This is a genomic window from Streptomyces sp. NPDC017940 (genome assembly GCF_044328435.1).
Taxonomy (GTDB): Bacteria; Actinomycetota; Actinomycetes; order Streptomycetales; family Streptomycetaceae; genus Streptomyces.
Genome location: NZ_JBIRHJ010000006.1, coordinates 113151 through 169835 on the forward strand (window position 1 = coordinate 113151; position 56685 = coordinate 169835).

At 72.7% G+C, this 56685-nt stretch carries 47 protein-coding genes, 3 pseudogenes and 1 riboswitch (2 of these 51 running past the window's edge); of the genes and pseudogenes, 28 read left to right on the top strand and 22 right to left on the bottom strand.

All coding sequences use genetic code 11. From position 1 onward, the window contains the following. A protein-coding gene (locus ACH4DX_RS21600; protein WP_398156296.1) for a M1 family metallopeptidase crosses the window boundary here: on the top strand, positions 1-1283 show its 3' portion. It extends 199 nt beyond the left edge of the window; only the last 1283 of its 1482 coding nucleotides appear in the window; its start codon lies beyond the left edge, outside the window; the stop codon is at positions 1281-1283. Positions 1284-1549: 266 nt separating this feature from the next. On the opposite strand, the gene ACH4DX_RS21605 is transcribed toward ACH4DX_RS21600, so the two are convergent. Further along, positions 1550-2095: a GNAT family N-acetyltransferase gene (locus tag ACH4DX_RS21605; protein WP_398156297.1), complete on the bottom strand. Its 546-nt coding sequence runs from the start codon at positions 2093-2095 to the stop codon at positions 1550-1552. A 468-nt stretch (positions 2096-2563) separates the two neighbouring features. After that, a complete protein-coding gene (locus tag ACH4DX_RS21610) occupies positions 2564-3139 on the bottom strand; it encodes a TerD family protein (RefSeq protein ID WP_398121030.1) in 576 nt (191 codons plus the stop codon). A 216-nt stretch (positions 3140-3355) separates the two neighbouring features. On the opposite strand from ACH4DX_RS21610, the gene arfB reads away from it, so the two are divergent. Beyond that, on the top strand, positions 3356-3799 hold the full coding sequence (arfB, locus tag ACH4DX_RS21615; protein ID WP_398121032.1) for an alternative ribosome rescue aminoacyl-tRNA hydrolase ArfB: 444 nt from the start codon (positions 3356-3358) through the stop codon (positions 3797-3799). Positions 3800-3835: 36 nt separating this feature from the next. Here arfB and ACH4DX_RS21620 read toward each other — a convergent pair whose 3' ends face one another. Beyond that, positions 3836-4393: a flavin reductase family protein gene (locus ACH4DX_RS21620; RefSeq protein ID WP_398156583.1), complete on the bottom strand. Its 558-nt coding sequence runs from the start codon at positions 4391-4393 to the stop codon at positions 3836-3838. An 816-nt stretch (positions 4394-5209) separates the two neighbouring features. On the opposite strand from ACH4DX_RS21620, the gene cdgB reads away from it, so the two are divergent. Beyond that, positions 5210-6880, top strand: a complete 1671-nt coding sequence (gene cdgB / locus ACH4DX_RS21625; RefSeq protein ID WP_398121034.1) for a diguanylate cyclase CdgB — start codon at positions 5210-5212, stop codon at positions 6878-6880. 242 nt (positions 6881-7122) lie between these two features. Next, positions 7123-8187, top strand: a complete 1065-nt coding sequence (locus ACH4DX_RS21630; protein ID WP_398156298.1) for a carbohydrate-binding protein — start codon at positions 7123-7125, stop codon at positions 8185-8187. A 16-nt stretch (positions 8188-8203) separates the two neighbouring features. Here the strand turns inward: ACH4DX_RS21630 and ACH4DX_RS21635 are convergent, their stop codons facing one another. From ACH4DX_RS21635 to ACH4DX_RS21655, 5 genes and pseudogenes are all read right to left on the bottom strand, one after another. Next, positions 8204-9049, bottom strand: a complete 846-nt coding sequence (locus tag ACH4DX_RS21635; protein ID WP_398156299.1) for a class II fructose-bisphosphate aldolase — start codon at positions 9047-9049, stop codon at positions 8204-8206. A 67-nt stretch (positions 9050-9116) separates the two neighbouring features. After that, positions 9117-10055, bottom strand: coding sequence for a 1-phosphofructokinase family hexose kinase (locus ACH4DX_RS21640; protein ID WP_398156300.1), 939 nt, complete (start codon positions 10053-10055; stop codon positions 9117-9119). Positions 10056-10211: 156 nt separating this feature from the next. Continuing rightward, complete coding sequence (nagA, locus tag ACH4DX_RS21645) at positions 10212-11360, bottom strand: N-acetylglucosamine-6-phosphate deacetylase (RefSeq protein WP_398121042.1); 1149 nt, start codon at positions 11358-11360, stop codon at positions 10212-10214. A gap of 215 nt (positions 11361-11575) precedes the next feature. Beyond that, a pseudogene (locus tag ACH4DX_RS21650) lies at positions 11576-12493 on the bottom strand (ROK family protein); the annotation flags it as partial. Positions 12494-12682: 189 nt separating this feature from the next. Then, positions 12683-13231, bottom strand: a pseudogene (locus ACH4DX_RS21655) (SIS domain-containing protein). A gap of 200 nt (positions 13232-13431) precedes the next feature. On the opposite strand from ACH4DX_RS21655, the gene ACH4DX_RS21660 reads away from it, so the two are divergent. The 3 genes and pseudogenes from ACH4DX_RS21660 to otsB all read left to right on the top strand — a co-directional run bounded on the left by ACH4DX_RS21660 (position 13432) and on the right by otsB (position 16030). After that, on the top strand, positions 13432-14703 hold the full coding sequence (locus tag ACH4DX_RS21660) for an ABC transporter substrate-binding protein (RefSeq protein ID WP_398121046.1): 1272 nt from the start codon (positions 13432-13434) through the stop codon (positions 14701-14703). A gap of 243 nt (positions 14704-14946) precedes the next feature. Further along, positions 14947-15165 (top strand): annotated as a pseudogene (locus ACH4DX_RS21665) (DUF3263 domain-containing protein); the annotation flags it as partial. A gap of 16 nt (positions 15166-15181) precedes the next feature. After that, complete coding sequence (gene otsB, locus ACH4DX_RS21670) at positions 15182-16030, top strand: trehalose-phosphatase (protein WP_398156301.1); 849 nt, start codon at positions 15182-15184, stop codon at positions 16028-16030. 144 nt (positions 16031-16174) lie between these two features. Here the strand turns inward: otsB and ACH4DX_RS21675 are convergent, their stop codons facing one another. Next, positions 16175-17584: a trehalose-6-phosphate synthase gene (locus ACH4DX_RS21675; RefSeq protein ID WP_398156302.1), complete on the bottom strand. Its 1410-nt coding sequence runs from the start codon at positions 17582-17584 to the stop codon at positions 16175-16177. A gap of 101 nt (positions 17585-17685) precedes the next feature. After that, positions 17686-18630 carry a glucosyl-3-phosphoglycerate synthase gene (locus tag ACH4DX_RS21680; RefSeq protein ID WP_398156303.1) on the bottom strand — a complete coding sequence of 315 codons (945 nt, stop codon included), beginning with the start codon at positions 18628-18630 and terminating at the stop codon, positions 17686-17688. A 155-nt stretch (positions 18631-18785) separates the two neighbouring features. After that, positions 18786-18944, top strand: a riboswitch (SAM riboswitch). A gap of 17 nt (positions 18945-18961) precedes the next feature. Here ACH4DX_RS21680 and thrC point away from each other — a divergent pair. The 8 genes from thrC to ACH4DX_RS21720 all read left to right on the top strand — a co-directional run bounded on the left by thrC (position 18962) and on the right by ACH4DX_RS21720 (position 27221). Next, on the top strand, positions 18962-20290 hold the full coding sequence (gene thrC, locus ACH4DX_RS21685; RefSeq protein ID WP_398121056.1) for a threonine synthase: 1329 nt from the start codon (positions 18962-18964) through the stop codon (positions 20288-20290). Between the two features lie 103 nt (positions 20291-20393). Beyond that, a complete protein-coding gene (locus ACH4DX_RS21690; protein ID WP_398121058.1) occupies positions 20394-20672 on the top strand; it encodes a ubiquitin-like small modifier protein 1 in 279 nt (92 codons plus the stop codon). Positions 20673-21093: 421 nt separating this feature from the next. Continuing rightward, on the top strand, positions 21094-21297 hold the full coding sequence (locus ACH4DX_RS21695; RefSeq protein WP_005315736.1) for a cold-shock protein: 204 nt from the start codon (positions 21094-21096) through the stop codon (positions 21295-21297). 317 nt (positions 21298-21614) lie between these two features. Beyond that, positions 21615-23240 carry a chaperonin GroEL gene (groL, locus tag ACH4DX_RS21700; RefSeq protein ID WP_398121061.1) on the top strand — a complete coding sequence of 542 codons (1626 nt, stop codon included), beginning with the start codon at positions 21615-21617 and terminating at the stop codon, positions 23238-23240. 194 nt (positions 23241-23434) lie between these two features. Further along, positions 23435-24592, top strand: coding sequence for an NADH:flavin oxidoreductase (locus ACH4DX_RS21705; RefSeq protein ID WP_398156304.1), 1158 nt, complete (start codon positions 23435-23437; stop codon positions 24590-24592). A 184-nt stretch (positions 24593-24776) separates the two neighbouring features. Then, the gene (locus ACH4DX_RS21710; RefSeq protein WP_398121065.1) at positions 24777-25274 is read left to right on the top strand and encodes a SigE family RNA polymerase sigma factor; all 498 of its coding nucleotides are present in this window, start codon (positions 24777-24779) and stop codon (positions 25272-25274) included. Then, positions 25267-25827 (top strand): hypothetical protein, encoded by a 561-nt coding sequence (locus ACH4DX_RS21715; protein WP_398156305.1) that lies wholly within the window; start codon positions 25267-25269, stop codon positions 25825-25827. Before ACH4DX_RS21710 ends, ACH4DX_RS21715 begins: the two co-directional genes overlap by 8 nt. 185 nt (positions 25828-26012) lie before the next feature. Then, positions 26013-27221, top strand: coding sequence for a mannosyltransferase family protein (locus ACH4DX_RS21720; RefSeq protein WP_398156306.1), 1209 nt, complete (start codon positions 26013-26015; stop codon positions 27219-27221). A gap of 18 nt (positions 27222-27239) precedes the next feature. Here ACH4DX_RS21720 and murQ read toward each other — a convergent pair whose 3' ends face one another. Further along, complete coding sequence (gene murQ, locus ACH4DX_RS21725; RefSeq protein ID WP_398156307.1) at positions 27240-28181, bottom strand: N-acetylmuramic acid 6-phosphate etherase; 942 nt, start codon at positions 28179-28181, stop codon at positions 27240-27242. A gap of 157 nt (positions 28182-28338) precedes the next feature. Next, the gene (locus ACH4DX_RS21730; protein WP_398121072.1) at positions 28339-29271 is read right to left on the bottom strand and encodes a MurR/RpiR family transcriptional regulator; all 933 of its coding nucleotides are present in this window, start codon (positions 29269-29271) and stop codon (positions 28339-28341) included. A gap of 119 nt (positions 29272-29390) precedes the next feature. On the opposite strand from ACH4DX_RS21730, the gene ACH4DX_RS21735 reads away from it, so the two are divergent. Both ACH4DX_RS21735 and ACH4DX_RS21740 read left to right on the top strand, forming a co-directional pair. Beyond that, complete coding sequence (locus ACH4DX_RS21735) at positions 29391-29777, top strand: hypothetical protein (protein WP_398121074.1); 387 nt, start codon at positions 29391-29393, stop codon at positions 29775-29777. Beyond that, on the top strand, positions 29774-30040 hold the full coding sequence (locus ACH4DX_RS21740; protein WP_398121075.1) for a DUF4031 domain-containing protein: 267 nt from the start codon (positions 29774-29776) through the stop codon (positions 30038-30040). The genes ACH4DX_RS21735 and ACH4DX_RS21740 overlap by 4 nt, the downstream gene beginning before the upstream one ends. Positions 30041-30111: 71 nt before the next feature. On the opposite strand, the gene ACH4DX_RS21745 is transcribed toward ACH4DX_RS21740, so the two are convergent. Further along, positions 30112-31230: a GNAT family N-acetyltransferase gene (locus tag ACH4DX_RS21745; protein ID WP_398156308.1), complete on the bottom strand. Its 1119-nt coding sequence runs from the start codon at positions 31228-31230 to the stop codon at positions 30112-30114. A 9-nt stretch (positions 31231-31239) separates the two neighbouring features. After that, positions 31240-31923 (bottom strand): hypothetical protein, encoded by a 684-nt coding sequence (locus tag ACH4DX_RS21750; RefSeq protein ID WP_398156309.1) that lies wholly within the window; start codon positions 31921-31923, stop codon positions 31240-31242. 281 nt (positions 31924-32204) lie between these two features. On the opposite strand from ACH4DX_RS21750, the gene ACH4DX_RS21755 reads away from it, so the two are divergent. Then, positions 32205-32882, top strand: coding sequence for a maleylpyruvate isomerase family mycothiol-dependent enzyme (locus tag ACH4DX_RS21755; protein ID WP_398121081.1), 678 nt, complete (start codon positions 32205-32207; stop codon positions 32880-32882). Between the two features lie 13 nt (positions 32883-32895). Here ACH4DX_RS21755 and ACH4DX_RS21760 read toward each other — a convergent pair whose 3' ends face one another. Next, on the bottom strand, positions 32896-33819 hold the full coding sequence (locus ACH4DX_RS21760; protein ID WP_398156310.1) for a hypothetical protein: 924 nt from the start codon (positions 33817-33819) through the stop codon (positions 32896-32898). Positions 33820-33953: 134 nt separating this feature from the next. Between ACH4DX_RS21760 and ACH4DX_RS21765 the strand changes: the two genes are divergently transcribed. Beyond that, a complete protein-coding gene (locus tag ACH4DX_RS21765; RefSeq protein WP_398156311.1) occupies positions 33954-36254 on the top strand; it encodes a heavy metal translocating P-type ATPase in 2301 nt (766 codons plus the stop codon). 232 nt (positions 36255-36486) lie between these two features. Beyond that, on the top strand, positions 36487-37179 hold the full coding sequence (locus ACH4DX_RS21770) for a copper homeostasis protein CutC (protein ID WP_398156312.1): 693 nt from the start codon (positions 36487-36489) through the stop codon (positions 37177-37179). Between the two features lie 899 nt (positions 37180-38078). On the opposite strand, the gene ACH4DX_RS21775 is transcribed toward ACH4DX_RS21770, so the two are convergent. Further along, positions 38079-40157 (bottom strand): HelD family protein, encoded by a 2079-nt coding sequence (locus tag ACH4DX_RS21775; RefSeq protein WP_398121089.1) that lies wholly within the window; start codon positions 40155-40157, stop codon positions 38079-38081. A 546-nt stretch (positions 40158-40703) separates the two neighbouring features. Between ACH4DX_RS21775 and ACH4DX_RS21780 the strand changes: the two genes are divergently transcribed. From ACH4DX_RS21780 to ACH4DX_RS21795, 4 genes are all read left to right on the top strand, one after another. Beyond that, positions 40704-40910 (top strand): hypothetical protein, encoded by a 207-nt coding sequence (locus ACH4DX_RS21780; RefSeq protein WP_398156313.1) that lies wholly within the window; start codon positions 40704-40706, stop codon positions 40908-40910. 149 nt (positions 40911-41059) lie between these two features. Continuing rightward, positions 41060-42355 carry a glycosyltransferase 87 family protein gene (locus ACH4DX_RS21785; RefSeq protein WP_398156584.1) on the top strand — a complete coding sequence of 432 codons (1296 nt, stop codon included), beginning with the start codon at positions 41060-41062 and terminating at the stop codon, positions 42353-42355. Positions 42356-42388: 33 nt separating this feature from the next. Continuing rightward, positions 42389-43624: a helix-turn-helix domain-containing protein gene (locus tag ACH4DX_RS21790; protein ID WP_398156314.1), complete on the top strand. Its 1236-nt coding sequence runs from the start codon at positions 42389-42391 to the stop codon at positions 43622-43624. Positions 43625-43830: 206 nt separating this feature from the next. Further along, positions 43831-44958, top strand: coding sequence for a methyltransferase domain-containing protein (locus ACH4DX_RS21795; protein ID WP_398156315.1), 1128 nt, complete (start codon positions 43831-43833; stop codon positions 44956-44958). A gap of 66 nt (positions 44959-45024) precedes the next feature. Here the strand turns inward: ACH4DX_RS21795 and ACH4DX_RS21800 are convergent, their stop codons facing one another. Next, positions 45025-46671: a DNA repair helicase XPB gene (locus ACH4DX_RS21800; RefSeq protein ID WP_398121095.1), complete on the bottom strand. Its 1647-nt coding sequence runs from the start codon at positions 46669-46671 to the stop codon at positions 45025-45027. A gap of 103 nt (positions 46672-46774) precedes the next feature. Next, positions 46775-48841, bottom strand: coding sequence for a protein kinase (locus tag ACH4DX_RS21805; RefSeq protein WP_398156316.1), 2067 nt, complete (start codon positions 48839-48841; stop codon positions 46775-46777). Between the two features lie 236 nt (positions 48842-49077). On the opposite strand from ACH4DX_RS21805, the gene ACH4DX_RS21810 reads away from it, so the two are divergent. Next, positions 49078-49938: a VanZ family protein gene (locus tag ACH4DX_RS21810; protein ID WP_398156317.1), complete on the top strand. Its 861-nt coding sequence runs from the start codon at positions 49078-49080 to the stop codon at positions 49936-49938. Here ACH4DX_RS21810 and ACH4DX_RS21815 read toward each other — a convergent pair. The 3 genes from ACH4DX_RS21815 to ACH4DX_RS21825 are packed head-to-tail and all read right to left on the bottom strand — an operon-like array spanning position 49901 to position 53754. Further along, positions 49901-52600, bottom strand: a complete 2700-nt coding sequence (locus tag ACH4DX_RS21815; protein ID WP_398156318.1) for a helicase-associated domain-containing protein — start codon at positions 52598-52600, stop codon at positions 49901-49903. The two genes, ACH4DX_RS21810 and ACH4DX_RS21815, sit on opposite strands and share 38 nt — an antisense overlap. A 48-nt stretch (positions 52601-52648) precedes the next feature. After that, complete coding sequence (locus ACH4DX_RS21820) at positions 52649-52930, bottom strand: DUF397 domain-containing protein (RefSeq protein ID WP_398121102.1); 282 nt, start codon at positions 52928-52930, stop codon at positions 52649-52651. Continuing rightward, entirely contained in the window at positions 52912-53754 is an 843-nt protein-coding gene (locus ACH4DX_RS21825) for a helix-turn-helix domain-containing protein (protein WP_398121461.1), read from the bottom strand. The genes ACH4DX_RS21820 and ACH4DX_RS21825 overlap by 19 nt, the downstream gene beginning before the upstream one ends. 184 nt (positions 53755-53938) lie before the next feature. Here ACH4DX_RS21825 and ACH4DX_RS21830 point away from each other — a divergent pair, with 184 nt between their 5' ends. Together ACH4DX_RS21830 and ACH4DX_RS21835 are read left to right on the top strand one after the other, a co-directional pair. After that, a complete protein-coding gene (locus ACH4DX_RS21830) occupies positions 53939-54166 on the top strand; it encodes a hypothetical protein (protein ID WP_398121104.1) in 228 nt (75 codons plus the stop codon). Then, positions 54163-54420 (top strand): hypothetical protein, encoded by a 258-nt coding sequence (locus ACH4DX_RS21835; RefSeq protein ID WP_398121106.1) that lies wholly within the window; start codon positions 54163-54165, stop codon positions 54418-54420. Before ACH4DX_RS21830 ends, ACH4DX_RS21835 begins: the two co-directional genes overlap by 4 nt. A gap of 101 nt (positions 54421-54521) precedes the next feature. Here the strand turns inward: ACH4DX_RS21835 and ACH4DX_RS21840 are convergent, their stop codons facing one another. After that, positions 54522-55451, bottom strand: coding sequence for a trypsin-like serine peptidase (locus ACH4DX_RS21840; RefSeq protein ID WP_398156319.1), 930 nt, complete (start codon positions 55449-55451; stop codon positions 54522-54524). A gap of 262 nt (positions 55452-55713) precedes the next feature. On the opposite strand from ACH4DX_RS21840, the gene ACH4DX_RS21845 reads away from it, so the two are divergent. Continuing rightward, positions 55714-56685 carry the 5' portion of a hypothetical protein gene (locus tag ACH4DX_RS21845; protein WP_398156320.1) on the top strand. 411 nt of this gene lie beyond the right edge of the window, so 972 of the gene's 1383 nt are visible here — the first part of the coding sequence; its start codon is at positions 55714-55716; the stop codon falls past the right edge of the window.

Consider the following 56685-nt stretch of genomic DNA (forward strand, 5'->3'; position numbering starts at 1 on the left):
GCCTGACCGTCGGCTATGACCCCGAGTCCCGACACCTCACCGGCACGGCGGAGATCACGGCTCGGGCCGGCGAGAACCTCAGCGCCTTCAACCTCGACCTCAAGGGCCTGGAGGTCAAGGACGTCAACGTCGAGGGCAAGAAGGCCCGCTTCAACCGCTCCGGTGACGAGCTGACCGTTCGACCTCGCGACGTCCTCGATCGAGGTGAGACATTCCGCGCGACCGTCCGGTACTCCGGTACACCGCAGACGGTCACTGATGCGGACGGTTCGAAGGAAGGCTGGCTGGAGGGAAACGGGAGCTCCCTCGCGGTCGGCGAACCGGCGGGTTCCATGGCGTGGTTCCCCAGCAACAACCACCCGAGCGACAAGGCCGCCTACGACATAAAGATCACTGTGCCCAAGGGTCTGCAAGCCATCTCCAACGGAGAACTGGCGCAAGAGACGACCATAAACGGCCGCACTACGTTCGCCTGGCACAACGCCGAGCCCATGGCCAGCTATCTGGCGACCGTGGCGATCGGTGAGTACGACACAAGGAAGTCGATGACGTCGAAGACGACCTCCGGTGTCCCAGTGTTCACGGCAATCGACCCGACGCTTCCGAAGGGTGAGTATGAGAAGACCGAGAAGGTTCTAGCAAAGATCCCCGAGATCATGGACTGGGCGGAGCTCAACTTCGGCGAGTATCCGTTCTCCTCGACCGGCGCGATCGTCGACGACCGGGTGGACCTGGGGTACGCACTGGAAACACAGACCAAGCCCGTGTTTCCCGTCGACGCTGCCGACACCTCCACCCTTGTCCACGAACTGGCCCACCAGTGGTTCGGCAACTCGGTCACGCCGAAGTCGTGGCAGGACATGTGGCTCAACGAGGGTTTCGCGACCTACGCAGAGTGGTTGTGGGAGGAGGACAACGGCGGCGACAGCGCACAGGACACCTTCGACGCACTGTACGAAGGGGAGTACTACGAGTCGAAGGCGGACAACGAAGCGATCTGGGAATTCCCGCCGGCCAAACAGCCGGACGCAGCCAGCATCTCGAATGCTCCCGTGTACGACCGGGGCGGGATGGTGATCCACAAGATTCGCGAAACCGTCGGTGACGAGACCTTCTACGACATCATCCAGGGCTGGGTGAAGACCTATCGCCACAGCAATGCGAACACCAAGGACTTCACGGCATATGTGGAGAAACACGCGGGGGACGACGAGTCGCGCGAGGAACTGAAGCAGGTGTGGGCGGACTGGCTCTATGGAGAGGGAAAGCCGGACAGCCCGTAGCCGGACAACCCGCAGCTGGACTGGACAACCACGATTGTCTGCTTCGCCTGCTCCTGCCGCGACCCTTGGGGGGTGACGTCTACGAGACCGCTGGACCCGCCTGGCGCAGCGCCCCTGCGCCCGCCGCTACAACCCCTGGGCGGTTCGGGATTCAGATCGAGCAGCCGACATCGGGGAGCCGGTGTGAGGCACCGTTCCTTGACAATTGCATCGTGTAGTAGTTGAGGGTCCGCGCGCGCTGACGGTCAGTACGGGGCGACGAGGGCTCAGAGCGGTTTGCGCAGTACCGCGCAGGGGCGGCCGAGTTGAGTGTCCTCGCGATGGTCGACCAGTTCGTAGCCGAGGGCGGTCCAGAAGGCCAGGCCCTTCGGGTTGTTGTCGCGGACGGCGAGGCGGACGCCGGCGTGGCCCGCCGCGCGGAAGCGCTGTTCGATGGCGGCGGCCAGTTCCTTGCCCAATCCGGGGCGGTGTACCTGAGCGTCCACCAGGAGGAGACCGATCCAGGGGTCGGGATCGGCCAGGTCGGGCTCGGCAGGGTCGGGATGACGGGCGAGGGTGACGACGACACCGACGAGTCGGCCCTCGGAACGCCCCAGAAGCACTTCGGCGCCCGGCTGAGCGAGTTCGTCGGCGAGGGCAGTGGCGACCTGCTCGGCCCTGATGTCGTGGGCGTCGGGAAAGTCACCGCTGAGGGTGAAGAACTCGTGGTGGGAAGCGTAGAGGGCTGTGAGCTCGGTGAGCAGAGGGCCGGGCAGATCGCCGGGGGTGGGGGCGGTGCCGTTGGTGGCGGCCGGGAGAGGTTCGAGGATCATGCGGCGCAGGCTAATCGTACGGTCGGCCGCATACGGGTTGATTGTCTGGATTTGCCGCCATGAGATGACTGCCGGGCCAGGGGTGGAACTGCGCCCGCGCCCTGCGCCCGTGACCCCGCACCCTCCTCTCGTGCAGGAGTGACACCGGGCCGGGACGGTGCGAGCTGGCGCACCGATGGCCCTGTCAGGCGGAGGAGGACGGTGAGCCGGGGGACGGTGACGCCGTGGGGGCAGACGACTCGGAGACGGCAGCACTGGGGTGCCCAGGGTGCAGGACCACGGGCCGCAGAGGAGCCGGGGAGGCGGGGGCCGGGGGGCGGCGGTGGGGAGACATGGGGAAGGGGACGGGACAGGGGCGGGGGCGGGGAAGGGGGCAGGGACGGGGAAGGGCCCCGACCAGGTGACCGGTCGGGGCCCTCAGTGCCCGGCGTTGGGATGTGCCGGGGCTTACAGCTACTCGGTGGAGCCTCAGACGTTGACGCCGAAGTCCTGCGCGATGCCGACGAGGCCGGACGCGTAGCCCTGGCCGACGGCGCGGAACTTCCACTCGGCGCCGTTGCGGTACAGCTCGCCGAAGACCATGGCGGTCTCGGTGGCGGCGTCCTCGGACAGGTCGTAGCGGGCGATCTCGGTGCCGCCGGCCTGGTTCACGATGCGGATGAACGCGTTGCGGACCTGGCCGAAGTTCTGCGAGCGGTTCTCGGCGTCGTAGATGGAGACCGGGAAGACGATCTTCTCTACGTCGGCGGGGAGGCCCGCGAGGTTGACGTTGATCTGCTCGTCGTCGCCCTCGCCCTGGCCGGTGACGTTGTCGCCGGTGTGGACGATGGTCTGGTCCGGCGTCTCCTTGTTGTTGAAGAAGACGAAGTGGGCGTCCGAGTAGACCTTGCCCTGGGGGTTCACCGCGATGGCGGAGGCGTCCAGGTCGAAGTCGGTGCCCGTGGTGGTGCGGACGTCCCAGCCGAGGCCGACCGTGACGGCGGTCAGACCCGGTGCCTCCTTGGTGAGCGAGACGTTGCCGCCCTTGGACAGGCTTACAGCCATTGTTGGGAGTCCCTTCCTAGCGTGAGTACAACCGAGTGCTACATGTGTACTTGCGGGCTTCGTGCTGGGACGAAGCTACCGACACCCCTATGAACGCCGAGGGGGGTATAGAAGGTTCCATATGCCGGAGACCGTCTTTACTTTCTTTACTCGAGGGCCCGTATGGAATGCGTCACTGTTGTAAAGCAGGTGACGGAGGTGTGCACACGCGGGACCATGGTGCACATGTCAGGTCACCGCCCCTACGTCATCCGTGGCTCCGTCTCGCTGCCCGAGGCCGAGCTGATGTGGCGTTTCTCGCGCTCCTCTGGGCCTGGCGGCCAGCACGTCAACACCACTGATTCGCAGGTCGAGCTGCGTTTCGATCTCGCGGGTACGGAGGCGTTGCCCGAGGTGTGGAAGGAGCGGGCGCTGGAGCGGCTGGCGTCCCGGCTCGTGGACGGTGTCGTCAGCGTACGGGCGAGCGAGCACCGCTCGCAGTGGCGGAACAGGGAGATGGCCGCCACCCGCCTCGCCTCCCTGCTGGCGGAGGCCACCGCGCCGCCGCCCAAGCCGCGCAGGGCCACCCGCATCCCGCGCGGGATCAATGAGCGGCGGCTGCGGGAGAAGAAGCGGCGCGGGGAGACCAAGCAGGGGCGGTCGGGGAAGGGCTGGGGTTGACGGCGGAGTCCCCGCGAAGAGGTGCCGCTCGGGTGGTCAGCCCAGTTGGCGGTAGCGGCCCTTGAAGTACAGCAGTGGCCCGCCGTCGGCGCCCGGGAGATGTGCCGTCAGTACGCGGCCGATGACCAGGGTGTGATCGCCTGCGGGCACCGTCTGCTCCGTGCGGCATTCGAGGGTGGCGAGTGCGCCGCCCACCAGAGGGGCACCGGCGGTCTCGCCGCGTACGTAGGGGATGTCTTCGAAGAGGAGACGGTCACTGATGCGGCCCTTCATCGCGAAGCGGCCCGCGATGTGGCGCTGGCTCTCGGACAGGACCGACACGGCCCACAGAGGTTGCTCCGCCAGCAGGTCGTCCATGCGGGAGCCCTCGCGCAGGCTGACCATGACCAGGGGTGGGTCGAGGGAGACGGACAGGAAGGCGGTCGCCGTCATGCCGACGTCCTCGCCGCCGGGGGCCGTGGGGTCGTCCGGGTCCAGCGGGGGCTCATGGGCCGTCACCAGGACCACGCCCGCCGCCAGGCGGGACATGGCGGCGCGGAACTCGTCGTTGCTCACCCCCACAGGATGAGGGGTGGGGAGGGTCTGGCTCTTCATGGTCAGGTCGGCAGCCACGCCTTCGACGCTAACTGCGGAGGCAGACGTTCCGCATCGGCCTCCAGGCCGAGGACGGACCTAGGACCGAGGTCGCGCCCTACGACGGGTCCGAGGTTCACGGGGGACCCGAGGGGGTCGCACCCCGCACCCCGCACCCCGCAGCCCGTAAGATCCTGCCGGGAGCCGGGAGCCGGGAGCCGGGAGCCGGGAGCCGGGAGCCGGGAGCCGGGAGCCGGGAGCCGGGAGCCGGGAGCCGGGAGCCGGGAGCCGGGAGCTGCCTGGCGGGGCAACGGCTTGGCAAAAGGCGGCAATCTGTCCCCGCCATAGCTCAAATTGGGCTCAACTCAGGGGCTCAAATCGCATCTCCCACCTGTGACTTGAGTCACAGGGCCCATATTTTGTTGACCCTGTGTACCGAGTGGGCAGCTCGCTGTGATTCAGTGACCGTGGCAATCGGACAGGCGTAGAGACGGCGCGGGCGCTGGGGTGCGACGGCACGACGGGGTGCGGGAGAAGCACGCAGCGGCGGCGGGATGTATCGACCGGCACCACTGCGGTGCGAGCACAGGACCTGACCAGCACGGGCAGCGGTATCCAGGAGCACGGCGGCAGTATCGAGCGGTACGGGTGGTGGTACCTGCCCGTACGGGAAGCAGTAGGTACCAGTTCGGGCAGTACGGGCAAGCGCGGAGACACAGGGGCTCAGAAGAAGCACGATCAGTCGGAAGAGTCGGAAGAGTCAGAGATACGGACACTGAGGACACTGAGGACGCTGCGGATCCTGGAGTTGCTGTCGAGGTCTCGGGGAGAGCGAGCATGGAGACCGAGTCGGAGCCGTACGTCCGTCTTGCGACCCTGCGGCAGCTGCATCAGGTGGTTGCGGACCTCAACACGGCCCGCAGCCTCGCGGACACGCTGCAGACCGTCGCCGACGGCGTGGTGAACGGGCTTGGCTATGAGCTGGCGTGCGTGAACCTCGTGCGCCCGGACGGCGATCTCGTCGTCGCCGCCTTCGCGGGCAATCCGGCCGCCGAGGCCCTCATCACCGGCCGTGTGGGCTCGCGCGAGTCCTGGGAGCGCCGCCTGACCATGGGCGAGGCCTGGGGCGCGCTGCGCTTCATCCCGTACACGGAGGGCTGGGTCCTCGACGAGGACGACGTGCCGCAGTGGTACACCGAGGGGCCCGAGCCGCGGTTCGAGGACGAGTGGCATCCTTCGGACCGGCTGTTCGCGCCGATGTACGCGACCGGGTCGTCGGGGGGCGAACTGATCGGTGTGATCTCCGTGGACCGGCCGCGCAACGGGCGGCGCCCCGGGGCGTGGGGGCGTGAGGCATTGCAGATGTACGCGTTCCAGGCGGCCATCGCCATCAGCAACGCGCGGTTGCGGGCCAATATGCAGCGGGCCCTGGTCCGGCTCGAGCGCGAGCAGCAGGCGCTGCGTGCCAGCGAGGAGAGCTTCCGGCAGGCCTTCGAGTACGCGCCGAGTGGCATGGCCATCGCCGAGATGGGCGGCGATCAGCACGGGCGGATCCTGCGGACGAACGACGCGTTGTGCCGGTTGCTGGGCCGTCCCGCGTCCGCGATGCGTCGTTACTCCTTCTCCGACCTCGTGCATCCCGAGGACATCGGTACGTTGCTGCGGACGTCGGCGGAGGGCGGGCGGGCCGAGTTGCGGTTCGGGCGGCGGGACGGGACGTACGTCTGGGTGTCGCTGCGGAACTCGGTGGTGGCCGATGCCGCGGACGGCCCGCGGTTCCTGCTCACCCACGTCGAGGACATCGAGGAGCGCAAGCGGCGTGAGTTGCAGCTCGCGCACCGTGCCTCGCACGACTCGCTCACCGGCCTGCCGAACTCCGCGGAGCTGCGGGCCCGGCTCAGCGCCCGTCTCTGTCGCAGGCCGCACGCGGGTCAGCCGTCCACGGTGGACTCGTTGGATGCGGCGTACGACAACAGTGGGCTGTATGCGCCGGGGTACGCCGGGGGCAACGGGCCCGGGCAGGGGGTGGGTGCGGACCCGCAGGGCGACGGTTACGACCACCATGTGCACACGATCGCCCCGCCGGAGGAGACCGTTCCGGACGACGGCACCAAGGGCCTCGCTGTCCTCTTCTGCGACCTGGACGGCTTCAAGTCGATCAATGACCGCTTCGGGCACCACACCGGTGACGCCGTCCTCATCGAGGTCGCTCGGCGGCTGACCAGCGGTGTCCGGGACGGGGACACGGTGGCGCGGCTCGGCGGTGACGAGTTCGTGGTGCTGGCCGACGGGCTCGGCAGGGCCGACGCGCAGGACCTGGCGGTGCGGCTGCGGAACGCGATCATCCCGCCGATCCGGGTGGACGGGCGGGCCGTGCGCGTCGGGGCCAGCTTCGGTATCGGATGGGCACATTGCGGGATGTCTGCGGACGAAGTGTTGCATTCGGCGGATCAGCGGATGTACGTCGAGAAGCGTTCGCGGGCCAAGCAGCATCGCCGGGCCGGGTGAGGGCCGAGAGCTGAGGGTCGCGGGCCGTCGGGCGGGCTCCGGGGGCGGGCGCGAGTGAACTCCCGTACGCGGTAGCGGAACCGGCGGTGGGTGCCGTGCGTGAGTCGGGGTGGGGCGGGCGGTCGCCGGACTCCGCGCCCGCGCACCCGTTGGATGTCCTGGATGAAGTCAACGCCACCGTGGGCGGTCACCCGGAACGGGTAGGCTCGCCCGCATCCGCGATGCGAGGGAGTGACCTGCGAATGACGCCCGGCAATAACGGCGAGCACACGTCGCGCGCGCCAGAGGGCGATGACGACCCGTTCGGCTATCTGTACGCGGACGGCCAGGCGGCCGGCGCGACACCGCCCTCCGGGAGCGGCGGGTACGGCTACCCCGGGCCGAGGTCGTACAACAACGTACGCGCGGTCGGTGAGCGGCGGCAGTACGGCCAGCAGGCCCAGGGCCACGCCGCCCAGCACCACACCCAGGGCGGCCACGCCCAGGGCGGCCACACCCAGGCTCCCGCGTACGGCTATCCGCCCGCCCAGACGCAGCAGCAGGCGTACGGGCAGCCCAACGCCCACTACGCCGCCCCGGAGGCGCAGCCGGGGGTCACCGCGCCGATGCGGCAGGCAGGTGGGCCCGGGGCGCCCGGGACGCACGGTCACGCGGGCGGCGGTGGCGGTCGCGGGCGGGGGCCCAACACCAGGGGTCTGCTGATCGGCGCCATCGCCGTGGTCGCCGTGGTGTCGCTCGGGATAGGTGCCGCGATGGTGTTCGGCGGCGGTGACGGGGACGACGGCGGGGACGAGGCGGGGCCGTCCCAGAACCAGTCGGTGTCCGAGGAGCCGAGCCCGACCGCGTCCAAGGACGACGGCAAGAAGCCCGAGGCCGAGCTGCCCGAGGCCGACGCCAAGGCCCTGAAGCTGGAGGGCGGCACCACCACCGCGTCCGACATCGAGGGCGCCCAGTCCGCGGGCGGGGTGTACGTGGCCGGTCTCGAGAAGCCCGGGGCGCAGGTGACCTGGACGGTGGACGGGATTCCCAAGAGCGGGGCCTATACCGTCTTCGTGGGGTACTCCGTGCCGGGCAAGGCGGCCGAGACGACGCTCGGGATCAACGGCACGCCGTCCGGCCGCAAGCTCAACATGGACAACTTCACCGGTGCCGGGGAGGGGGCGTGGGACAAGGGCTGGACGAAGACCTTCGCCTTCGTCCAGCTGAACAAGGGCACCAACACGATCTCCGTCTCCTGCCAGCAGGGTGACAAGTGCGACGCGGTCCTCGACCGGGTGTGGCTGAAGGCGGGGCACGTCAAGGAGTAGCGCCCCGGCGGGCGCGTCAGATCGTCAGGCGCAGGAAGCTCTCCACGACCCCGGCCATCGCCTCGCGGGCCGGGGTCAGGTACCTCCGGGGGTCGACGCCGGTGGGGTGGGCGGTGAGGTGGTCGCGTACCGCGCCGGTGAAGGCGGTGTTGAGGGCCGTGCCCACGTTGATCTTGGTCATGCCCGCGGTGATGGCCCGGCGGATGTCGGTGTCGGGGACGCCGCTCGAGCCGTGCAGGACCAGGGGGACGGGGACGGCCGCGCGCAGGGCCCCGATGAGGTCGTGGTCGAGGGCGGCGGTGCGTTCGGTCATGGCGTGGGAGGAGCCGACGGCGACGGCCAGGGCGTCGATGCCGGTGTCGGTGACGTAGGCGGCGGCCTCCGTCGGGTCGGTGCGGGCGCCGGGGGTGTGGGCGTCCAGCGGGGCCTCGCCCGCCTTGCCGCCGACCTCGCAGAGTTCCGCCTCCAGCCAGATGCCGCGCTCGTGCGCCCACCGCGCCGCGTCGGCGGTCTCCTTGACGTTCTCGGCGTACGTGAGCTTCGAGGCGTCGAACATCACCGAGCTGAAGCCCTCGGCGTGTGCGGCGCGCAGCAGGGCGGTGTCGGTGACGTGGTCGAGGTGGAGGGAGAGCGGGGCCGAGGAGGTGCGGGCCACGGCGGCGGTGGCGGCGAGCGCGGTGAGGCGCCCTCCGCGGAACTTCACGGCGTTCTCGGATATCTGGAGCACGGCGGCGGTGCCCGCCCGCTCGGCGCCGAGGGCGATGGCCTCCGCGTGTTCGAGGGTGATGACGTTGAAGGCGGCGATGCCGCGGCTGTGGGTGACGGCGTGGGCGACGAGTGCGCCGGTGGTGGTGAGTGGCATGCTGACCCCCTTCCCGGGCTTGCCGCACCCCGTTGAGCCGCGTCGGCGCCGTTGCCGCCCGCCGGGCTCACTGCGTGGGTGGCTCGGCGCCCGTCACGGTGACTTTCGGCAGGACGTCCTCGTACACCGCCGCGTCGAACTCGCCCGCCACGGGGGCGGCGACCGTGGCCGCCGACAGGGCGACCGCGTTCGACAGGCGGTCCGGCCAGGGGAGTTGGCGGACCAGGCCGGAGAGCAGGCCGGCGACGGCGGAGTCGCCGGCGCCGGTGGGGTTGCCGCGGATCGGGCCGGGCGGCCGGGCGCGCCAGGTGCCCTCCGGGGTGAGGGCGAGGAGGCCCTCGGCGCCGAGGGAGGCGACGACGGCGTGGGCGCCGCGGCGGCGGGCGTCGCGGGTGGCCCGGGAGGGCTCGTGGGCGCCGGTGAGTTCGGCGAGTTCGTCGGCGTTGGGCTTGACGATGTCGGGTCGGGCGGCGACGCCGCGGCGCAGGGGTTCGCCGCTGGTGTCGAGGAGTACGGGTACGGCGGCGGCGCGGGCGGCGCGTATCAGGACGGCGTAGGCGCCCACCGGCACGCCGGGCGGCAGGCTGCCGCACAGGGCCACGGCCCGCACGTCCTCGCCCCGCAGCAACTCCTCGTACGCGGCGAGGAATCCGGCCCACTCGGCGGGGGTGACGGTCGGGCCCGGCTCGTTGAGCTGGGTGGTGTCTCCGGTGCGGGTGTCCACGACGGCGAGGGTGCGGCGGGTGGCGCCCGCGACCGGGTACAGGCCGTCGGTGATGCCGGGGACGCGGGTCAGGTGGGCGCGCAGGGCGTGGCCGGTGGCGCCGCCCACGAAGCCGGTGACCGTCACGTCGTGGCCGAGGGCGGCGAGGACGCGGGCGACGTTCAGGCCCTTGCCGCCCGCGCGCTCGGTGACGTCGGTGACGCGGTGCGAGGCGTGCGGGGTGAGGACGGGGACCCGGTAGGTGAGGTCGAGGGCGGCGTTCGGCGTGACCGTGACGATCACTGCTTCACCCCCGGGACGACGGAACACGGAGCGGTGCGCTGCGTGCGGCTCTCGGGTTCTGATCATGCCAAAAAGACGGCGGTTGGCCCAGACTTCGGACCAACCGCCGCACCCGAAATGGTGCGTACGGGGGCGAGTGCCCCGCGGGGTGCCGGGTCAGGGCGCGGTGGGGTCGACGACCCACTCGCCCTTGCGCATCACGCCCTTGAGCGCGAACTCGGCGTCCAGGACCACGATGTCCGCGTCCTTGCCGGGCTCAAGGGAGCCGATGCGGTCGTACATGCCGAGGAGCTTGGCCGGGTTCGCGGAAATGGCGGCCACGACGTCGCCGACGGGCAGCTTGTCGACGGTCACCGAGCGCTGGAACGCCCGGTCCATGGTCAGCGTGGAGCCCGCGATCGAACCGCCCTCGGTGAGCCGGGCGACGCCGTCCTTCACCTCGACCTCGAGGGGGCCGAGGAGATAGGTGCCGTCCCCGAAGCCGGCCGCGTCCATCGCGTCCGTGATCAGGGCGACGCGGCCCGCGCCCGCGTGCCGGAAGGCCAGCTCGAAGGAGGCGGGGTGCAGATGCGTGCCGTCGTTGATCAGCTCGATGGTGATCCGCTCGTCCTCCAGGAGGGCGGCGATGGGGCCGGGGGCGCGGTGGCCGAGGCCGGGCATGGCGTTGTAGAGGTGGGTGGCGACGGTGGCGCCGGCGTCGATGGCTTCCTTCGTCTGCTCGTACGTGGCGTCCGTGTGGCCGATCGCGGCGATCACGCCGAGTTCGGCGAGGAGGCGTACGGAGTCGGTGCCGCCGGGGAGCTCGGTGGCGAGGGTGACCATGCGGGCCTGGCCGCGGGCGGCGTCGACGAGCTTGCGGACCTCCGCCGGGTCCGGGTGGCGCAGGAGTGCCTCGCTGTGCGCGCCCTTGCGGCAGGGGGAGATGAAGGGGCCCTCGAAGTGGATGCCGGCGATGTCGCCCTGCTCGGCGAGTTCGGAGAGCAGGCCCGCGCGCTGGGCGAGGGCGTCCATCTCGCCGGTGACGGTCGAGGCCACGACGGTGGTGGTGCCGTGCAGGCGGTGGGTCCGGACGCCGCGCAGGATGTCCTCGGCGGTGCCGCTGGTGAAGGACGCGCCGCCGCCGCCGTGGCTGTGGGTGTCGACGAAGCCGGGGACGAGCCAGTGGCCGGTCAGGTCGACCGCCTCGGCGTCCGCGGGAGCGCTCCCTCCGATGCGGCCGCCGTCCGTGACGATGACGCGGCCGTTGGGGACGGTCCCGGTGGGCAGTACCACCTGGGCACCGGCGAGAACCTTGCTGGGAGCCATCAGGTGGTTACCTCCGGGGAGTCGTGGGGGGTGATGGGGGTCGGGGGGCCGGTCGGGGCGGCGGGTCCGGTGCTTTCGGTGCTTCCGGTGCTTCCGGTGCTTCCGGTGCCTTCGGTGGCTCCGGTGCCTTCGGTGCTTTCGGTGGCTCCGGTGCCTTCGGCGGCTCCGGCGCCTCCAGCGCCTCCGGTGCCTTCCGCCGCTCCGGGTTGGAGAGCCGCCAGGAGGTCCCAGGCGAGCAGGCCCGCGCCCAGGCAGCCCGCCGCGTCGCCGAGTGCCGCGGGGACGATCTCGGGCAGCGTCTGGAACTGCACCACGCGGTCGGCGACGGCCGCGCGCAGCGGTGTGAACAAGGTTTCCCCGGCCTCGGCGAGGCCGCCACCGATGATCAGGGTGCGCGGGTCCAGGAGGGTGAGGGCCGTCAGGAGGCCGTCGGCGAGGGCGTCCACCGCGTTCTGCCAGACGGCCACGGCGCGCGGGTCGCCGGAGCGTACGGCCTTCGCGCAGTCCGCGGCGTCCGCGGTGGGGTCACCGCCGGCCTCCGCCCAGGCCTCGCTCACCGCGGACGCGGAGGCGAGGCGCTCCAGGCAGCCGCGCTGGCCGCAGCCGCAGGGCGGGCCGCCGGGGCGCACGACGATGTGGCCGATCTCGCCGGCCGAGCCGTGGGCGCCCGGTTCGATGGTGCCGTCGATGCCGATGGCGCCCGCGATGCCCGTGCCGAGCGGCACGAACAGGAAGCGGTCGGCGCCCTTGCCCGCGCCGAGGCGGCCCTCGGCGAGGCCGCCGGTGCGGACGTCGTGGCCGAGGGCCACGGGGATGCCGTCCAGGCGGGTGCTGAGGAGGTCGCGCAGCGGTACGTCGGTCCAGCCCAGGTTGGACGCGTACACCGCTGTGCCGCGGTCGGCGTCGACGATGCCGGGTACGGCCACGCCGGCCGCCGCGGCGGGTTCGCCCAGGTGGGTTACGCCGTGGGCGTGGAGGTCCGCGGCGAAGTCGAGGATCGACCGCACCACCGCTTCGGGGCCTCGGGTGCGGCCGGTCGGGCGGCGGGCCTCGTGGAGCAGGGTGCCGTCCGCCCCGACCAGGGCGGCCTTCATTCCTGTGCCGCCCACGTCCAGGGCGATGACATGTCTCACGGGGACAGTGTCGCGTGTGACCCCTTGAGAGGTCTAGTCCACATGTTCTGGCCCCTGGGCCTTGGGCTGGGCTTCTTTCCCCGCCTGGGGGTGGGTGGGGCCCTCGCGGGGCGCCCCAGGCCCGCCCCCTTCCCGTAACCGGGGGCTGCGCCCCCTGGACCCCCCTTTTCGGCACTCCGCGCCTCGTCCTCAAACGCCGGACGGGCTGGATGCCTCGCCGGGCGGTGTCAGGATCACGCTGCGTGTGAGGTTGCGGGGGTGGTCCGGGTCGTGGCCTCGGGACTCGGCCACAGTCACCGCCAGGCGTTGGGCGTGGACGAGGGCGGCCAGGGGGTCGAGGCCGGGGCCGGTGACGGCGATGGGGCCGTGGCGGTACTCCATCGCCGGGTACGCCTCCGTCCAGGCGCCGGACGCCTCCCGCATCTTCAGGGCGGCTTCGAGGGCGAGTCCGTAGGTCCAGCCGCGGCCGAGGAACGTCCACTGTTCGGCGCCGGTCACGTCGGCGGGCAGGGGAGCGGTGAGCGCTTCCTCGGCGTCGGCGGCCGCCTCCGCCACCGGCTTGACGCCGGGGATGTCGCCGAGCCCCGCCCGCAGGAACGGCCATGAACCAGGACGTACCGCACCCGGTCACGCGACCCGTTCGCCCGGCCGCGGCAGGCCGTCGAAGGTGCCGGCCGCGGTGGCCGCCCGCCGCCAGGAGTCGGGCTTGGTGGCTGTCTCTTCTGCGGTACGCGACATCCGCCAAGGCTCCTTGCCGGAGCGGGAGTTGCGGTCCGGGGTGGGGTGGTGCGGGTGCGGGGGAGTGCTCAGCAGGAGTACGTGGGCGCTGCAATAAGCCAAGGCCGTTGCAGAAGTGATACGCGCGTGGTGTAGACCTTGTAGCGGGACGCGGGGGAAACTCGCGGTTCGGCCAGGAACGACGAGGGTGGGAAACAGCAGTGCAGCGGCGCGTGACAGGTCTGACCGCGGCGGTGGCCGCGCTGAGCATGACGGCACTGCTCTCCGGCTGCGGCGGCGACTCCGGCGACTCCGGTGACGTCACCCTCAAGCTCGTGGCCGCCGACTACGGCGACTCCTCGGCGAACACCTCCAAGAAGTACTGGGACGAGCTGTCGAAGAAGTTCGAGGCCGAGCACCCGGGCATCAAGGTCGATGTGACCGTGCACGCCTGGACGGACGTCGACCGCGAGGTCAAGGAGATGGTGCAGGACGGGAACGCCCCCGACCTCGCCCAGATCGGCGCGTACGCCGACTACGCCGCGCAGGACAAGCTGTACAGCGCCGACGACCTGCTCTCCATCCCCACGCAGGCCGACTTCCTTGCCCCGCTCTCCAAGGCGGGCGAGGTGAACCGGGTGCAGTACGGCATGCCGTTCGCCGCGTCCACGCGCCTGCTGTTCTTCAACGAGAAGCTGTTCAAGAGCGCCGGCATCAAACCGCCGGAGAGCTGGGACGAGTTGCAGGCCGCCGCGCAGAAGCTGAAGGCGCGCGGCGTGAAGATCCCCTACGCGCTGCCGCTCGGCCCGGAGGAGGCGCAGGCCGAGACGATGCAGTGGCTGCTCAGCGGGGGCGGCGGCTACACCGACAACGTCGGCTCGTACGACATCGACGCCAAGCCCAATGTGACGACCTTCAAGTGGCTGAAGGACGAGCTGGTCGGCAAGGGCCTCACCGGTCCGACGCCGCCCGGCAAGCTGAACCGTGCCGAGGCCTTCGCGGCCTTCACCCGCGGTGACGTCGGCATGCTCAACGGGCACCCCACCCTGATGCAGATGTCCGCGAAGAAGGGCCTGAAGTACGGGATGGTGCCGATGCCCGGCATCGACGGCAAGGCCCAGTCCACGATGGGCGTCGCCGACTGGATGATGGCCTTCAAGCAGAACGGTCACCGCGAGGAGATCGGCGAGTTCCTCGACTTCGTCTACAGCACCGAGAACGTCCTCGACTTCTCGCGCGAGTACGACCTGCTGCCCGTCACGACGTCGGCGTCGCAGGCCATGGCGGAGAACAAGGAGGACTCGGCGAAGCTCGGCCAGTTCCTGGAGGAGCTGCCCGCCTCGCAGCTGTACCCGGTCGGCAAGACGTCGTGGGCGCAGGTGTCCGTGCAGGTCAAGAAGTACATCGGCAAGACCGTCGACGAGAACGGCAACCCGGAGGCCATCCTCGGCCAGATCGAGGCGAAGGCCGCCGCGGAGGAGAACGCGCAGTGACCCGGCGGCGGGGCCGGGGTTAGCGTGGTCGTCATGACGGACCACCCCGACGCCGGTGCGCGCGACGCTCCCGGTACGCCGGGTGCCCCCGGTGATCCCGGTACGCCCGGCGCTCCTGGAACGCACGGTGACCCCGGTACGCCCGACGCTTCCGGAACGCCGGGTCCGCCCAGTGATCCCGGCGCTCCCGGCACGCCCGGTACGCCCGCCGCGGCGGACGACGCGCGGCCCGCTTCCGGTGCGCTCTCCGGCCGGGCCGAGGCGGTGCTCGCCCTGGAGCGGCGCAACTGGGCCGGGCCCGGCGCCAAGGAGCGGGCAGTCCGGGAGGAGCTGGGGCTCGCCCCGGTGCGCTACTACCAGATCCTGAACGCGCTGCTCGACGACGAGCGTGCCCTGGCCCACGATCCGGTCACCGTGAACCGGCTGCGGCGGGTCCGCGAGGCGCGGCGCGCCGAACGTTAGGGCTAAGGTCTGGCCTATGGGTGACCCGACGTACTGCCTGCCGCAGCCGCTGACGCCCGCCGGGCGCGACGGCCTCGCCGCGATCCTGGCCCGGCCCGAACGCGCCGTGATCGCCCTCGACTTCGACGGCACGCTCGCGCCGATCGTGCCCGACCCCGAGCAGGCGCGGGCGCACCCCGGCGCGGTGCCCGCGCTCGCCGCGCTCGCGCCCGAGGTGCGTTCCGTGGCCGTCGTCACCGGCAGGCCCGCCGGGGTCGCCGTGCGGCACGGCGGGCTCGCGGGGGTTCCCGGCCTCGAACACCTCGTCGTCCTCGGGCACTACGGGGCCGAGCGCTGGGACGCCGTCAGCGCGACCGTGCAGGCCGCCGAGCCGCATCCCGGGGTGGCGGGGGCGCGGGCGGAGCTGCCGGGGTTCCTGGACGCGATCGGGGCGTGGCGCGGGACCTGGATCGAGGAGAAGGGGCGGGCCGTCGCCGTGCACACGCGGCGGGCGCGGGATCCGCAGGCGGCGTTCGAGGAGTTGCGGGGGCCGCTCGGGGAGCTGGCCGCTCGGCACGGGTTGATCGTCGAGCCGGGGCGTCTGGTGCTCGAGCTGCGGCCGCCCGGGGTCGACAAGGGGGTCGCCCTGGTCGACTACGTACGGGAGGTGGGTGCCGAGTCCGTCCTGTACGCGGGGGACGACCTCGGGGACCTGCCCGCGTTCGCCGCCGTCGAGAAGTTGCGGTCGGACGGGGATGTGCAGGGGCTGCTGGTGTGCAGTGGCAGTGCGGAGGTCACTGAGCTGGCCGATCGTGCCGACCTCGTCGTCAACGGTCCCGCCGCCGTGGTCGCCCTCCTGGCGGGCCTGGCCGACCGGCTGTCCTGACCTGCCCCGGCCGTCGGTCCTTCCTCGCTGCACTCCCCGCCGTTCCGCCCCTGGCGGACCAGCTGCCCACACCGGGAGACAAAGGGTGGGTGGGTGGGGAAAATCCGCCGTGGAGCGGCGGGTCAGGGCAGGTACAGGCCCGGGCTAGGCCGAAGGCGTCAAGGCGTGGAGTTGGTCCAGGAACCACTGGGCCGGAGGGAGCGCCGTGGCAGCGGCGGCAAGGCGCTTGGTGCGCTCCGCCCGCTCCTCGACGGGCATCACGAGCGCTTCGTGGAGCGCCGCGGCCGTCCCCGAGACGTCGTACGGGTTCACGGTGATCGCGTCCTCGCCCAGCTCCGCGTGCGCCCCCGCCTCCCGGGACAGGACGAGCGCGCACCCCTCGTCGGAGACGACGGGCACCTCCTTGGCGACCAGGTTCATGCCGTCCCTGATGGGGTTGACGAGGGCGACGTCGGCGAGCCGGTACGCGGCGAGGGAGCGCGCGAAGTCGTCCTTGACGTGCAGGACGACGGGCGTCCAGTCGGCGGTCCCGTACGCGGAGTTGATGGACTCGGCGACACGCGAGACCTCCGCGGTGTAGTCGCGGTACACCGCGAGGTCCTGCCGCGAGGGGTAGGCGAACGCCACGTGCACCACCCGCTCGCGCCACTCCGGCCGGTCGTCGAGGAGCTGGCGGTAGGCGTGCAGGCCGCGCACGATGTTCTTGGACAGCTCGGTGCGGTCCACCCGGACGATGGCCTTGCGGGCCGCCCCCGAGGCGTCCGTGCCGATCTGCTCCCGCAGCGTCACAAGGCGTTCCTCGACGTCGTCCCGGCGCGACCGCTCCCGCAGGAAGTCCGCGTCGGCCCCGAGCCCGTGCACGCCGACGCGCGTGCCCGTCGTACCGCCGAGGAGCGCCACGCAGCAGTCGGTGAAGGCGTCGGCCCACCGCCCGGTGAGGAACCCGAGCCGGTCCGCGCCGAGCATCCCGCGCAGGACCTGCTCGGCGATGTCGTCGGGCAGCAGCCGGAAGTAGTCGACGGGCGCCCAGGGCGTGTGCGAGAAGTGGCCGATGCGCAGGTCATCACGGAGCTCGCGGAGCATGCCGGGCACCAGCGTCAGGTGGTAGTCCTGGACGAGGACGGCCGCGCCGGGCGCCGCCTCCCGCGCGAGGGCCTCGGCGAAGGCCCGGTTGTACGTCTCGTACGCGGCCCACTGCGCCCGGAACTCGGGACCGAAGGCGGGTTCGAGCGGTGTCTGGTACAGCATGTGGTGCACGAACCACAGCACGGAGTTCGCGATGCCGTTGTACGCGTCGGCGTGCACGGCGGCGTCGATGTCGAGCATGCGCACACCGGGCTCGCCGACCCCGCGCCGCACGGCCTCCCGGTCGCCGTCGCCGAGCGCCGAGCACACCCACAGGGCGTCGGCGTCGTCACCGATGGCGCTGAGCCCGGAGACGAGGCCGCCGCCGCCGCGTTTGGCGTCGAGCGTCCCGTCGTCGCCGAGGGAGTACGTCACCGGGCCGCGGTTCGACGCGACGAGGACCTGGGCGGCTGCGTGCTCGGAGACCATGTGGCGAACCTAGCCGCTGACGGAAACGCTCAAACGTGCGGGCGGCCGACGTCACATCCCCGTCGGGTCCGCCGGGGCGGGCCGCGCCGAGAATTGCCTGCTCAGGCCACCCTGCGCCGCGCGTACTCCGCGACCTGGGCCATCGGTGGCCGCTCCTCGGTGTCCACGGGGTGCGTCCGCGGCTCGAAACCGTGCTCGCCCCGGACGAACTGGGTCAGCTCGGGGCGTACGAGATGGGCGCGGGCGAGCCGCAGCTGCGCGGTGCGGTAGATCGCCGCCGCCATCCGTCCGAGGGCCTGCCCGTCCTGGTGGCGGTGGACGCGTACGCCGACGTCGACCTGCGCGAGGGCGTCGAGGCCCGCGGTGTGCAGCGCGTCCACGAGCAGACCGAGCTCGACCCCGTACCCGACGGGGAAGGGCAGGCGTTCCAGGAGCGACCTGCGGGCCGCGTACTCGCCGCCGAGCGGCTGCACGAACCCGGCGAGCTGCGGCCAGTGCATGTTCAGGAGGGGGCGCGCCATCAGCTCGGTGACCCGGCCGCCCTGTCCGGCCGCCGTGCCGAGGGGGCGGTCGTACATCGCCTTCACGAAGTCCACGTCGGGCTCGGTGAGGAGCGGCCCCACGATGCCGGAGACGAAGTCCGCCGAGAACTCCTTCAGGTCCGCGTCGACGAACGCGACGACGTCACCGCGGGTGACCAGGAGGGACCGCCACAGGACCTCGCCCTTGCCGGGCAGCGCGGGCAGGCGCGGCAGGATCTCGTCCCGGTGCACGACCCGGGCGCCGGCGGCCGCGGCGACCTCCGCCGTGCGGTCGCCCGAACCGGAATCGATCACCACCAGTTCGTCGACCAGCGGTGTCCGCTCCATCAGCGCGCGGCGAATCTCGGCCACGATGGCGCCGACGGTCCCCTCCTCGTCGAGAGCGGGCAGCACCACGCTCACCGAGGTGCCCGCTGCCCGTTTGGCGGCCAGGAGGGCGGAGGGCGGGCGGTCGGCGACGGACCAGGAACGCCTGCTCAGCCAGCGCTCGACCTCTTCCAGCACGCGCGGTCCTCCCGATTGTGATCCATCTCGCGCTACGGACGACTATCTCAAGCGTCCAGGGCTTCGGTTACAGTCTTGGACAACGCGCATGACCATCGCACGTCGGTGGCCGTCGCGTCACAAATGCCCCGGGCGTTCTGCGCCCGGCGCCATACCGCTCATCCAGAGGGGCAGAGGGATACGGCCCGTTGAAGCCCCGGCAACCACCCAGTCGGTCTCGTACGCGATCCATCGGATCCGGCGTCGCGAGGCTCCCGGCTCGGGAAGGTGCCAATTCCGTCTCGCGGCGAGATGCGTCGCGAGGAAGATGAGGAGAAAGGGCCTCGCCTCCATGGCTGTGCAGACTGTCGAAACCTCCCCCGCCGCCGGCGCCACCGCCGCCACCGGGACTCCCGCCGTCGATCTCGGGCCCGCGTCCGGCCTCTCCTGCCGCGAGTGCGGAACCCGCTTCGACCTCGGTCCGATCTTCGCCTGCGCCGAGTGTTTCGGACCGCTCGAAGTCGCCTACGACCTGCCGCTCGGCGACCCGGAGGCCCTGCGCAGGAAGATCGAGTCCGGTCCGGCCAACATCTGGCGCTACGCCCCGCTGCTGCCGGTCCCCGCCGACGTGGCCGACAAGCCGAACCTCAACCCGGGCTGGACCAAGCTCGTCAAGGCCGACAACCTCGCCCGTGAGATCGGTGTCGAGCCGGGGAGGCTGTTCGTCAAGGACGACTCGGGCAACCCCACGCACTCCTTCAAGGACCGCGTCGTCGCCCAGGCCCTCGAAGCCGCCCGCGCCTTCGGCTTCACCACCCTGTCCTGCTCCTCCACGGGCAACCTCGCGGGGGCCGTGGGCGCCGCCGCCGCCCGTGCGGGCTTCCGCTCCTGCGTGTTCATCCCGCACGACCTGGAGCAGGGCAAGGTCGTCATGGCCGCGGTGTACGGCGGTGAGCTCGTCGGCATCGAGGGCAACTACGACGACGTGAACCGTTTCTGCTCCGAGCTCATCGGCGACCCGCTCGGCGAGGGCTGGGGCTTCGTCAACGTCAACCTGCGGCCCTACTACGGCGAGGGCTCCAAGACCCTCGCGTACGAGATCTGCGAGCAGCTGGGATGGGTGATCCCCGACCAGCTCGTGATCCCCATCGCCTCCGGCTCCCAGCTCACGAAGATCGACAAGGGTCTGAAGGAGCTGATCGCGCTCGGCCTGGTCGAGGACAAGCCGTACAAGATCTTCGGTGCCCAGGCGGAGGGCTGCTCGCCGGTGTCGGCGGCGTTCAAGGCCGGGCAGGACGTGGTCCGCCCGCAGAAGCCGAACACCATCGCCAAGTCGCTCGCCATCGGCAACCCGGCCGACGGGCCCTACGTCCTGGACATCGCGCGGCGCACCGGCGGCGCGGTGGAGGACGTCGACGACGAGCAGGTCGTCGACGCGATCAAGCTTCTCGCCCGCACGGAAGGGATCTTCGCCGAGACGGCGGGCGGGGTGACCGTGGGGGTCACCCGGAAGCTGGTCGAGGCGGGGCTGATCGATCCTTCCCTCACCACCGTCGTGCTCAACACCGGGGACGGTCTGAAGACGCTTGACGCTGTCGCTGAGACTTCGCAGGTCACGGCGACCATTCCGCCGAGCCTCGACGCGTTTCGCTCCGCCGGGCTCGTCGGTCGGACGCCGTAGGGCCTGATCGTCGTCGCCGACGGGCGGCCGTGGTCCGTCCGCGCGCAGTTCCCCGCGCCCCTTCCAGGGGCGCCCCACTCCCCGTCCCTCAGAGGTGAACCCCATGAGCGTCAGCGTTCGCATCCCCACCATCCTTCGTACCTACACCGGTGGCCAGGCCGAGGTCGTCGCCGAGGGGGGCACCCTCGGTGAGGTCATCGCCGATCTGGAGAAGAAGCACACCGGGATCGCCGCCCGGGTCCTGGACGACCAGGGCAAGCTGCGGCGGTTCGTGAATGTGTACGTCAACGACGACGACGTGCGGTTCGAGCAGGGCCTGGAGACGGCCACGCCGGACGGCGCGGGCGTCTCGATCATCCCGGCCGTCGCCGGCGGCTGCTGACCGGCACGCGGCGTCACCGGTGTTGCCCCCTCCGCGAGAGAAGCGGAGGGGGCAATTCTGTGTGATTGAGCGCGGTACAGTTGGGAATGGAGCTTCGATTCCCGCCCCGGGCGGTGCCCGGCGGATAGGCGAAGTCGGCCTCGGGCCGACAAGAAGCAGCCAAAGTGCCCGGCCCATTCAAGCCTTATGTGGCTTTTGCCCGGCCCGACTTGCCCTGAACTCCGATGAATTCTCCGCATATCGGAGAACAGTCCTGCCCAGAATTCTCGTCCGATTGACCTGTTGCAGACGGCAGTTGGACAGATACATTCAGCCGCGGTCGACGCGTTCCGGCGCACACCCCCAACCCGTAGGGGGTGAGGTCTGACCCGGGTCCGCGAAGTGCGGTCCTGCGCAAGGGCCAGTAATAGGGGAGTTAGGCATGGCTCAGGGCACCGTCAAGTGGTTCAACGCGGAGAAGGGATATGGCTTCATCGCGGTCGACGGTGGTGCGGATGTTTTCGTCCACTACAGCGCGATCCAGATGGACGGCTACCGCACCCTGGAAGAAGGTCAGCGAGTGGAGTTCGAGATCTCGCAGGGCCAGAAGGGTCCGCAGGCGGACATGGTCAAGCTCGCCGTCTAGCTCGGCGCGACCGACCACCGAGGCAAGCATCGTGAGGGGCTCGTATCCCATGGGGGTACGGGCCCCTCGCGTGTGCCCGCGCGCCCGCGGACGAGTCCGGAGCGCTCCGGGGATCCGGGAGAGGCGCTTGCACTCGCAGGGGCCGAGTGCTAATCATTGGCGTTAGCACTCTACGAGTGAGAGTGACAGAACTTGGATCGGGTCGGTGAGGTCCGCAGGCCGGGTGGGGCAAGGAACCACACGGCACGCAGGCCGTCCGTCGCGGGCGCCAGCACGGTCCGTTTGCTTTTCCACCCCGTCCGGGAGGACCACTTCACATGGCCAAGATCATCGCGTTCGACGAGGAGGCACGGCGCGGCCTCGAGCGCGGCATGAACCAGCTCGCCGACGCCGTCAAGGTGACCCTGGGCCCCAAGGGTCGCAACGTCGTCCTCGAGAAGAAGTGGGGCGCCCCCACGATCACCAACGATGGTGTGTCCATCGCCAAGGAGATCGAGCTCGAGGACCCGTACGAGAAGATCGGCGCCGAGCTGGTCAAGGAGGTCGCGAAGAAGACGGACGACGTCGCCGGTGACGGCACGACGACCGCGACCGTCCTCGCCCAGGCGCTCGTCAAGGAAGGCCTGCGCAACGTCGCGGCCGGCGCCAACCCGATGGCCCTCAAGCGCGGCATCGAGAAGGCCGTCGAGGCCGTCTCCGGCGCCCTGCTCGAGCAGGCCAAGGACGTGGAGACCAAGGAGCAGATCGCCTCCACCGCCTCCATCTCCGCCGCCGACACCCAGATCGGCGAGCTCATCGCCGAGGCCATGGACAAGGTCGGCAAGGAAGGCGTCATCACCGTCGAGGAGTCGCAGACCTTCGGTCTGGAGCTCGAGCTCACCGAGGGCATGCGCTTCGACAAGGGCTACATCTCGGCGTACTTCGCCACCGACATGGAGCGTATGGAGGCGTCGCTCGACGACCCGTACATCCTGATCGTCAACTCCAAGATCTCCAACGTGAAGGACCTCCTTCCGCTCCTGGAGAAGGTCATGCAGTCGGGCAAGCCGCTGCTGATCATCGCCGAGGACGTCGAGGGCGAGGCCCTGTCCACGCTGGTCGTCAACAAGATCCGCGGCACCTTCAAGTCCGTCGCCGTCAAGGCCCCTGGCTTCGGCGACCGCCGCAAGGCCATGCTCGGCGACATCGCCATCCTCACGGGCGGCACGGTCATCTCCGAGGAGGTCGGCCTCAAGCTGGAGAACGCCGGTCTCGACCTGCTCGGCCGCGCCCGCAAGGTCGTCATCACCAAGGACGAGACGACCATCGTCGACGGCTCCGGTGAGAGCGACCAGGTCCAGGGTCGCGTCAACCAGATCCGCGCCGAGATCGAGAACAGCGACTCCGACTACGACCGCGAGAAGCTCCAGGAGCGCCTGGCGAAGCTCGCGGGCGGCGTGGCCGTCATCAAGGCCGGTGCCGCCACCGAGGTGGAGCTCAAGGAGCGCAAGCACCGCATCGAGGACGCCGTGCGCAACGCCAAGGCGGCCGTCGAGGAGGGCATCGTCGCCGGTGGTGGCGTGGCCCTGCTCCAGGCCTCCTCGGTCTTCGAGAAGCTGGAGCTCGACGGCGACGAGGCCACCGGTGCCGCCGCTGTGAAGCTGGCCCTGGAGGCCCCGCTGAAGCAGATCTCCGTGAACGCCGGCCTCGAGGGTGGCGTCATCGTGGAGAAGGTCCGCAACCTCACCCCGGGTCACGGCCTGAACGCCGCGAACGGCGAGTACGTGGACATGATCGCCGAGGGCATCATCGACCCGGCGAAGGTCACGCGTTCCGCGTTGCAGAACGCCGCGTCCATCGCCGCGCTGTTCCTCACCACCGAGGCCGTCATCGCCGACAAGCCGGAGAAGGCCGCTGCCGCGGGCGCTCCGGGCGGCATGCCGGGCGGTGACATGGACTTCTGATCGGCCCCCGTGGTTGATCGGCTGTCCTGAAGCCGTACGGCTTTCCCGAGCTGTACGAAGGGGCGGTGCCCTCCGCGAGGAGGGTGCCGCCCCTTTGGCGTGCCCGGGGCGGAATGAGGTGGTCCGGTGCGCTGTTGACGGATGCGGAGGATGCCTCCGTTCCATCCGTGACCGATTCTCTGAGGAGCTCATTCATGGCCCCCCTCTCCGTCCCCGCGGACCGTGCCTCCGCGGACCGTGCCCCCGCCGACCGCGCCGCCGCGGTCCTGTCCCGGCCCTTCACCCTCGGCGGGCTCACCGTTCCGAACCGGATCGTGATGGCGCCGATGACCCGGAACTTCTCCCCCGACGGGGTGCCGGGTGCGGACGTGGCCGCCTACTACGCCCGGCGGGCCGCCGCACAGGTCGGACTGATCATCACCGAGGGCACCTACGTCGGCCACGAGTCGGCGGGCGAGAGCGACCGCGTCCCGCGGTTCCACGGCGCGGAGCAGCTCGCGGGTTGGGCGAAGGTCGTGGACGCCGTGCACGCGGCGGGCGGGAAGATCATGCCGCAGCTGTGGCACATCGGCATGGTGCGCCGCGCGGGCCTGCCCCCGTTCGCGGACGCCCCCGCGGTCGGCCCCTCCGGGCTGCGCCTCGACGGCACCGAGGGCACCGGCAAGGCGATGACGCGCGCCGACCTCGACGCCGTGATCGGGGCGTTCGCCGAGGCCGCTGCCGCCGCCGAGCGCATCGGCTTCGACGGCGTCGAACTGCACGGCGCGCACGGCTACTTGCTCGACCAGTTCCTGTGGGCGGGCACCAACCGCCGTACGGACGCGTACGGCGGCGACCTGGTGGCCCGCACGCGGTTCGCGGCGGAGATCGTGGCCGCCGTGCGCGCGGCCGTCGCCCCGGACTTCCCTGTCGTCCTGCGCTACTCCCAGTGGAAGGCCGACGCCTACGACGCCCGCATCGCCGACACCCCCGCCGAACTCGACGCCCTCCTCTCCCCGCTCGCCGCGGCCGGCGTGGACGCCTTCCACGCCTCGACGCGCCGCTACTGGCTGCCCGAGTTCGACGGCTCCGAGCTGAACCTGGCGGGCTGGACGAAGAAGCTCACCGGCAAGCCGGTCATCACCGTCGGCTCGGTCGGCCTCGACGGCGACTTCATGCGCGCCTTCCAGGGCGAGGGCGCTCCCGTCAAGGGAATCGACAACCTCCTCGACCGCCTGGAGCGCGACGAGTTCGACCTCGTCGCCGTCGGCCGCGCCCTCCTCGCGGACCCGCGGTGGGCGGCGAAGGTCCTCGGCGGGGCCTTCGACGAGCTGTCGTCGTACGACCCGGAGGCGCTGGCGACGCTGCGCTGACCCGGGGTCGGGGGAGCCGACGGGGCGGGGCGGGCGGGACCCTTGCGGTCCGCCCGCCCCGCTCGTGCGTTCGGGGGCGGCCGGGGGACCGCTGAGGCTTTCGAAAAAACTTCGGGGAGGGTGTCAACCGGATCGGACGCCGCGGGCCTAGAGAAGGTGTACCGACCAGAGGGGGAGCACGTCATTGACCGCTGAGGAATTCGAGGAGTTCTACGCCCACGCGGTCAGACGGCTCACCGGACAGCTCTATGTGATGCTCGGCGACCTGCACGAGGCGCAGGACGTCGTGCAGGAAGCCTTCGTCAAGGCCTGGAGCAGGCGGGGGCGGCTGCGGCGCGAGGCCGCGCCCGAGGCCTACGTACGGACCGTGGCCTGGCGGCTCGCGCTGCGCCGCAGGCAGGGGCTCTTCCGGGCCGAACGGGCCTGGCAGCGGCACGGCGGGCCCGGTGCCGCCGACGCGCCCGACCCCGGTGCGGTCGTCCTGGTCGAGGCGCTCAAGGAACTGTCCCCGCAACAGCGCAGGACCGTGGCCCTGCGCTACGTGTGCGATCTGTCCGTCGAGCAGATCGCCCACGAGACGGGCCTGTCCACCGGCACGGTCAAGACCCATCTCTCCCGTGGCAGGGCCGCGCTCGCGCCCCGACTGCGGGACCTCTCCACGCAGGAGGCGCACGGTGGCTGAGCAGCCGCGCGACGGGCACCCCGGTTCCGGGGGCCACTTCGACCACCGGCTCCCCGGTTCCGGGGGGTGCCCCGACGACGACATCGTTCTGGCGGCCGCGCTCCGGGGCCTCGCGGGGCAAGGGCGCGGGCTCGCCGCCCCCGTGGCCGCCGTGGAGATCACCCGGCGTGGTGATCGTGTCCGGCGGCGCCGGTTCGCCGTGCTCGCGGCGGCCGCCGTCGTGGTCTTCGGCGGGGTGAGCGGGGGGCTGGTCGCGGTTGCCGGGCCGGGGGAGGGTGTGCGGCCCGCCGGGCGTACGGATGGGCCCGGGCCTCGGCCCGCGCCGTCCTCCGGGGACTCGCCGGGGCCCACCGCGGTGCCGTCCGCGTCGGTGCCGCCGCCGCCCTCGTCCGGGCCGCCGCCGTCCTCGGCCGCGCCGCCGCCCACCGCTACGGCCACGGGGGGGCTGCCGCCCACCGCTACGGCTACCGGGGGGGCGCCGCCCACCACCGCTTCTGCCGGGGGCGGGGGCGGGCGGACGTATCCGCCCGCCGGGGGGCCGGAGTCGTCGTAGGGGGACCCCCCCGGCTGGCGCGGCACCCCTTCGGGGGCTGCGCCCCCGGACCCCCCTGTCGGTCTGAACGGCCTCGTCCTCAATCGCCGGACGGGCTGTGACTGCCCGCCGGTGGCCTTGAACTGCCCGCCGGAAGTGCCGGGGGCGGGCTGAAGCGTTCCGTGTGTCGAAAGGGAGAATCAGCCATGCCTACGGCCGCCCCCTCCCGTCCGGTACGGACGGCCCCCGTGCCCCCCGCGGGGGCGTCGCCGTGGCGGTGGCGGGTCGGGGGTGGTGACCGGGAGGTGCTGCTCGTCTATCTGTGCACGCGGGTCGGGCTGTGGCTCACCGCCTACTGCGGGGCGCAGTTGTTCCCGCGCGACCCGGAGGCGCGGCACGGGGCGCCCGTGCTCGGTGTGTGGGAGCAGTGGGACTGGGTGCACTTCCAGCACATAGCGGAGCACGGCTACGGCCGTGCCACCGACGCCGTGCCGGGGTTCGCCAACGAGGAGGCCTTCTTCCCCGGGTTCCCGCTGCTGCTGCGGGCGGTGCACGCGGCGGTGCCGCACTGGGGCGCGGCAGGGCTGCTGATCTCCCTGGTGAGCGGGGCCGTCGCGGTGCTCGCGCTGGCCCGCATCGCGGGGGCCACCGGCGGTGCGGGGGCGGCGGGCGGGCGGCGCGCGGTGCTGCTCGTCCTGCTCTCGCCGTGCGCGGTCTTCCTCGCCGCCGGGTACACGGAGTCCCTCTTCCTCGCGCTCGCCCTGCCCGCCTGGCTGGCCGCGCTGCGGGGCCGCTGGGCGCTCGCCGCCGTGCTCGCCACGGCCGCCACCGCCGTCCGGGTCAGCGGACTCTTCCTCGCGGCCGCCCTGGCCGTGCAGTTCGCGGTGGGCGTCGGCGCCCGCCCCGCGGACCGGCGCCTGCGCGCGCTGCCGTGGCTGGCCCTGCCCGCGCTCCCCGCCCTCCTGTACACCTGGTACCTGCACGCACTCACCGGTGACTGGATGGCCTGGAAGCACGCCCAGGAACGCGGCTGGAACCGGGAGTTCCACGCGCCGTGGGAGGCGTGGGCGCACACCTGGCGGGCCGCCTTCGACGGCGGCTACCGCTCCGGGTACTCCCTGATGTTCGCGGCCGAACTCCTCGCCATGCTCGTCGGCCTCGCCCTCCTCGCCGTCCTCCTGCGCCGCCGCCGCTGGCCGGAGGCGACCTACATCGCCCTGAGCCTCTGGGCGCTCGGGACCTCGTACTGGTACATGTCGCTGCCCCGGGCCACCCTCCTGTGGTGGCCTCTGTGGGCGCTTCTCGCGGCCTGGTCGCTGCGTCGCGCCTGGGTCACGAACGCCCTTGTGGGCGTGCTCGCGCCGCTGACCACGGTGTTCGCCCTCGCGTTCACCACGGGACGCTGGGCCGGGTGAGGGGCGGCCACCGCTTCCTCACTCGGTACGGGACTTCTCCAGGGCCGCGCGCAGGTGGCCGTCGGACTCGGTGAGCAGGCGGGCGGCCGTGGGGCCGTCCACCGAACCGAGGAGGGTGAGGATCGCGTTCTTCACCTCGCCGTCGGTGGCGGCCAGCGCGGCCTCGATCTCCGCGTCACCGGCGCCGGTGGCGAGGGCGACGATGCGGCGGGAGCGGGCCTGGAGCTTCTCGTTGGAGGCGCGCACGTCGACCATGAGGTTCCCGTACGTCTTGCCGAGCCGGATCATCGTGATCGTCGACAGCATGTTGAGGACGAGCTTCTGGGCCGTGCCCGCCTTCAGGCGGGTGGAGCCGGTGAGGAGCTCGGGGCCGACGACGACCTCGATGCCGTGCTCGGCGGCGGCGGCGAGGGCGCTGCCGGCGTTGCAGGACAGGCCGATCGTCAGGGCGCCCCGGGCGCGGGCGTGCGCCACCGCGCCGACGGCGTAGGGCGTACGGCCGGACGCGGAGACGCCGACCACCGTGTCGTCGGCGGTCAGGGCGAGGGAGTCCAGGTCCCGCGCGGCCAGGTCCTCGCGGTCCTCGGCGCCCTCGACCGCCGTCACCAGGGCGCTCGGGCCGCCCGCGACGAGGCCCACGACGTCACCGGGGTCGGTGTTGAACGTCGGCGGGCACTCGGAGGCGTCGAGCACGCCGAGGCGTCCCGCGGTGCCGGCACCCGCGTAGATCAGCCGGCCGCCGCGGGCCATGCGCTCGGCGGTGGCGTCGATCGCCGCGGCGATGCACGGCAGCTGCGCGGCGACGGCCGCGGGGACGCCCGCGTCCTCGCCGTTCATGATCCGCGCGATGTCCGACGTCGGCAGCCGGTCGATCTCGGACAGCTCGGGCCGGAACGCCTCGGTGGTGAGGGACTCCAACTGGGCCCGGAGTTCGCCGTAGCCGTCTGTGGTGGAGGTCATGGGGTGATGGCTCTTTCACGATGCGATGTGAGGTCGAGGACTTCTGGCACTGACTACGACTGACGGTCCCACCCCCGCCCGGTGGCATTTTCAGCCCGTCCGGCGTTTTAGGACGAGGCCGCAGGCCGATAGGACGGCACCCTCGGCCAACGGGACGTCACCGCCCGACAAAGGCGCCCCCGCCAGAACTGTGGCGGTGCGCGAGCGCCTCGTAGGAAGCGGCGAGGGCAGGCGCAGCGGTCTCGTACGTACGCTGCGCCACCCCCACGAACAGGCAGTCCACGACGAGGAGCTGACTGGTCCGCGAGGACATCGCGGCGGGCCGCAGCTCGCTCTCGCGCGCGGTGGACGTGGTCAGTATGTGGTCGGCGTACTGGGACACCAGGCCGTCGGGGCGCCCGGTGACCGCGATCGTCGTCGCCCCGTGCTCGAAGGCGACGCGCAGCGGCTCGATGACGTCGCCCGTGGACCCGGAGTGGGTGATGGCGATCGCCACGTCCTTCGCGCGGAGCGTCACCGCGGTGGTGACGGCGAGGTGCGGATCGGAGTGGGCGTGCGCGACGTGGCCGATGCGCAGGAGCTTCTGGGCGAGGTCCTGGGCGACGAGCCCGGACGCGGCGACGCCGTACACCTCCACGCGGCGGGCGACGGCCAGCGCGCCGACGGCCGCGCCGAGCTGCACGGTGTCGAGGCCCGCGGCCGTGTCGGCGAGGGTCTGCTGCTCGTCGTACGCCAGTTTCGCCACGACGTCCGCGATGGGGTCGTCGACGGCGATGTCGGCGGTGACGGCGGGCGCACGGCCCGACTGCTGCTGGGCGGCGAGGCCCGCGAGGGCCAGGCGCAGGTCGCGGTAGCCGGGGTAGCCGAGGAGGCGGGCGGTGCGGACCACCGTGGCCTCGCTGGTGCCGGTGAGCTCCGCGAGGCCGGTGACCGTGAGCGCGGCACACCCCGCCGGGTCACCGGCGACGGCCTCGGCGACCCGCTGCATGGAGCGGGTCATCGACGGGGCGAGGGTGCGGACCTTGGCCGCGAGGGCGGCCGGGGCCGGAGGTGCGCCACCCGCGAAAGTTTCCTTCACGTCTGGGGTCACCCTTGAAAGATATTTTCGGTTCGGGAGCGGGTCAAGACTCGCGACCGCGTCGGCTCACGGGTGCGCGGCGGCCCGACCGGGCCCGCGGGCGCGCTCGGGCGAGGGCGCACAATGGCTGTATGGACTCCTCCGCATCCTCCGTCCCCGTGGGCCCCCTGGAGCGGGCGCTGCACGCCGCCCGCGCGCTGGTCCTCGCCGACCTGGTCGCGGACGAGGTGGCAGAGCCCGGCGTGGTCTCCCTCGTCGAGGACTCGGTGGCGCAGCGGCGCTGGTGGGTCGAGCAGTGGCCCGAGGGCGCCGAGTACGTCGCCGGGCTCGTCGCCCAGGACGTGCAGGACGCCCTCCTGGAGCGCTACGGGCGGTGGCCGCTGTGCCCGGTGTGCGGTTCGGGTGATCCGCACGCGCTCGACGTGGAGCCCGAGTTGGGCGCGGACCCGCACTGGGTGTGCGGGAAGGCGGGTGTCGTGGTCGCCGCCGTGGGGTCCCTCGGCTCGGTGGCCCGGTGACGGTCTACATCGACCCGCCGACCTGGCCCGGGCACGGGCGGCTCTGGTCCCACCTCGTCAGCGACCTCTCGTACGAGGAACTGCACGCCTTCGCGGCGCGGATCGGGGTGCCCGAGCGGGCCTTCGAGCGGGACCACTACGACCTTCCCTCGCACCGGTACGGGGACGCCGTGCGGGCGGGGGCCGTGGAGGTTCCCTCCCGGGAGTTGGTGCGGATGCTGCTGGCGGCGGGGTTGCGGCGGCGCAAGGGTACGGGTCGGTAGGCCTCGCGGGGGCGCCCCGGTCCCGCCCCTTTCCCGCAACCAAGGGGCTCCGCCCCCTGGACCCCCGGCCCTCAACCGCCGGCGGGGCCGGGGAGAGCGCGTCGGAGCTCGAAGACGAAGTCGTCGTCGCGGTCCGCCCCGCGGACGAAGCCCGCGCGGGTCAGGACCGCGTGGGACGCGGCGTTGTCGGGGTCGGTCAGGGCGCGTACGCCTGTGACGGCGGTGTGGTCCGGGTGGTTCAGGGACCAGGTGGTGAGGGCGCGCAGGGCCTCGGTCGCGTAGCCGTTGCCGCGGGCCTCCGGGACCAGGCTGTAGCCGACCTCCACCCAGCCCTCGTCGTCGGGCGCCCCGTGGTACCCCAAGGCGCCGACCGCGCGCCGGTCCGCGGTGCGCACGACGGCGAACATGCCCCACTCGGGGCGGTGCGCCCCGGCCGCGTACCCCTTCGCCGTGCGCTCCGCCCCCCGGCGCGTGCCCTCGTGCGGACCGCCGTCGGGCCAGGTGAAGCCGCCGGTGCCGCCCGCGGCAAGGTCGGCGGCGGCGTCCGGTGCCACCTCGATCAGCTCGACGGGCCCCGCGGGCAGCTGGATCGGGTTGTGCCACTGCCAGCGCTCCTTGCGGGCGTGGCCCGCGCGGTCGCCGCGGCCCGTCGCCCACAGCAGCACGCGCCAGTGCTCCTCGTCGGCACGGGCCGGCGGCACGTGCGGGAACTGGCGGGTGAGGACGGCCTCACACAGCTCGGCGGGCGGCTCGTACGCCACGTCGAAGGCCTTCAGGACGTCGTACGTGTGCAGGAGCAGCTCGATGACCCCCATCGCGGCGAAGCCCGCCGCGTCCGCGCTGCCGTACCGGTACGGGTGCCAGCCGCGCACGCCCGGCGGCGTCGTCCGTACGACCGCCGCGAGCAGGCCCGCGCTCGCCTCCACGCAGCGCACCGCGCCGTCCGCGCCGGTGCCCTCGTCCAGGCTGACGTCCATCGGGACATAGCCGCCGGTGCCCGCGGTGCGGCCCGTGAGCTGCGTCGCGTACGCGGTGAAGTCGCTCGCGATGTGCTCGGCCGTGGCCAGGCAGCTCCACTCCAGGCCGCCCGCGGGGGTCGTCCAGTCGTACCCGTCCGTCGCCACCGCGCGCAGCGCGGCCACCGCGTGTGCCGTGGCCTCGTCTATCCGTTCCCCGCCGTTGAAGAGCATGCGGTGAGGCTACGTGAGCAGTGCCAGCTCCGTCGTGAGGTTTTCCCTGGCCGGGGCCTCCCAGTGGGCGGTCCCGTGCGGGGTGCGGAACAGGCGTGGCAGGGCGAGGAGTTGGCGCAGCACGTCCGCTCGGCCCGCGCGGAACGCCTCGTCGGGGACGAAGGCGTACTCCTCGCGGACCGCGGCGGCGTACGCGGCGTACGCGTCCGGGGGCGCGGCGAGGATCGCGAGGTCCGCGTCGCACAGGGCCTCGCCGTTGCGGTCGCCATCGGCCGGGTCGTGGGTGGTCGTGAGGCGGACCAGGCGGGCCACTTCCGCGGTGGCCTCCGGGGGGAGGCCCGCCTCGGTGAGGGCGCGTTCCGCGAGGCGGGCGCTGCGTTCCTCGTTCTCGGAGCGGTCCGGGGCGTAGACGGCGTCGTGGAACCAGGCCGCGAGGTGCACCCTGTGCGGGGCGTGGGCGTGGTCCTCCAGGGTGTTCAGGTGGGTGAGGACGTTGTTCAGGTGGGTGAGGGTGTGGTAGCGGCGGTGGGGTTCCGACCAGCGGGTCAGGAGGTTGTCCGCGTACGGGGTGGGGTCCGGGCCCGTGGCGGTGCCCCGGGCCCCCAGCAGGGCTTCCCGCCAGGCCTGGCGGAGGGCTTCCTTGTCGGCGGCGGTTTCGGCTTCGGTGCCGGTGTGGGTGTCTGGGTCGGGCATGGGGTGACCCTAGGCCTTCGCGGGGCGCCCCAGGCGCACCCCTTTCCCGTAACCAGGGGCGCTGCGCCCCCTGGACCCCAGCTTTATCGGCGCTTCGCGCCTCGTCCTCAAACGCCGGACGGGCTGAGAGCTTCGCCGGACGGGCTGAGAGCTTCGCCGGGCGGGCTGAGAGCTTCGCCGGGCGGGTGGTGAGCGTGCCACCTTTCGTGGGGGTCCACCGCACGAGGTCAATTGGTGCGTGGACGTTGCCATTCCGGGCGGTGGGCGCTTGGCTGGCCGCCATGACGTACGACGTGATCTCCGCCGACGGAACGTACGAGTCCGATCGGCCGGGACGGCTGCTGCGCACCGAGCGTGACGCGTTGATCCCGCTGCTCCGTGCCGCCGACGACACGGCGTTCGCCGCGGCGACCTGCTGCCCGGGGTGGGCGGTTCGCGATGTGCTCGCGCACTGCTCGGCCGTGCTCGACCGGGTGATCGAGAGCCGGTTCGACGGTGGTGCCTTCACCGCGGCGGGGAACGGCCGCGACATCGCCGAGCGGGCCGACTGGCCGAACTCCCGGATCGTGGACGAGCTGGAGCACGGGATGACCCATGCGGGCGGGCCCATCGCCGCCTCCAAGGGGCTCCTCGACGGCGTGGCGCTCGGGGAGTGGGTGCACGCGGGAGACGTGAGGGACGCCTGGGGGCTGCCGGGCGCGTACGGGGGCGAGGGGCTCGCGGACGCGCTGCCGCTGCTGGCCGCGTTCAGCAAGCAGCGGGCGGCGCTGCCCCTGCACGCCGACCTCGACGGGTTCGACGAGCCGCTGATCCTCGGGGTCAGCGACGGCAGCAGGCCGCCCGCACGGTACATCGGGGACGCGTCGACGCTGGTCCGGCTGTACGCGGGACGCCCGCTGCCGAGCACGGAGTTCGAGCTGGCGGGCGCCACGCAGGAGGAGTTGTCGATCTTCTCCTGACTTCTCGCACCCCTCAGTGCGCGTGCGGCGTGCGCACCGTGAACGCCGCCGTGCGGACCTTTCCCTCGTGGCGGAAGTCCAGGAACAGGCGGTAGGCGCCCGCGCTCGGTGCCGTCGTCGTGAAGGAGACCGCGGGTCCCGGCTTCGTGCTGCCGTCGCCGGGCTCCCCGTCCGGGTGGACGTGCAGATACGCGAGGTCGCCCGCGCGCAGGGCGACCAGGTGGCCGTAGGCGCCGAGATAGGGCTGGAGGTCGGTGACCGGCTTGCCGTCGCGCAGGACGCGCAGCGTCAGCTCGCGGGGCTCGCCGGGCGCCGGTGTGCCGGTCAGGCGCACCTCGTAGCCGTCGCCCGCCTTCGCCGTTGCCCTCGCGGGCGGCAAGTCGTCGGGGGCGTAGGCGCCGGTGACGGCCAGGTCCGCGCCGAGTGTCACCTTCTCCTCGGCCCGGGCGGGCCTGAAGTCGGCGAAGACGCGGTGGTCCCCGGCCTCCGGCAGCGTCGCGGGGACCGACCAGGTGCCGTCGGCGGCGCGCACCGGGTGCAGATGGCGGTACGTCGTCAGGTCGCGCGAGGCGAGGATCAGGTGCAGCTCCTTGCCGTGCTCCTTCGCGTACGTCTTCAGGGGTGCGCCCGAGGACTCCTCGGTGATCGTGAAGCGCAGGTCGGTGCGGGTGCCCGCCTTCGCGCGCGGGGTCCGCAGGTCGAGGGTGTAGCCGTGGGACGTCGACGCCAGGCCCGCCGGGGTGGACGTGGTGCCGGTCCCGCTCCCCGCGTCCTCATGGCCCTTCCCGCCGTGCTCGTCCCTCTCGCCGTGCTCGCTCCTCTCGCTGTGCGCCGCCGGTGTGCTGACGCTGTCGACGCTCGTGCCCACTCCGTACGCGGCGGTGAACGCCGCGGCGACGGCGGCGGCGTACGCGGTGATCCTCAGTCCGGTCCTCATGCGTCCCGACGATACCCCCCTGGGGTATGAAGTCAAGGGCGGGAAACGCTTGCGTCTAGGTACCCCCCAGGGGTACACATGGATCTCGTAAGCGATACCGGGCCCGGGTATGCCGGGCATGAGGAGCGGCCGACATGACCTCCACGCAGACCTCCGCGCGGAATTCCGCGCAGGCTTCCCGTACCACGCAGGTGGAACTGGCCATCAGCGGCATGACCTGCGCCTCGTGCGCGGCCCGTGTCGAGAGGAAGCTCAACCGCATGGACGGCGTGACGGCGACCGTCAACTACGCCACGGAGAAGGCCAAGGTCAGCTACGACGGCGCGGAGGTCGCGGTCGCGGATCTCGTCGCCACCGTGGAGGCCACCGGGTACACCGCGCGGGAACCCGCCCCACCTCGCGCGGAGGGCGGGGACGGCGGGCCGGGCGGCGAGGGTGCGGGAGACGGCGACGCCGAGCTGCGGACGCTGCGGGAGCGGCTGACCGCCGCCGTCGTGCTCTCCGTGCCCGTCATCGCGATGGCGATGGTCCCCGCGCTCCAGTTCACGTACTGGCAGTGGCTGTCCCTGACCCTCGCGGCACCCGTCGTGACGTACGCGGCCTGGCCCTTCCACAAGGCGGCCGTCACCAACGCCCGGCACGGCGCGGCCACCATGGACACGCTGATATCGGTCGGTACGTCGGCCGCGTTCCTGTGGTCGCTGTGGGCGCTGTTCCTCGGCTCGGCGGGGACGCCCGGCATGACGCACCCCTTCGAGCTGACCATCGAGCGCAGCGACGGGGCCGGGAACATCTACCTCGAAGCCGCCGCGGGCGTCACCGCGTTCATCCTCGCCGGGCGGTACTTCGAGGCCCGCTCCAAGCGGAAGGCGGGCGCGGCCCTGAAGGCGCTGCTGGAACTGGGCGCCAAGGACGTGACCGTGCTCAGGGACGGGCGGGAGGAGACCGTACCGGTCGGGGAGCTGAAGGCCGGCGACCACTTCCTCGTACGGCCCGGCGAGAAGATCGCCACCGACGGACGGGTCGTCGAAGGCGCCTCCGCCGTCGACGCCTCGATGCTCACCGGGGAGTCCGTGCCCGTGGAGGTCGCCGTCGGGGACGCGGTCACCGGCGCCACCCTGAACGTCGGCGGCCGGCTCGTCGTGGAGGCGACACGCGTCGGCGCCGACACCCAGCTGGCGCGCATGGCGCGGCTCGTCGAGGACGCGCAGAACGGCAAGGCCGCGGCCCAGCGGCTCGCCGACCGCGTCTCCGGCGTCTTCGTGCCGGTCGTCATCGCCCTCGCGGTCGCCACGCTCGGCTTCTGGCTCGGCAACGGCGCGGGGCTCACGGCGGCCTTCACCGCCGCGGTCGCCGTACTGATCATCGCCTGCCCCTGCGCCCTCGGCCTCGCCACGCCCACCGCGCTCATGGTCGGCACCGGACGCGGCGCCCAGCTCGGCATCCTTATCAAGGGCCCCGAGGTCCTGGAGACCACCCGGCGCGTCGACACCATCGTCCTGGACAAGACCGGCACGGTGACCACGGGCCGGATGACGCTGCTCGTCACGCGCGTCGCGGACGGCACCGACGAGGCGGAGGTCCTGCGGCTCGCGGGTGCCCTGGAGCACGCGTCCGAGCACCCCGTCGCCCAGGCCGTCGCCGCGGGCGCCGCCGAGCGGGTCGGGGAGCTGCCGACGCCGGAGGACTTCGCGAACGTGGCGGGGCTCGGGGTGCGGGGGATCGTCGAGGGGCACGCGGTGCTCGTGGGGCGTGAGCGGCTGCTCGACGACTGGGCGATCCGGCTGCCACAGGAGCTGAAGCAGGCCAAGGACGCGGCGGAGGCGGCCGGGCGCACCGCCATCGCCGTCGCCTGGGACGGCGAGGCGCGGGCCGTGCTCGAAGTCGCCGACGCCGTGAAGGAGAGCAGTTCGGAGGCGATCCGGCGGCTGCGGGCGCTCGGGCTCACGCCCCTGCTGCTCACCGGTGACAACCGTGCCGTCGCCGAGTCCGTCGCCGCCGAGGTCGGCATCGCGCCGGAGCATGTCATCGCCGAGGTGCTTCCGCAGGACAAGGTCGACGTGGTGAAGCGGCTCCAGGGGGAGGGGCGCTCGGTCGCCATGGTCGGTGACGGCGTCAACGACGCGGCGGCCCTCGCGCAGGCCGACCTGGGGCTCGCGATGGGCACGGGGACGGACGCCGCCATCGAGGCGGGGGACCTCACCTTGGTACGGGGTGATCTGCGGGCCGCCGCCGACGCGATCCGGCTGGCCCGGAAGACCCTCGGCACGATCCGGTCCAACCTGTTCTGGGCCTTCGCCTACAACGTCGCCGCGCTGCCGCTCGCCGCGGCCGGGCTGCTCAACCCGATGCTCGCCGGGGCGGCCATGGCCTTCTCCTCCGTCTTCGTGGTCGGCAACAGCCTGCGGCTGCGCGGGTTCAAGCCACTGAGCTGAGATTTCCGGTGCCGCGTGGCCTGATGTTCGCGGTGCTTGGCCTGATCACCCCGGCGCGGTCCGATTCCCGCCGGGGTGATCTGCGCGTACTCTGGTAATTGGACTAGACCTGTGTTTCCGTGGGCAGTCCGTGCCCCCGTCGACCTGCGTTTGCTTGGTCGCCGTCCGCACGACGCCCCCCAGCCGCCCGGACCCGCCGACAGCAGGCGCCGATTCCCGAAGGAAGACATCCATGAGCAAGCGCGCGCTCCTGGAGGTGATCGCCCTCGACGCCGAGGACGCGGTCGCCGCCCAGGCCGGAGGGGCGGACCGCCTCGAGCTGGTCACCGACATGGCCGCGGACGGGCTGACGCCGTCCGTCGAGGACTTCGCCGAGATCCGTGCCTCCGTGGACATCGCGCTGCGCGTCATGCTGCGGCTCGCGGACGGGTTCGACGCCGGGGACGTCGACGCGCTGGTGCGGCGGGCCCGGGAGTTGCGGGGCGCGGGGGCCGACGAGTTCGTCCTCGGCTTCCTCGACGCCGAGACCGGCGGGGCGGATGTCGCCGCCGTCGAGCGGGTCGTGGGGGTGCTCGACGGGTGCCGGTGGACGTTCCACCGGGCCATCGACCGGGTCGCCGACCGGGACGCCCTGCGCAAGCAGCTCTCCGATCTGCCGGGGCTCGACACGTATCTCACCGCCGGGGCCGCGGGTGGGGTCGATGAGGGGATCGGTACGTTGCTGGCCGAGGCCGCGTGTGCCGGGGAGCCCGGGTATGAGGCGCGGTTGCTTGTCGGTGGGGGGTTGCGGCTTGAGCATGTTGCTGTTTTGCGGGACGGGGGGGTTGACGGGTTTCACATCGGCGGGGCTGCTCGGCCCCACGGGTGGGGCGCTCCGCTCTCTGCCTCCGCCGTCTCGGCTTGGCGCCACGCCCTGGATTCCTGACCCGGCGGCTCCGGGCCTGGGGGCCCTTCCTTCCCGCCCGCCCGCCCGTTTCTGGCTTACCTTCAGGCTTGGGTCGCCTGTGCCACAGCCGTTGTTCGGCGGGTTCGGGTCGGTGGGTGGCCCCCTTCCCACCCACCCGTTTCTAGCCGCTTCCCGGTTCGGGTTGCCTGTGCCGCAGCTGATGTTCGGCGGGTGCGGGCCGGTAGGTGGCCTTTTCCCACTCGCTCGCCCGTTTCCCGCCCCTTCCGGGGCTGGGGTCGTCTGTGCCGCAGCGGTTGTTCGGCGTGCTCGGCCCGGTGGGTGGCCCGCCGCTTCGCGGGGTCTTTCCCATCCGCCCGTTTCTGGTCCGCCTTCGGGCTCGGGTCGCCTGTTCCGGCAGCGGTTGGTGGGCTGGGTCGGGCCGGTGGGGGCCCCTTTCCTACCCGCCTGCCCGCCCGTTTCTAGCCGCTTCCGGGCTCGGGTTGCCTGTGCCGCAGCGGTGTTCGGCGTGTGCGGGCCGACGGTTCGCCCCTTCTCGCCCGCCTGCCCGCCCGTTTCCAGTCGCCCCCCGGCCCGGGTCGCCCGTGCCGCAACCGTTGTTCGGCGGGACGGGGGCGGTGGGTGGGTCCGCCGGTGAGCGGGCGCCGGGGGGGGGCGGGGAGCCCGATCGCCGGGGGTTGGGAGGCCCGTGCTGGGGCTCGCCTGGAGATGGGAGGGCGGGTGGGGGATTTCCCGCCGCGCAGCGGCGTTCGCGCCGGTGCGACGGCCCCCCCGGGCTGTGGGCAACTGGGCCTCCGGGGGCGAGGCAGTCGGGCGCAGCCCCAAGCGGGGCGGTGGGCGCAGCCCCAGGTGTGCAGTGGCTGTCAGTCGGGCGCAGCCCCAAGCGGGCGGTGGGCGCAGCCCCAGGTGTGCAGTGGCTGTCAGGCGGTGGACAACGCGGGGGGTAGCGGGGTCGAGTGGAGCACCGTCAAGCCTGATACCGCCCGGGTCAGGGCCACGTACAGGCGCCGCAGGCCCGTGCGCTCGTCGGGCTCCCCCGCCACCACGGCGGACGGCTCGTCCAGGACCACGTAGTCGTACTCCAGACCCTTGGCCAGGGATGCCGGGACCAGGGTGAGACGGACGTCGGGCGTGGTCTCCTCGCCGGGGGAGAGGAAGCCGAGGCCGGCCAGCTCCAGGGCCGCCGCCAGCTCGGGGACGCGCGCGTCCGCCGCGATCAGGCCCACGGACCCCTCCTGGCGCAGCGACTCGGCACAGGCGGCGACAACCGCCTCCGTGGGATCGGACACCCGGCGCACCGACAGCGAGCCGGGAGCCTCCCGCACCGACCCCACCTCCGCGAGGCCCGGCGCGATCACGGGCAGCAGCCGCGACGCGTACGCGATCACCTCCCGCGGCACGCGGAAACCCGCGGTCAGCTCCTCCACCACGGCGTCCGGCTTGCCGAGATGAGCGAGCGCCTCCGCCCAGTTCCGCGTCGCCCACGGCGTGGTCCCCTGCGCCAGGTCCCCGAGGACGGTCGCGGAACCGGTGGTGCACCGGCGCCCCACCGCCCGGTACTGCATCGGCGAGAGGTCCTGCGCCTCGTCGAGGACGACGTGGCCGAGCGAGTGCGTACGGGAGACGAGGTCCGCGGCCTCGTCGACCAGGACCGCGTCCGCCGCCGACCACTTGGCGCTCCCCACCCCGCGCCCGGGCTTCGCCCACAGCACCGCCTTCTGCTCCCCCTCGTCGAGGATCCCCTCGGCGTGGGCGGCGAGGAACTCCCCGTCGGACAGCAGCCGGAGCACCAGCTTCGCCGGGTCGACGGGCGGCCAGATCGCCTTCACGGCCGCCTTCACCGCCGCGTTGCGGGCCACCGCGTCCTGCACCCGGTCGTCCGGCGCCTCCCCGGCGCGCTCCATCTGGACGAGTACGGCGTGCGCGATGCGCTGCGGCAGGGCCTCGCGGGCGGCCCCGTACCGCATGTCGCGGGCCAGCAACTCCTCGACGATCGCCTCCACTTCGTACACCGGAACCCGCCAGCGGCGCGAGCCGCGCACCACCACGATGCCCTCCCGCGGCATCGTGACGTGCGAGCGCAGCGCCCTGCGCAGCACCTGAGCCATCCGCGCGTCGCCCTTGACCAGGGCCGCCGCCGGATCGTCCGTGCCGCGCACCTCGACGTGCGCGACCAGGTCGGCGACGGTCGCCTGCCGGACCTCCAACTCGCCGAGCGCGGGCAGGACCTGCTCGATGTAGTGCAGGAAGGAGCGGTTCGGGCCGATGACCAGCGTGCCCGTGCGGGCGAGCCGCTCCCGGTGCGCGTACAGGAGGTAGGCGACCCGGTGCAGGCCCACCGCCGTCTTGCCGGTGCCGGGGCCGCCCTGGACGCACACCGACCCGGTGAGCCCGCCGCGCACGATCTCGTCCTGCTCCGGCTGGATCGTCGCCACGATGTCCCGCATCGGGCCCACGCGCGGGCGTTCGATCTCCTGCTGGAGCAGCTTGCTGACCTGCTCGGCCTCGCCGGGGTCCGTCAGGTGCTCGTCCTCGTACGCGGTCAGCTCACCGCCGGTGTACCCGAACCGGCGGCGCAGGCCGACGTCCTGCGGGTCCTTCTTCGAGGCCCGGTAGAACGGCTGGGACACGGGGGCGCGCCAGTCGATCACCATGGGGTCGCCGTCGGCGTCGTGCACGTGCCTGCGCCCGATGTAGAACTGCTCGCCCTCGGCGCCCTCGGCCCGCTCGACGCCCGGCGCGTGCAGGAAGTCGAGCCTGCCGAAGAACAGCGGGGTGTGCGTGAGATCCGCGAGTGCCTTGATCCGGTCGTCGATCTGGCTCTGGAGGACCGCGGCGTTGACCCAGTTCGCCGTGACGTCACGGATGTCCAGGGACGCCACGTCCTCGCGCATGGCGCGCAGGGCGGAACGGGACGCGGAGAGGTGCGCCCGCTCACGGGCCAGGGGGTTCTCGGGCTCGGGCTCGGGTGCGAGTCCGGGCACGGGTGCGGCGTTCACTGCGGGGGCCTCCGGCGGATACGGGTGGTGCGGTGCTCTGTGCGTACTCGGGGGCCGCCGGTTTCCGGCCGGACGGCGGCGCTCCGCTGGGGCGGGAGGCGGGAAGGGAGAAGCTTAGGTGAGCGTCCGGTGGTGGGGCCAACGATTTTTCGCACCATGGGTCAGGGACAGGGGACCAGGGCAGCGGCCGAGCTCAGCCGGTCCCGCCGACCCGGCGTCAAGCCCATGCTCGTCCTGTGATCGCGGCCGGAATGGCGTCGCCCACGCCTCCCGAAGCCGTCCACGCAACGGACACGATGGTGTCCCGTCCCGTCCGGTCCCGTCCCGTCCGGTCCCGGGCCGGCGCCCCAACGGCTCCCAAAGGCTTCCCTCCCGTCCCCCCGAACCCCCGAAACCCTGAGGCACCCCCGAGAAAACCCTGAGGGACGTCCTCCTAGCGGCTCCGTCCCGAGGCGGACGGCACCGCCCGTGAGTCGTACCGGAAGCCTCGTGCGGTTACCCCGCGAGGCCGATGCGTGCGCGCTCCCGCGGGCGGACCATGGATACATGAGCAGCGCAACCTTCACTCCAGCGTCCCTGTCCTCCGGGCCCGCGGGCCCCCGCACCGCCGCAAGCGCCACGGCGCTCTCCGGCGACCACCGTCCGCACCGCTTCGGCACCGCCCTGCGGGCCGCCAAGGTGTTCATGGGTACGGCCTTCGGCGTGGCCGTGCTCGGCGAGTTCGCGGAGGAGGCGGGCGTCCGCCGCCGCTGAGGCGTCGGCCGCTGAGGCGACCGTCCGCCGTTGAGACGTCAGCCGCTGAGGCGACTGCCCGCCACTGAAGCGACCGCCCGCCGCGCGGCGACTGCCCGCCGAGCCGGATGCACCGGCTGTTCGCGGACCTTCGCTAGGGTCACGCCGTGATGCGACGGTACGTGGCCACGCGGTCACCCAGCGCGGTGTCCGGAATCCTCCTCCTTGCCCTTTCCTGTACGGGCTTCGCCCTCCTCTGCGGAGTGCACGGGCTGCCCATGGCCGACGCCCAGGTGTACCGGGCCGAGGGTGCCGCCGTCGTCGACGGCCGGGATCTGTACGGGTTCACCGTCACCCGGTGGGAACTGCCCGCCACCTACCCGCCGTTCGCCGCCCTCCTCTTCGTCCCCACGACCTGGCTGCCGCTCGCCGCCCTCAAGGCGGCCTTCCTCGTCGGCAACGTCGCCCTCCTGCTGCTGCTCCTGCACCTCTCCTGCCGCCTCGCCGGACTGCCGTCGCGGCCCGCGGCCCTGTGTGCGGGCGCCGCGTTCGCGCTGTGGCTCGAACCCGTCTTCCAGACCGTCCTGTTCGGGCAGATCAACCTGGCGCTCGCCTGCCTGGTCCTGTGGGACCTGACGCGGGCGCCGGGTGCCGCGGGGCGGGGCCTCGCGATCGGGGTCGCCGCCGGGATCAAGCTGACCCCGGCCTTCTTCATCCTGCACCTGCTGGTCACCCGGCGGGCGCGGGAGGCCATGACCGCCCTGGCCGCGTGCGCGGGGACCGTGCTCATCGGGGCGCTCGCGCTGCCCGGTGCCAGTGTCGACTTCTGGACGCGGCGGATCTTCGAGACGGGGCGGGTCGGGAAGGCGTGGATCGTCGACAACCAGTCCTTGCAGGGGCTCACCGCACGGCTGCTGCACGAGCCCGCGCCCGGGGTGCTGTGGGCCGGGCCCGCGTTTCTCGTCGTCGCCGCGGCACTGTGGGCCGCCCGGCGCTGCGCCGGGCCAGGGTCGAAGTCCGGGCCAGGGTCGAGGTCCGGGTCAGGGTCGAGGTCCGGGTCAGGGTCGAGGTCCGGGTCAGGGTCGAGGTCCGGGCCAGGCGCGGAGTCCGGGCCAGGCACGGCCTGGGGGGTTCTGGTCGCCGCCTTCGCCGCGCTCCTCGTCTCGCCCATCAGCTGGTCCCATCACTGGGTGTGGTGTGTGCCGGTGGTCGTGGTGCTTGTGGGGGAGGGGCGCAGGGGGATCGCGGGGGCGGTCGCCCTGCTCTTCACGGCGCGCACCCTGTGGCTGGTCCCGCACGCCGGCGCCGCCGACCTCCACCTCACCTGGTGGCAACAGCCGTTGGCTTCGCCGTACGCGGTGGGGGCTGTGCTCCTGTGCGGCTGGATGACGCTGCCGCGACGGCGACGTGGCACGACCATCGTCCGGGGGGTCCGGGGTCACCTTGCCGGGCGTACGCTGCTGTGACGACTGCCGTTGCTGTCAAAGGGAGCGTGCGCCATGGCTACTGGGCTGGCCGAGAACGTCAGGAACCACCGGCGTACGGCAGGCATGAGCCAGGAGCAGCTGGCCGAAGCGGCGGATCTCTCCGTGGGGACCGTGCGCAAGGTGGAGCAGGGCGGGGATGTGCGCATGGAGACGTTGCACGCGCTGGCTCGTGCGCTGGATGTCCCCACGTCGGCACTGTTCGTCACGGAGACCACGACGCCGGTGGTCGGGGATGAGGCGAACCGCCGTTGTCTGGTGGAGCTGCGCAAGGCTCTGATGCCTCCTGTAGGCCTCGCCGCGCCGATGACGGACCGGGGGCGGACGGAGGAACTGTCGGCGCTGCGCCGGGCCACGGCGGATGCTCACGCGCTCTACTGGGCGGACCGGTACGACTCCGTGGCCAAGCGCCTGCCGGGACTGCTGCGGTCCGCCGAGGCCGCCGTGGAGGCGTTGGAGGGCGAGGAGCAGCAGCAGGCGATGATCGCTCGCTGCCATGCGCTGCTGCTGGCGGGCAAGTACCTGACGCAGGTTCGGCAGTACGACATGGCGTACTACGCGCTGGTGGAAGCGATCCGGCTGGCTCGGGAGACCGGCCGGACACTCACCGCTGCAACGGGAGTCGTCGGTATGTGCTGGCTGCTGCTCCGCCAGGACCGGTTCGACGAGAGCGAGCAGCTCGCGGCGCAGACGGCAGCAGAGATCGAACCCCGTATGTCAGACGCGACGCCGGCGCACTTGGCCGTGTGGGGCGAGTTGTGGCTCAGGGTCGCGTCTGCCGCCGTTCGTAACAACCGCCCGGACGTGGCGCGGGAAGCCCGCAGGATGGCCCGGACCGCTGCCGGCGCGATGAGTGGCGAGAACGCGGAGTTCCCGCTCCATTGGGGCGGATTCGGCCCCGTCACGGCGGAACTGAAGGTCGTTGAGGACCTGTCGCTGCTCGGGGACGTACGAGGCGTTCTCAGCCGTGCGGACGACGGCTTGCTGGCCGGGAAGGCGCTCCGGAACTTCGGTAAGCCGACCGCCCCGAACTGGGACCGCCACAGGCTGGACGTGGCCAGGGCGCAAGTATCGCTGAAGCAGCACCAGGACGCCATGGACGTCCTGGTGTCCGTTCGCCGCACGTCCGGTGAGTGGATCAAGCACCAGCCCATGGCCCGATACGTGATGACAGACCTGCTCAAGACCCAGAAGCGCACCCTGTCTCAGGACATGCGCGACATGGCCGTCCACCTGGATGTCACCGGCTGACTGTCACGCGCCGTAGCAGTTCCAGCACTGTGGCGGTGGCGACCCGCTGCCGGGCGAGCCTTGGCCCGGACCGCCGACTCCTCCAACCCCTGACGGGGGCCCCGGGACCCCCAACCCGCCCCGGCCGAAAGCGCAGTGAGGTGTGGCCAGTGGACGCCGACATCGGTACGGAACGCTCTACTCGCGCCGAGCTGGGGAGTGCGCTGATGTCGAACGGCATTCTGTCGTCCGGCTGGGCACCCGCGTTCTCCGCGGTACCGCGCTCCGCGTTCCTGCCGGATCTCATGTGGCCCTTCGACATGAGCACCGCACGGAGTGTCGTCGTCGACAGGGCGGACGACCCGGCGGCGTGGCAGCGGTACGCCGACTCTGACGCGCCTGTCGTCACGCAATGGGACAACGGCAAGCACTCGGGCACGCGGACAGGGACAGTGCCGACCAGCTCCGCGTCCATGCCGAGCGTGGTGTTCTCCATGCTGCGGGACCTGGACGTGCAGCCCGGAAACCGGGTCCTGGAGATCGGCACGGGCACGGGCTGGAACGCGGCGCTGCTCGCCCACCGGCTCGGGGCTCACAACGTCGTCACGGTGGAGATCGACGAAGCCGTGGCCGCTGGCGCGCGCACGGCTCTCGAACGGTTCGGAGCACCCGTGCGCGTAGTCCGTGGGGACGGCTACGAGGGCTGTGCCGAAGCAGCACCGTACGACCGGGTCATCGCCACGTGCGGTCTCCGGTCCATCCCCTTGGCCTGGGTGGAGCAGAGCCGCCCGGGCGGCGTCATCGTGGCTCCGTGGGGCACGCACTACAGCAACGAAGACGCCGTGGTCCGTCTGGTTGTCGCCGACGACGGCCGGAGCGCGTCAGGAACCTTCACGGGCCACGTGGAGTTCATGAAGCTGCGTGCCCAGACCCGCCCGCGGGTGGATCATGCCGAGTACGTCACGGGCCCCGTGGCGGACGGCGACGAGTCGTCCACCCGGATCACGGAGACACAGCTCGTGGGGGAGCGCTTCAGTCCCCTGCGCTTCGCGCTGGGACTCCGCGTCCACGACTGCTGCGAAGTAGTGGCCGACCGGCGCGAGGGAGCGCGGCCCGTGTGGTTCTACGGGCTGACAGACCGCTCATGGGCGTGCGTGCTGTTCCGTGGCGGCGCTGCGACGCGTGTCTGGCAGTCGGGCCCGCGCCGGCTCTGGGACGAGGTGGAAGCCGCCGTCCGCTGGTGGGAGGAGCAGGGGCGGCCGGGCATCGACCGCTTCGGCCTCACCGTGGAGAGCGACGGCCGCACGACGGCGTGGCTCGACGCACCAGACCACCCGGTGGCCGCCACGGGCTGACGCACCGCACGAGGCAGGGGTCCAGGGAGCGCAGCGCCCTCGGGCCCCCTCAGCCCCCAGGCCCCCTCAAACATCCTCCGCAAGCACCCCATCCGCGTCCAGGATCCGATACGCGTACCCCTGTTCCGCCAGGAACCGCTGGCGGTGGGCTGCGAAGTCCTGGTCGATGGTGTCGCGGGCGACGACGGAGTAGAAGCGGGCCTCGTGGCCGTCGGCCTTGGGGCGCAGGACGCGGCCGAGGCGCTGGGCCTCCTCCTGGCGGGAGCCGAAGGTGCCGGAGACCTGGATGGCGACGGTGGCCTCGGGCAGGTCGATGGAGAAGTTGGCGACCTTGGAGACGACGAGGACGGAGATCTCGCCCTCGCGGAAGGCGTCGAAGAGCTTCTCGCGCTGCGCGTTGGTGGTCTCGCCCTTGATGACGGGGGCGCCGAGATGCTCGCCGAGTTCGTCGAGCTGGTCGATGTACTGGCCGATGACGAGCGTCTGCTGCCCCGCGTGCTTGCGCACGAGCGCCTCGGTGACCTTGCGCTTGGTCGCGGTGGTCGCGCAGAAGCGGTACTTCTCCTCGGCCTCGGCGGTGGCGTACGCGAGCCGCTCGGAGTCGGTGAGGTTGACGCGGACCTCGACGCAGTCGGCGGGCGCGATGTACCCCTGCGCCTCGATCTCCTTCCAGGGCGCGTCGAACCGCTTGGGCCCGATGAGCGAGAAGACGTCCGACTCGCGGCCGTCCTCGCGCACGAGGGTCGCCGTGAGCCCGAGCCGCCGCCGCGCCTGGAGGTCGGCGGTGAACTTGAAGACGGGCGCGGGCAGCAGGTGCACCTCGTCGTAGAGGATGAGGCCCCAGTCGCGGGAGTCGAACAGCTCCAGGTGCGGATAGACGCCCTTCCGCCGGGTCGTGAGGACCTGGTAGGTGGCGATGGTGACGGGGCGGATCTCCTTCTTCGTACCGCTGTACTCGCCGATCTCGTCCTCGGTGAGGGAGGTCCGCTTGACCAGTTCGTGCTTCCACTGGCGGGCGGAGACCGTGTTGGTGACGAGGATCAGCGTGGTCGCCTTGGCCTCGGCCATGGCGCCCGCGCCGACGAGGGTCTTGCCCGCGCCGCAGGGCAGCACGACGACGCCGCTGCCGCCGTGCCAGAAGTTCTCCACGGCCTGCCGCTGGTAGGGGCGCAGGGCCCAGCCGGTCTCGTCCAGGTCGATGGCGTGGGCCTCGCCGTCGACGTACCCGGCGAGGTCCTCCGCGGGCCAGCCCAGCTTCAGCAGGGTCTGCTTGATCTGGCCGCGCTCGGAGGGGTGCACGGCGACCGTGTCCGGGTCGACGCGCGCGCCGACCAGCGGCTGGACCTTCTTCGAGCGGAGGATCTCCTCCAGGACCGGGCGGTCGGTGCTGGTCAGGACCAGGCCGTGGGCGGGGTGCTTGGAGAGGGTGAGGCGGCCGTAGCGGGCCATGGTCTCGGCGACGTCCACGAGCAGGGCGTGCGGCACGGGATAGCGGGAGAACTCGACGAGGGCGTCGACGACCTGCTCGGCGTCGTGCCCGGCGGCGCGGGCGTTCCACAGGCCGAGGGGCGTGAGCCGGTAGGTGTGGATGTGTTCGGGTGCGCGCTCCAGCTCCGCGAACGGGGCGATGGCGCGGCGGCAGGCGTCGGCCTGCTCGTGGTCCACCTCGAGCAGCAGAGTCTTGTCCGACTGGACGATGAGCGGTCCGTTCACCGGTGGGTGCCCTTTCGCTAGGCCAAACATCCAGTGTGCCGCATCGCCGCCGGGACGGACCCCTGCCGCCGGGGGAGTGCCCCTGGTGCCCGCGCGCACGGGCCTACGCGGGCAGGGCGGACGTCTGGGGGACCGCGCGGACGACGTGGTCGGCGGTGGCGAAGTGGACGAGGCCGGGAGTCGTGACGGGGGCGGGGACCGTGGCGCCGGTGGGGAAGGGGACGTAGGAGCGCCGCTGCACGGGGGCGCCGCGGTCGAGGGTGTTCAGGGCGATCAGGTCGCCGGCCAGGGTGAGGACGTACAGGACGGCTTCGGTGAGCGCGGGGGTGCTGGGGGTGGGGGCCGTGGGGCGGCGGGACCAGGCGTACTCGCCGGTGCCGCGGTCGACGGCGTGGACGCCGCCGGTGCGGCCGGTGAGGTGGACGAGGTTGGTGACGTCGTCGAACACGGGCGTGGACCACGTCTCGCCGGGCGGGCCGAGGGGGCGGGACCAGACGGGCCGCATGCGGTGCACGTCGACGGCGGCCAGTCCGGCGCCGGGGCCCGTCGTGCCGAGGTAGGCGATGCCGTTGCGTACGAGGGGCGCGGCGGGGGCCGGCAGCGCGTCCCCCGGCAGGAGGACGGTGCGGTGGTCGCGCCGGTCGGCGAGGCCGACGCGGTGCAGGAAGCCGCGGGAACCCCTGCGCTCACCGAGGACGAGGGTGGTTCCGTCGACCGCCGCGGGCGCCGTGAACGCGCCGCGCCCGCCCCGCACCCGGGCCGCGAGACCGTCGGGCCCCACGGAGATCTGCTCGCCCAGGTAGGGGTCCACGAGGGCGAGTTCGTCACCGGTGCCGTACGCGTCGGAGGTGATCACGCAGACGGCCTGCTGCGTCACCACCGGGGCGCCGGCCGCGCCCAGGCCGAGGTTCCACCGCTCCTGCCCGGACGTCGGGTTCAGCGCGTACAGCGTGTCGCCCGTGACGTAGAGCCCCGGGGCGCCGACGGCCGGGCCGCCGAGCCCGGGCCGGGTGCTGCCCAGGTCGAGCCACTCGCTCCACAGGGGCTCGCCGGTGCGCGCGTCCAGGGCGTACACGTAGCCCGCGGAGTCCACCGCGTACAGCGTCCCGTCCGCGGCAAGGAGCTGGTGGACCGCGCCGTGCGTGCGGAACGTCCACACGTCGGCCCCCGTCCGCCGGTCCCCCGCCACCAGGCCCGCGCACCCCACCCCGAGCAGCGCCGCGGCTCCCGCCCGCAGCACCTCACGCCGTCCGGGGCCGGGCACCGGCACGCGCGTGCGGGGGCCGGGCGTGCGGGGTGCGGCGGGCGCGGGGAGCAGTTCGGCGAGGCCGTCGGGCAGGGCGGCGTCCTCCGCGCCGGCGGGGAAGTGGTCGAGCGCCGTGGCCAGCTCGGTCAGGGTGGGGCGCCGGGCCGGGTCCTTGGCGAGGCAGAGCGTGGTCAGGGCCTGCCAGTGGCAGGGCAGGTCCGACAGGTCGGGTTCGTCGAAGCGGATCGCGTACATCACCTGCCACATGTCCTCCGCGTCGAAGGGCGCCCGCTTGCGCAGCGCGAACACCAGCGTCGACGCCAGCGAGAAGACGTCCGCGGCGCCGGTGAGGCCGGCCGCGTCCCACTGCTCGGGCGCGGCGAACGCGGGCGTGCCGAGGAAGGCCTGGCTGGTGGTGAAGGTGCTCGCGTGCAGGTGCCGGGCGACGCCGAAGTCGAGTACGCGGGGGCCGTACGCGCTCAGCAGGACGTTCGACGGCTTGAAGTCGCGGTGCACGAGCCCGGCGCGGTGGATCGCGGCGAGGGCGTCCGTGAGCTGCCGGGCGAGGGCGCGCACGTACGGCTCCGGGAGCGGCCCGTAGGTGTCGACGGCCTCGGAGAGCGCGATGCCCGGTACGTACTCCGTGGCGAGCCACGGCTGGTCCGCGTCCGGGGCGGCGTCGAGGACCTGCGCGACGAGGGGGCTCTCGACCCTGCGGGCCGCCGCGACCTCGCGGGCGAACCGCCGCCGGGCGTCCCGCTCGTGCACCAACGAGGGCCGCACCCGCTTGACGGCGACGAGCCGCCCCCCGCGGTCCCGCCCGAGGAAGACCTCGCCCATGCCGCCGCGTCCGAGCACGCCCACGAGGCGGTAGGGCCCGAGGCGCCGCGGATCGGAATCGAGCAACTGTTTCGTGACCGTCACGCTATGTAGGCTATGGGTAACGATATGTGTGCGTGCGGGAGTTGGCCGAAGGTGGTCCTGACGGGCCGGGGCGCGGAGCGGCGGGCGGGTGGCGCGGTGCGCCTGGCGCGCCGGGGCGTGCGCCGAGCGGGCCCCCGGGGGATGTTCTCCGCCACCGGAGGACCCGCCACCGGACACCGGAGGACCCGCTCCCGGAGAACTCCGCTACGACGCGTGCTCGGGGGTATCCGGGGGGTATGACTGCCGAGCCGACGCACGAGCACGGTTACGAGAAGGGCGATGCGCCCCGTTACGAGCAGGGCCCCGGGCCCGCTCACGCGACCAGTCCCGGGCCCGCTCACGCGACCAGTCCCGGGCCCGCATACGCGACCAGCCCCGGGCCCGCATACGCGACCAGCCCCGAACCCGTTTACGCGACCAGCCCCGAACCCGCTTACGACAAGAGCCCTGGGCGCCGCGACGAGGGCGGCCCCCAGCGCCACGCCGCGCCCGGTGACGAGCGGGCGGCGACGGTGCCGCGGCTGCAACGCGGGACCCGCACCGCGGTCCTCGCCCGCGGCCTGGTCCTGCTGCTCAGCTTCGTCTGCATGGTCGGCTTCGCCGTCCTGCTGGCCAGGGCCACCCTGGTGCCCTCACCCGGGTCCACCGACCTCACCCACACCAACCTGCGCCCCGGCGACTCCATCAGCGCGTATCTGGACCAGCCGGACTTCAAGGACACGATCAAGCAGATCGGCGGCAACATCCTGCTCGGCGTGCCGTTCGGCGTGCTGCTGCCGATGCTGATGCCGAGGGCGCGCGGCCTCGCGCGGGTCGCCGCGGTGACGGCCCTGGTGATGCTGATGGTGGAGACCGCGCAGGGCGTTCTCGTCACCGGGCGGGCCTTCGACATCGACGACGTGCTCCTGAACACGGCGGGGGCGCTGATCGGTTATCTCATCGCCGGGCGGCGCCTCGGCCGTGCGCTGCACCCGCGGCGCCACCACTGGTGGCACCGCTGGACGCGCAAGGGGGAGCGCCCTGCCGGGTCCGGCGGCAAGGCCCTGCCGGGCCCCGTGGTCAGCTCGGGTCGTCCGCCAGTTCCGCCACACCCGTGACCCGGTGCAGCGGGTAGGTGCGGACCTCGTCGGCCGTGTGGTCGTAGGCGGTGACGAAGCCGCCCTCGACGCGTACGGGCGCGATGACGCGCTGGCTCGCGGCGCCCTCGGCGTTGACGTAGCCGATCCACAGGGCCTCGCCGGTGAGGACGGCGGCCTGCATGGTGGCGAGGGTCTCGGCGGCGGCGGTGCGGGGCAGTTCGCCGGGGGCGGTGGCGGGCGCGGCCTTGCGCGGGGCCGTGGAGGCGAGGTCGCCGGCGCGGATGGCGCGTACTGCGGCGCCGATGAGGGTGGCGTCCGGCAGCGGCGGGCCGTCGGGCACCGGCTCGGGCGGGGTGCGCGGCGGTGTGCGGTGGCTGTGCGCGCGGGTGATCAGGACGTCGCCCTCGGCGCTCTCCGCCGAGGGCGCGAAGCCCATGGCGCGGAGCCCTTCCAGGAGGGTCGCGGGGTCGGCAGGGGTGGCGAGCACGGTCGGCGCGAGCCGCCTCAGGCGCAGCCCCTCGCCGCGCTTGTCGGCGAGGATCTCGTTCAGTACGCCCTCGTCGTCGCAGCGTACGTAGGCGGAGGCGGCGCCGATGCGCAGGTGGCCGTGTTTCCGCGCGACGTCGTCGATCAGGTACGCCAGGGGCTGCGGCACCGGGGTACGGGAGTGCGCGGTGAGGAAGGCGTGCAGGTCGGACGCGCTCTGCCCGGCGTCGAGCGCGCGGCGCACGGAGCCGGGCGTGAACCGGTACACCGTGGCGCCGCCCTTGGACTCGATGTCGGCGAGCACCGAGAGGGCTTCGGCGAGGGGCCGTTGCAGGGGCCCGGGCGCGACGGCGGTGAGGTCGGCTTGGAGCAGTACGTGGTCGAGGGGTTCGGGGAGCAGGGGGGTGAGCAGGCGGGTGGCCTGCTTGCCCGCGGCGGCGAGTTCGGCGGCGGTGGGGGGCCGGTAGGGGGCGGCTCCCGCACCCGACGCGGCGCCGTCGCCGCCCGCTCGCGCGTGGCCGGTGCTGTCCGCCGGTACGCGGGCGGTGCCGCCCGCGGCCGTGGTGCGTGACTGCGCGCGGGCGGTGCCGTCCGCGGCCACGCCGCTCGTCCCGCTCGTCCGGGCCGCGCCCGGCGTTCCGGCTGCCGGGCCGCCCGTCGCGCTGTCGGCTCCCGCCTGGTGGGTGGGGGAGCCGCCGGGCGGCGGCGGTGAGGGCTGCTCAAGGCCCCCGGCAAGCAGCAGAGCGCGGCCGTGCGCGGACAAGGCACCCCGTCCCGTGACGCCGAGGAGTTCGGCCTCCTCCAGGGTCCAGTGGGCGAGGCGGGCCCGCAGGTCGGAGGTGCCCGGGCCGGGGGGCCGTTCCCAGTGGAGCCGGGCGAGTACGGAGTCCGTGTCGGGGGCGGCGCCCTCGGGCAGTTCGGCGAGCAGCCCGAGCACGCGTGCCCGCACCTCGGGCGCGGAGGAGCGGTCGAGGCCGGACCCGAGTGCGGACAGCGTGCGGTCCTTGCTGTCGCGTCCGCCGACGAGGCCCGGCGTGCGGGTCGCGACCAGCCAGGCGGTGGCGAGCCGCGTCCACCGCTCGGCGACGGGCAGTTCCTGCCAGGTGTCGTACGCGGGGGTGGCCGCGTACCGCTCGTCGGCCTCGCCGTCCGCCGCGAGGAGTCCCGCCGCGTAGGCGAGCTCCACCCAGAACGCCGCCTGCGGCTCCGGCACGTCCAACGCCACCGCGGTCCGCTTCAGGTCGCGCACGCTCAGGCCGCCCGCCCGCAGCACGGCGGGGCCGCCCTCGTCCCAGTCCTTGAGGAGTTCCTCGACGGTGGCGAGCGCCGTGTGCGCCTGGCCCGCCGCGGTGCTGTCCACAACCTGTGGACGGTGTTCGCGCGCGGCCACGACGGGCGGCGGGACCGCCTCCAGTACGCGGTGGGCGCGGCCCCCGCGCAGGTGCAGGGCGACTTCGCGGGGCAGCACCACCGTCCCCGGCGCCGTCGGCAGGAGCAGCCCCCGGTCGATGAGCCAGCGCAGGTGTGCCGCCGGTTCGGCGGTGACCTGCCCGTACGGCGGACCCCACACGAGGCGTGAGAGCACCTCCACGGACTCCGGGGGCGCCTCGTCCAGGAGCGCCGACATCCGCTTGCGGTCGGTGAACAGGGCTGTCAGCGCCTCCACCGCCGACACCGCGTCGTGGGTCGCCGGGAGGCCCGCCGCCGAGACCAGGCTCTGTACGCGGCCCGGCGACATCCCCGCCATCGCCTCGCCCACGGTCGGCCCGAGGCCCGTCGGCGAGGGCCGCTGCGGCGTCGGCGCGAGCAGTTCCCTCGCGGTCCGCACCAGGCGGAACCGGTCATCGCCGCCCCACACCAGGGCCTGCCCGCGCAGCGTCGCCAGGGCCCGGTCCAGGGCGCCCCGCAGCTCGCCCGGCTCGCCGTCGCCCGCGACGAGGCCGAGCAGCTCCCCGTACGCGGCCGGTTCCGACGCGACCGCGAGGGCTTCCGCGACCTGCTGCGTGAACCGGTCGAGGCGCTCCAGGGCGCGTACGACGGACGCCCGCGTGCCCGCGCGCGTCGCGAGCTGCGTCAGGTCGTTCGGTACCGGCGTGAGGAGGTCCGGCCGGGCCCGCAACAACGCGACCATGGCCGCGTCGTCGCACGCCCTGAGGGCTTCCGCCAGGGAACGGGGGGCGTCCGGGTTGCTCATCCTGGCCACGGTAGCGGGTTGCCCGCCGGGCCGGGTGTGCGTGGCGGGTCAGCCCCCCGCTTTGACGCCTCCGAGGAAGGCGGACCAGGCGGGGGCCGAGAGGATCAGTGCCGGGCCTGCGGGGTTCTTGCTGTCACGTATGGGGACGAGCCCTGCCGGGCTGTTGTCGGCGACTTCGAGGCATGCGCCGCCGTTCGAGTTGCTGTGGCTGCTCCTGCGCCAGGAGGCGGTGGCCAGGAAGTCGTGGGAGACCTCTACGCATTCGCCGCCGGCCGAGTTGCTGTAGGAGCTCTTCCGCCAGGCGGCAGCGCTCAGGTCGATGGTGCGCAAGGCACTTCCTCCAAAATCTGCCCGATAAACTTCCGCGATGCTACGGGGGACAAAGTCTTGTCGCGCACCGCATCGTAGGCACGTTGCAGCAACTCAACTTCCCCGACTGTCTCGATCAGTTCACCCCGGAAGGGGTTCTCAAGGTAAGCCACGGAACGCCCGTCCGACAGGCGCAGAAACATCGTGGCCAGGCTGTCCAGACCGTGCAGGCCCGCCGCCTGAGGCAGTACATGCAGCGCCACGTTCGGACGTTCGGCCATCTCCGCAAGGTGCTCCAGCTGCACTCGCCATGCCTGTGGGTCCCGCAGCGGTGTCCGCAGTACAGCCTCAGACAGGACGCTGCGGAAGGGGGGCGGGTCGTCACCCTCCAGCAGCACCTGCCGACCTATCCGCGCTTCGACCTGTCGCGTCAGTTCTTGGCCCTTGAAGCCGCCAGCCGCGAGTAGCTCGTACGCGTACCCCTCTGTCTGAAGAAGCCCAGGAGGCACGCTCACGGCAAAGTGCCACAAGTTCACCGCCTCAGCTTCCAGCGCCATGTACCGCCGGTACTGCTCACGGAACTGCGCCGGGTCGCCGATGGCCAACTCCCACAGCGTCAGCAGAAACCTCGGCGTCCCGTAATGCTGATCCAAGGCCTCCGCCACCTCGGGCCCGCCCAGGGTCTCCCCCTTCTCCATCTTCCCGAAGAGGGACGGATCCCAGCCCACCACCTCCCCCAGCCGCCGCAGGCTCTCCCCCCGCCCGGTGCGCAACGCGCGCAGCTCCTCCGCGAAGCGGAGCCTCGGTTCCTGACTACGGCCAGTGACTGCCCGCCTGGGCGGCATGACGTTCTCCTCCACGGCAGATGCGGAACTACCCCCGTACGCCCCGGAACTACAGCCGGTCGGCGGTATTCACCCCCGAATCCCGGGCCATGCTCGAAGTACCCGGAATACGCACGGTAGCCCAACCGTCGCTCTCCGCACAGGACTTCCTGCGGAGAGGGTCCGGACCCGGGAGGTGGAGCGGATGTACCCAGCCAAGCCCGCGCTCGGCAGCACCGTCAGGGACGGCACGACCGGCGCCCTCGGCCGCGTGATGGGCCACGAGGGCCCCTACGTACAACTAAGGCCCCTCGCGGGCGGCAGGGAGTGGGACGCCGACCCGGCAGGGGTCGAACTCGTGGACGCCACCGAACTGCTGAGCGCCCGCGTCGCCGTGGCGAACGAGCACAGCCGGAAGGCGATGAAGGGATGACGGCACAGGGCGCGAACTTCGCGTCGCCGGAGGAGCTGTGCGGCGGCATGGTGGTCTACGACCGGGTCTATCAGATGCCCGCCGTGGTGCGGCGCGTCGACGGCCTGTACGTGGAACTGTCCCGTCCGACGGGAATGGAGTGGCGGGTGGCCTTCTACCGGCTGCGCCGGGCCACGGAGTGGGAGCACCGGCAACTCGTGGCGGTCGGCAGGCTGCACAGACAGCGCCAGCGGGGCCTGGTGGTCGGCGACTGAACCGAAGGCAGCGAAGGCAGCGAGGGCGGCGCAGGCGGCGAAGGCTGCGGTACGGCGTCACCGGGGCCGCCCGGTGACGCCGTACCCCGCCCGACCCGCCGTCAGGCGCGCTGCGCCTTCTCGTACACCTTCTTCGCGAGGGAACCGAAGACCTCACCGAACATCTTCGTCGGCTCCAGGGAGTCGAGCGAGCTGTTGACCGAGATCAAGGTGCCCCGGCCGGTGGTGGCGCTGAAGTCGGCGAACCAGGGTCCGCCGCTGGCGCCGCCGCTCAGGTCGCAGGGGATGGACTGCGTGCCCTGGTCCTTCTTGGCCCTGCCGACGCACCGCAGCAGCGACTCGCCGCGCTGCGGGCGGGTGGCGGAGTAGCCGAGGGCGGAGACCGTGCCGCCGACGGGCCGGTCGAAGGCGACGGCGCGGCCGCCCACGACGTCGGTGAGCTTCCTGCCGTTCTTGTCGGGCGAGACGACGAGCGCGGACAGGTCGTCGGTGGACTCCGTCTCCCACGCGCGCGGGGTCATGGCCTGGCGGACCGGGAACACGCCGTGCGGCGCCTTGCCCTTGTGGTAGCCGGGGGCGAACACCATCGACGAGTTGGTGTTCCAGGGGGAGGAGCCCCGGCGCACGCAGTGCGCGGCGGTCATCACGGCGGAGCGGTTGGCGCTCTGCACGGCGGTGGCCGTGCACCAGGTGTCGGCGCCCGTGGAGTTGACGAAGAACAGCCGCCCCACGGTCTTCAACTTGGGCCCCTCCCACGGCTTGGCCTTCGGCCCGGTCGGGCCGAGGTCCACCGACCGGCCGACGGCCTTCATGCGGGCGGGCGTCCAGTAGGCGAGGGCCTCCTCGCGCTCCGCGGCCTTGAACTTCAGTACGGACACCGGGTCGGCGGCAGCGGCGGGAGCCGCCCGCGGGGTGACGGCCGTCGCCGGGACCGCCGCGACGAGGGCGAGGGCCGTACCGGCCACGGCGAGTCCGGTGGCCCGGCCACGGAGACGGCGGACCACGGAAACGGAAGAGGGTGTCGCGGGCATGGCAGGTGTCTCCTCGGCAGGCGACGGTCAGCGGGCACGGGTGTCGGACGCCCAAGGAGAGTGCGACAGACGTGTGTTCGGTTGGCGCGCGGCGGGCGCTGTCGACGTTCTGTGACACGAGAGGGCGCGCGAGAGTGCGAGGGGGCGCGAGAGGGGCTGATGATCTCACCGTATGCGGGGGACCCGGGGCCGCGGATCACGGTAACGTCGAGGTCCGGGCCCACAACACCGCAGCCAACACCGCAGCCCCGGAGGGAACTTCGTGGGGATCGAGAGCGACCAGCTCGTCTTCGACTACCTGAGCCGCGTCGGCGACGTGGCCCAGCAGCGTCAACTGCCGTCAGGCACCCGGATGCGGCTGGTCTCGGGACTGCGCGGCGAGATCGACCGCCGCCGCGTCGGCGCCCCCGACAGCCCCGCCGCGGTCCGCCGCATCCTGGACCGCCTCGGCTCGCCCGACGACCTCGTGGACGCGGCGGCCGACCACCCCGACGACGTGTCCGCGGCCATCCCCGCGCCGTCCGACGAGCCGACGACGTCGTCGACGGCGGCCCGGCTGCGCCGCGTCGTCCCGGAGCCGGGCCGCCTGCGCCGCGCCGTGCCCCGCCCGCGCCTGCGCCCGGCACCGGCCCGCAAGGCCGACCGGGGCCGCGAGGCCGACCCGGCCGGGGACTTCGGGGACGCCGGGAGTGCCGGGGGTGCCGGGAGCGCCGGGGGTGCCGGGACCGCCCGGGGTGGCCGGGACGCCGGTGCTTCGGCCGACGACCCCGGCGCCCGTCCCGCCCGCCGTCCGCCCGCCCGCGCCGCCCGCCGCGCCGCGCAGGCCCCCGCGCCCCCGCCGCCCCCCGGCCCCGCCCCGCCGCACCTGGCGAGCACCGAGGAACTCGGCGACCACGCCGACCTCCCGCCCGACTGGTGGCGGGTGGGCGGTGAGGGGTCGGGCCCCGCCCCGGAGCGCGACACCGTGCACGGCTTCACGGGCGGCGTGGAGATCCCGGAGATGCTCCAGCGCCCTTCCGTGACGATGGACAAGCCCGGCGCGGCCGGGACCGCGGGCGGCACCAAGGCCCCCGGGGCCGCCGCGGACGACGACGAGGACGACGCGTACGACGAGGACGAGGGCGGGGAGGGCGGCGGCGCCGTCGAGGCGGCGGTCCCGCGGCGCCGGTTCCGGCCGCTGCCCTCCGCCGCGAAGCGCCCCGCGGGGCGGCCCGCGCTGCCGGAACCCGCGCCC

Bases quoted from the DNA above. Each gene is read 5' to 3' on its own strand.
- ACH4DX_RS21605 (WP_398156297.1), bottom strand. From the start codon at position 2,095: ATGATCCTCGAACCTCTCCCGGCCGCCACCAACGGCACCGCCCCCACC.
- ACH4DX_RS21610 (WP_398121030.1), bottom strand. From the start codon at position 3,139: ATGGCTGTAAGCCTGTCCAAGGGCGGCAACGTCTCGCTCACCAAGGAG.
- arfB (WP_398121032.1), top strand. From the start codon at position 3,356: ATGGTGCACATGTCAGGTCACCGCCCCTACGTCATCCGTGGCTCCGTC.
- ACH4DX_RS21620 (WP_398156583.1), bottom strand. From the start codon at position 4,393: ATGAAGAGCCAGACCCTCCCCACCCCTCATCCTGTGGGGGTGAGCAAC.
- cdgB (WP_398121034.1), top strand. From the start codon at position 5,210: ATGGAGACCGAGTCGGAGCCGTACGTCCGTCTTGCGACCCTGCGGCAG.
- ACH4DX_RS21630 (WP_398156298.1), top strand. From the start codon at position 7,123: ATGACGCCCGGCAATAACGGCGAGCACACGTCGCGCGCGCCAGAGGGC.
- ACH4DX_RS21635 (WP_398156299.1), bottom strand. From the start codon at position 9,049: ATGCCACTCACCACCACCGGCGCACTCGTCGCCCACGCCGTCACCCAC.
- nagA (WP_398121042.1), bottom strand. From the start codon at position 11,360: ATGGCTCCCAGCAAGGTTCTCGCCGGTGCCCAGGTGGTACTGCCCACC.
- otsB (WP_398156301.1), top strand. From the start codon at position 15,182: ATGGGTGACCCGACGTACTGCCTGCCGCAGCCGCTGACGCCCGCCGGG.
- ACH4DX_RS21675 (WP_398156302.1), bottom strand. From the start codon at position 17,584: ATGGTCTCCGAGCACGCAGCCGCCCAGGTCCTCGTCGCGTCGAACCGC.
- thrC (WP_398121056.1), top strand. From the start codon at position 18,962: ATGGCTGTGCAGACTGTCGAAACCTCCCCCGCCGCCGGCGCCACCGCC.
- ACH4DX_RS21690 (WP_398121058.1), top strand. From the start codon at position 20,394: ATGAGCGTCAGCGTTCGCATCCCCACCATCCTTCGTACCTACACCGGT.
- ACH4DX_RS21695 (WP_005315736.1), top strand. From the start codon at position 21,094: ATGGCTCAGGGCACCGTCAAGTGGTTCAACGCGGAGAAGGGATATGGC.
- groL (WP_398121061.1), top strand. From the start codon at position 21,615: ATGGCCAAGATCATCGCGTTCGACGAGGAGGCACGGCGCGGCCTCGAG.
- ACH4DX_RS21705 (WP_398156304.1), top strand. From the start codon at position 23,435: ATGGCCCCCCTCTCCGTCCCCGCGGACCGTGCCTCCGCGGACCGTGCC.
- ACH4DX_RS21720 (WP_398156306.1), top strand. From the start codon at position 26,013: ATGCCTACGGCCGCCCCCTCCCGTCCGGTACGGACGGCCCCCGTGCCC.
- murQ (WP_398156307.1), bottom strand. From the start codon at position 28,181: ATGACCTCCACCACAGACGGCTACGGCGAACTCCGGGCCCAGTTGGAG.
- ACH4DX_RS21735 (WP_398121074.1), top strand. From the start codon at position 29,391: ATGGACTCCTCCGCATCCTCCGTCCCCGTGGGCCCCCTGGAGCGGGCG.
- ACH4DX_RS21745 (WP_398156308.1), bottom strand. From the start codon at position 31,230: ATGCTCTTCAACGGCGGGGAACGGATAGACGAGGCCACGGCACACGCG.
- ACH4DX_RS21750 (WP_398156309.1), bottom strand. From the start codon at position 31,923: ATGCCCGACCCAGACACCCACACCGGCACCGAAGCCGAAACCGCCGCC.
- ACH4DX_RS21755 (WP_398121081.1), top strand. From the start codon at position 32,205: ATGACGTACGACGTGATCTCCGCCGACGGAACGTACGAGTCCGATCGG.
- ACH4DX_RS21760 (WP_398156310.1), bottom strand. From the start codon at position 33,819: ATGAGGACCGGACTGAGGATCACCGCGTACGCCGCCGCCGTCGCCGCG.
- ACH4DX_RS21765 (WP_398156311.1), top strand. From the start codon at position 33,954: ATGACCTCCACGCAGACCTCCGCGCGGAATTCCGCGCAGGCTTCCCGT.
- ACH4DX_RS21770 (WP_398156312.1), top strand. From the start codon at position 36,487: ATGAGCAAGCGCGCGCTCCTGGAGGTGATCGCCCTCGACGCCGAGGAC.
- ACH4DX_RS21780 (WP_398156313.1), top strand. From the start codon at position 40,704: ATGAGCAGCGCAACCTTCACTCCAGCGTCCCTGTCCTCCGGGCCCGCG.
- ACH4DX_RS21785 (WP_398156584.1), top strand. From the start codon at position 41,060: ATGCGACGGTACGTGGCCACGCGGTCACCCAGCGCGGTGTCCGGAATC.
- ACH4DX_RS21790 (WP_398156314.1), top strand. From the start codon at position 42,389: ATGGCTACTGGGCTGGCCGAGAACGTCAGGAACCACCGGCGTACGGCA.
- ACH4DX_RS21795 (WP_398156315.1), top strand. From the start codon at position 43,831: ATGTCGAACGGCATTCTGTCGTCCGGCTGGGCACCCGCGTTCTCCGCG.
- ACH4DX_RS21810 (WP_398156317.1), top strand. From the start codon at position 49,078: ATGACTGCCGAGCCGACGCACGAGCACGGTTACGAGAAGGGCGATGCG.
- ACH4DX_RS21815 (WP_398156318.1), bottom strand. From the start codon at position 52,600: ATGAGCAACCCGGACGCCCCCCGTTCCCTGGCGGAAGCCCTCAGGGCG.
- ACH4DX_RS21825 (WP_398121461.1), bottom strand. From the start codon at position 53,754: ATGCCGCCCAGGCGGGCAGTCACTGGCCGTAGTCAGGAACCGAGGCTC.
- ACH4DX_RS21830 (WP_398121104.1), top strand. From the start codon at position 53,939: ATGTACCCAGCCAAGCCCGCGCTCGGCAGCACCGTCAGGGACGGCACG.
- ACH4DX_RS21835 (WP_398121106.1), top strand. From the start codon at position 54,163: ATGACGGCACAGGGCGCGAACTTCGCGTCGCCGGAGGAGCTGTGCGGC.
- ACH4DX_RS21840 (WP_398156319.1), bottom strand. From the start codon at position 55,451: ATGCCCGCGACACCCTCTTCCGTTTCCGTGGTCCGCCGTCTCCGTGGC.